A 41,364-nucleotide genomic window follows, 5' to 3' on the forward strand; every position below is an offset into this window, starting at 1 on the left:
GAGCCGGATGAGGTGAAAGTCTCAAGTCCGGTTCTGAATGAGAGGTGGGGAAAGTGATTTCCCCATCGACTCTAACTCTGATTGTGGTTACAGATGGGGCAAAGTTGATTTATCGGTGCGTTCTATTCTTTGTTTAGGCTGTGGCAGCGAACATGATAGAGACAAAAACGCATCTATAAATATAGAAAAAGTCGGCACGGGGCATCGGCACGACTCTAAATGTACGTCGAGACAGAGTAAGACTACCGGGCGTAGCGTCCGTCAATGAAGCGTAAAGAATCACCGCTCGTTCACGACGGTGAGTATGTCAAGAGTTCGTTGATTAACAGTTCGCTGATGCCTTTGGCGGCGCCGACTCCCCTGTAGGAAGTGTAATAGCTGTTGGTGGGGCCGTAGTCGAAGTCCATGACGACGAGGCGCTTTTTGGCAGTTGCTTGGGCGAGTTGGGTTGCTGGTTGGGTGCTGGCTGGTGTGGCGATCGCACTTAATGAAACGCCTGCTAGCATTAGGGTAGCGAGGGAAATGCTGGTTAAGCGAGATCTGGTGGTTCTTTTCATAAAGCTTACCTCACAGTTGTGTTGTGCTGACTCTAGAATACTTTACGGAACAGCCCGATTTGACATACCCCTGCCTAAAGGCGAGGGGATTCTTGATTCGCAGGGATTCCAATGAATTTACTTGCAGGCAAGCATCTTGACCGTATGCCCTACGGCTGCAAGTCCTCTAATTAGAACTACTTGAGCGGCTGCAACATCTCTGTCCGTTGTATAGCAACAGTTCGAGCATGAATGAGTACGCTCATCAAGCTGTTTTTTTCCTGTTTCTGCTAGACAATTGGGGCAAATTTGACTCGTTTTATGAGCACTTACCTTCTGAAAGTACACGCCATATTTCAAACAAGTTTGCTCGCTTGATTGTGAAGAATTGACCCCAGCTTGCGTCTAAGCAGTGTTTCCCTAGCATCGCCCTAGACAGCCCAATCAGATTCAGATCCTCAACGAAAATCATTCCCACGTTTTGGCAGATTTGATGAGATAATTTACGATGCCAATCTTTCCGACTGTTAGCAACGTATTCATGCAGTTTGGCGACTTTCTTTTGAGCTTTACGCCAATTGTTAGAACCTAGTTTTTTACGACAGACACGTTGTTGCAGCAATTTAAGCTTGCGTTCTGCGTCTTTAAAAAATCTTTGGCGCTTGACTAAAAGACCGTTAGAAGTTGCTAGAAAATTAGTTAGTCCCACATCAATTCCGATACCTTCACCGTGGGGCATTAGAGTGGGTACTGAAACGTCCCATTGTAGGGCTAACATCACGTACCAACCGCTAACCCTACGGACTATCCTTGCTTGCTTAATCGTTGCACCATCAGGGATAGGACGTGATTGATGAAACTTAACCAAACCAATTTTAGGGAGCTTCACCGCTTGATTTTGGACAGGGTTAACCCCCAATTGCGGGAATACAAACGATCGCATTGTTCCTGCTTTCTTAAAGCGGGGGAAACCGTGTTTTTGTTCCCACATACTCACAAACGCTTTTTCAAGCCTTTTGAGTGTTTGCTGTAGGACGTGTACTTGGACGGCAGCCAAAGTGGGTATGTTTGCCCTAGCCGTAGTTAAACTTTTGCACTGGCTTGCATAAGTTGGTCGCGCAAGTTTCGGCCCGAATGATGAACTCAGATCGGATAGAGCAAGCGTTAATTCGACAACTACGAGACTCAAACCAATGTTTACGCAGGGCCAATGCGTAGTTGTATACGCGACGGCATTGTTCTAGCCAATCTTCAAAGATTGCTATTTGTCCTGCCGTTGGTTTGAGTTTGAATTCGTAGACTAAATGAAACATTTGCTCTATCCTCCTACCTGATTATATCACAACCATGAGCGAACGTAGGAACGCTTTTTCAAGAACTCTAATTAAAGCCGTCCTAAAAGGACTGGGCACAGCACCCAAATTTTCGGTCAGGGTTGGGGGTGAGGAGGTTGGAATTGGCGGGTTTTAGTGTTTTTTGACTTTCAACAGGCTTAATTTTTGTTAATGAACCGCAGAGGACGCAGAGGACACAGACTAAAGGTGGCAAGAACCGCACAGCCATCCAAAATTCCTCTTACACCCCAGATTCCATAAAACCCATCAACCAATTAGCCATCGTCGCCCTGCGAGTCTGTCGGGGCCCGAATTCCCCAATTTTATAGCCTTTAAAGCCTAATTTTTCCTTCAGCAACTGCTTGTTTTCTGGAGGGGTCGATCGAGTCAATTTCACTGTCGCCGGCCTAGAATCGATAAAATCCGGCGGTTCCGGGTACTCTTGCCGCCACTCGGCTGCAACACCTGCACTGTTCCACTTGCCAGTCTCGGCATCCCAGCGGTAGCCCAGATACTGCCAAACTAATCGGTTGACAGCAGCATCGTCGATTTCTTCGTTGAGAATAGCCCAAATAGTTTCGTTATTCAGCGGTGGTAATTCAGACATGAGCGCGATCGAATCGGAAATAAAAAAAGTTTAACTCACATTAGATAACATTATCAGGAACGGGCTCTCCGGCCCGTTCCACAAAAAATCCTAGGAATTTGTTTGTGGGGAGTAGGGGTTGGGCACGCGAACCCCGCCCAAAATGCCACCCCAAAAAAATTAATTATTCAAAATTCCGTCTTTCTGGGCCATAGAAAGCATTAAGTCAATTACGCGGCTAGAATAACCCCACTCGTTGTCGTACCAGGAAACCACTTTAAAAAACTTAGAATTCAGTTCAATTCCCGCACCTGCATCGAAAATGCTCGATCGCGCGTCGCCCTGAAAATCTGTCGAAACTACCGCATCCTCAGTATATCCAAGAATGCCTTTGAGTTCGCCCTCCGAAGCTTTTTTCATTGCCTCGCAAATTTCTTTATAGCTAGTTTCCTTCGCTGTTTTGAAAGTAAGGTCAACTACAGACACGTCGGGAGTTGGCACCCGCAAAGCCATTCCCGTCAATTTTCCTTTCAATTCTGGCAACACCAAAGTAACAGCTTTCGCTGCACCGGTCGAAGATGGAATAATATTTTGAGCCGCACCGCGTCCTCCCCGCCAATCTTTTTGGCTGGGCCCGTCTACAGTTGGTTGAGTAGCTGTCATTGCGTGAACTGTCGTCATTAAACCTTCTTCCAATCCGAAGTTATCGTTAATAACTTTGGCAATTGGTGCTAAACAATTCGTCGTACAGCTAGCATTAGAAACAACCGTATCTTTTGTCGGGTCAAATTTGTGGTGGTTGACGCCTACTAGAAAAGTTGGAACTTTTTCCGGGTCTTTTGTCGGTGCTGAAAGTATTACTCGTTTTGCTCCCGCTGTCAAGTGTTTTGATGCGCCTTCAAAATCTGTAAACAATCCGGTAGATTCTACAACATAATCTGCGCCGGATTTACCCCAGGGCAATTCGGCAGGATTTCTAATCGCTGTACAGGGGATAAAATTTCCGTCAACGACAATCCCGTCTGGTTTGCTTTCAACTTCGCCGTCGTAAATGCCGTGGGTGGAGTCGTATTTGAAAAGATAAGCCAGGTTTTCTGGCGAAACTAAGTCGTTAATGCCGACAAATTCGATGTTGGGGTTTTTGATGCCGGCACGCATGACTAGCCGTCCGATGCGACCAAATCCGTTGATGCCGACTTTTAATGCAGCCATGTTTAAACTCCTATTGAAAATATCGTTAGTCGATCGGGCGTTAGCGTTAGCTTTCGCGATCCGAAGGAAAGCCCGCCTTTACGGGGGCTACGCCAACGAAGAGGATCGCCTGTTGTGGCTTAGAATTTACCACGCTAACGGATTTTTGCAACTGATTCTTTTCTATCTCTTAAGAATTCTGAATTCTCCCCCGGCTGGGAAGGGCAATTCATCCTGAAATGACCGCTGACTAATGGCTAATGGCTGATTTTTGTCAACTTGTAAAAGTGCTATAATAGACAGAAAATATTTTCAAAATTGCATTTTTTAAATCAGCCTAAAGTAATAATAAAAAACTTATCCAAAAGGAGAAACGGATTAGCATTCTCACTAATGGCGATTGTCGGAACCAAAGCCTAGGATTAAAGTCGCAGATACGCGTATGGACACAGCACTGCCGTGTCCATACACTTATGGCGTACAATCTATAGCAATCCTTGCAGGAGTCGTAATTTTTTTACCCCACCCCAACCCTCCCCGAACTCGCAGGGAGGGAGTAAGAAATTTACAAATGATGCGAGGATTGCTATAGGTGTAGCTCAAATTTTCCGAATTGGTATAATCACCAATCACTAATGACTAATGACTACCCGACGCACCTAGTAATTAGCAATTCCACCGCATCTGAAATAAAACAGGACCCACCAAATTTATTGAGTACGGGTCTAATGTTTTCTGCAACTGCTGAAACTTGAGCTGGTGAACAAAAAGCAAGCACATAAATGTTATCCAGCGCCGTCATTGATGAATCACGGGAAACGTGATCCCTAGTGCTTTTTCCAGCGACATCACGAATCACCGCATAATCGGGTACGCCAGCTTTGTCTAAACCGTCTAAAATCTTGCCGAGTTCTACTGAGTGGGCTATGATTTCTACTCTTTTGACTGACTCCATCATCTCACCTCCAAAACATATTGATTCCGTATAGATACAGGGGAATGCCTACAATGATATTAAATGGAAATGTCACTGCTAAGGCCGTTGAAATGTAAAGACTTGGATTCGCTTCGGGAACAGTTAGGCGCATGGCTGCTGGTACTGCTATATAAGAAGCACTCGCGCACAATACGGCAAACAACAAAGTGTCTCCCTGCGGCATTCCGATTAATTTGGCTATTAGCAAAGCAATTACTGCGTTGACTATGGGAATTAGGATTGCAAAGCCGATCAGAAAAACTCCTGCTTCTTGCAAATCTTTAATTCTGCTAGCCGCAACCAGCCCCATATCTAGCAAGAAAAAAGTCAGAACTCCGTAAAACAAGTCTTGAGTAAACGGACTCATAACTTCCCAACCATGTTCTCCTGTCAGTACGCCCATAATTAGGCTGCCAATCAGCAGAAAAACAGAACTGTTTAGGAATGCTTCTTGCAACACTTCTGACCAAACTATTTCGCGTTTTCCTTCTTCCCCGCCAAATACACTGACTAGAATCAGACCGACTATAATTGCTGGGGATTCCATTAATGCTAGCGCGGCTACCATGTAACCGTCAAAGTCGATGCCCTGTGCTGTGAGGAAGGAGGTTGCGGTGATAAATGTGACGGCGCTGATGGAACCGTAGGTGGCTGCGATCGCTGCGGCATTGTAAGAGTCGAGTTTTATCCTCAGTATGAAAAAAGTATAAATTGGTACTAGCATTGACATCAGCATCGCTGCCAAAATTGTCAGGGCAACTTGCTGGTCAATGCCGCTTTTGGATAGTTCGACGCCGCCTTTAAATCCGATCGCAAACAGCAGGTACAGCGAAAACAGTTTGGGGATGGGGGCTGGAATTTCTAAATCAGATTTGAGAAAAATTGCCAGCATTCCCATGAAAAAAGCTAATATTGGGGGATTTAAGATATTTGACGATACTAAACTCAAATCCACGATCGGTCACTCCCATTTCTTGCGTTTTTAATATGACTTCCCCAGTAATTGTTGCACGAGAATGGATCAATAGACCGATCGAACTTTTGACTCAGAAGTTTGCTGAGGCTAAATATCCCCAAATACGGCAAAGGCGCACAGTAGACACCGTACAACGAGTAAGGTGTGCACTGTGAACCTGCAAGCTAAGTATTTTGGTTTAACTAAGCAACACCCAAATAAGACTCTAGGGCTTCGGAACCACCGATCAACTTGCCGTCGATAAATACTTGCGGCACAGTTGTAGCCCCAGTCATAGCCCGGAGCGATCGGGTTGTGATATCCCGACCCAAGACGATTTCTTCATAATCCAAGCCCTTTTGACTCAGCATTCCCTTAGCCTTAGCGCAGAAGGGACAGCCCATTTTTGTAAACAGCGAAACGACCTTCGGCTTGGTTGCTGCGGAGTTGATGTAGTTGAGCATCGTCTCGGCATCGGACACTTTGAAAGGGTCGCCCGGTTCCTCTGGCTCAATAAACATTTTTTCCACCACGCCATCTTTTACCAGCATCGAATAACGCCAAGACCGCTTCCCAAAACCTAAATCTGTTTTGTCTACCAGCATTCCCATGCCTTGAGTAAACTCGCCGTTACCGTCGGGAATTAACGTCACATTGTCTGCTTCTTGGTCTTTTGCCCACTCGTTCATCACAAAGGTGTCATTGACGGAAATGCAAACGATTTCATCTACGCCGTTTTCTTTAAAAACTTTCGCCAATTCGTTGTAACCGGGGAGGTGCGTTGACGAACAAGTGGGAGTAAAAGCTCCCGGCAGCGAGAACACTACTACGGTTTTACCTGCAAATATATCATCGGTGGTGACATCCACCCACTCGTTGTCTTTGCGAGTGCGAAAGGTGACTTTGGGTACTCTTTGACCTTCTTGGTTCGTCAGCATGATTTTAAATTCTTAGGTACTTGGGTTCAATTCCTTTGCTTATTATAGCGTACTCATAACGAGTATGACTTGTCAAGGGGAGGCGAGTTTTTTTTCTCGGACTTGGGCGCGCGCGCGAGTTCAGTTCATTGTCTTTGCGACAGCTAGCAGATTTAAAACTTGCTGTTTAAGTAAGTCGGCAATTCTGTCTCCATTCCTTTGCTGCTGCTAACGGGTGAGGATTTTTGGCTCTTCATTAGCTAGTATGCTAAACTAACAATCAAACTGCCAAGTAAGCAAACATCTAACTCGGAAGTTTTCAAAGTTTATAAATCCGTAAGCCGAACGTTTAATCAACTTGAGTTTATTGTTGATGCCTTCGACAACACCACTGGTAGTCTTATAATCGAAGTAAGCAATAATCTCATCTAGCCAACGAATAATAGTGTTCTGACTATCGGTAAAATATTTTTTAGCTCTTGACAACCATCTTCCCACTTGCCACAAACCGACTAACCAATTATTAGCCCGATCGAAAAATTTTCTAATTTCTTATTTTAATTCAAGCAGAGTTTTGAGAGTAGAAGATACATTTTTAACTTGCATTAGTTTAGCTTTTTGCTCTTCATTTATATCTGATTGGTTCTTCAATAACACATATTTACTTTTCTTCAATGCTTCTAAAACTTTCTCCGGGGCTGCTTTTTGTTCTGACGATTCTGCTTTTTTAATTAAATCTTCTACCTGTCTCTTCTCTCCCTTCCTTTGGGCATCTAATTCCTTATTTATTTGTGCCATTACATGAAATCTGTCGGCGACCACCTGAGCATTTGGCATCAACTCTCTCACTACATTTCTGTAACTTTTCCACAAATCTATACTTACTTCTTCTATTTGCTCTAATACTTCTTTACCCCATCCGAGCATTACTTCCTTAATTTCTTCTTGTTTCCTTCCTGCCAATATCGCGATTAGCTTAGACTTCTCTAAATCTATTAATACTGCACAGTAATTTCCTTTTCCTTTAATTAGAGCTATTTCATCTATCCCTAATCTCTTCAACTCGCTAGGCTGGGCTTTTAAGTATTCTTTCGATGCGTCTTTTAACATCCTTTCTATTTCTTCTGTTGTCACGACCCCTTTTTTCGCTACGCTGTGGATATCATTCTCTAACACTTCTTGGATTATTGCTCTTGCTAGCCGTTTCGTATAGGTTCTTCTTTTTTTGACCAACTCCAACTCTTCACTAAATGGCTTGAGACATTTTTCACACTTAAACTGTCGTCGGTTGATTTCTAAAAATACGAACTTCTCTCCCCAAGGTAAATCTTTGACTAGGTATCTATGATTTTGATGTAATCTATGACTTTTTTTCCACAACGTGGACAGTTACTTTCCTTACCGATTCCTTCCACCTGTAAAATTATTCCAATCCCTTCATACTGGCGATGTGAGATTACTTTTATTTCCTCTATATTCAACAGCTCTGTTAAAAACTTTATCTCCTTGTTCGTTCTCATGGCTGTTCAATCCACCTCACCCCTCTAGCTTTTGCTTATATTTAATAATAAATGAGCTTCCTCTGTCAACCCCGGTAATGACTCTCCCAGCTATTTTCCTAGCTTCATTTGTCTTTCTTTCCTGGCGCCAGCTATTCATTTAGCATATTAACTACTGAAGAGCCAAAAAAAGAGCGATCGCACTTCAACAATAGAAGGGCGATCGCTCTTTCAGCAGCTAAATCAATTTTCACTCGCCTTGGAGTAGGTGATAAGCACCTAAACCAATTGCTATACCTAATACTGCGGGAGCCGCAACAGCAGCAGCAATGGCAACGCTACCACCAACCGTAGCAGCAGCAATACCTCCGCCAACACCTCCAATTGTTGATGCAACTTGTCCTGCTATTCTTCCATTTTTTCGTGCTTCACGTTCGCGTTCAGTCAAAGCTTCATCATCTTCAAGTATCTTGCCAACTATGAAATCAGCAGCTAATCCACTGGCTATGCCACCCACACCTACAATACCAGCAGCCGCTTTACCCGCTACAGCAGGCGCTTGTTTAAGCCCTACATTGATGAGAACTTTAGATATAGGGTCAGCAGATTTAATAGCAGCTTCAGTGGCGATTTTAGTTGCAAACTTGGTTCCTGCGCCAATAGCGCTTCCTTGAACTAAACCAGCAACTCCAGCTTGAGCTTGTGCTACTTGTTCACTCTTATATTTTCCTGTTTTGCACCAATAAGCAAAATGCTCACAATTATTGCTGAAAATGTCATATCCTTTTTCGCCTAACCTGCCCTCTGCTCGTCTGACTACTGAATCATCTGAATAACATTTTCCATACTCCTTTACATTAATTTTGTTTCCTGATGCAAAATCTTTTTTAGAAATACGACAAATTTTTTCACCCCCACGCCTTCCGAAATGAATAACACTATCATCGCCACAGTCGATACCGTGATGAGTGTATCCAACGTGTTGAATGTAGATATGATCGCCTTTTGCCATAGCTTGTAACTACGTGAGGTTCAATAAGTATTGAATATCACAGATAACCAGGCTCAGTCAATACGGGAAAACACTTAGACGCTCTGCAAGAAGTTAAAAATAGTGGCAACAATGATTCAAGATTTATTTAATGGCATTCTAGCGAAATTTTTGAGAGAATCTGCAATTATCTCGATCGCAATTTTTGCAAGTGATGCAATCCTTGGGACGGCGTTCATTTGTTGAAAAAATCCCGGAGGGCGATCGCACATTTTTTACCCTTTGCCCGGTACTAAAAGAGTATGTCCAAACTAACTATTCCCGCCCAAACATAGAAAAAGAAGCCCGATCGCCCTTATAATATCCTTAGTATTGGGAAGCCAAAAACCATGTCACTCACACAAACCCAAGTAACCTATACTGAAGCTGTGGCAAATCTTGATGAACTGTGCGAACAAGTCATCAGCGATCGCGATGCCATCATCATCACCCGCAAAGACGGCGAAAACGTAGCCTTAATTGCCGCTGACGAGTTGGCAAGCTTATTGGAGACATTGCACCTGCTGCGATCGCCCAAAAATGCCGATCGCTTGTTAAGTGCCCTGAAACACGCAAAAGATAGAACAGTCAAAACTCAGACTGTCAGTGAATTATCGGGAACTTAGAAATGTGCGATCGACCTTTTGGTAAAAATTGGGAATGCGCGATCGACCTTTGTTTATTGAATTGACTTTTCAGTCCTCTTTTAGAGGACTTTTGCTATGAGACGGGGGTTTTCAACCCCCGGCGGACTTGCGGGTTAGCGAAGAGATTTTGGCGGCCCAAAAGTGCGATTCCTACGGGATAGCTACGCACGCGCGTACTTTTTCCACATCATTCTCTAATATGGAATCCAATCTAACTTATCGATCCATTCTTCCGCTTCAGTAGTATCCCAAATAAAATGAATTGTTTCTGCCCATCTGCCGATACTTCCACTTGGACGCACCCAAACTAATCCCCAACTTTGTCCCCCAGCCGCCCAATGTTCCTCCAAATGTCCGGGAATACTTTTGCGATTATCCGTCACCAATAATCGTTTCGATGATTCCAAATAAATGAGAATCTCTGGATCTAAAGTTCCGAATGGCGGTGCAGTTGAATCACCCACCCGTAAAATATCTATCTCCGGTTGAAGTTTTAAAACAGCACTTTTGAGCTTAGGTGGCAAATTTTCATCGAGTAAAAAACGAATTTTCACTTCAGGTTAAGTAACTCCTGTTCTCGCTGTGCTTTGATTGCTCTCAAACGCAATGCTAGAGGAGATGGATTAGCCAACCATTCCTGATAGCGTTCTTCCCGCCACTTCGCCAGCCGCAACATATAAGCATCCATCTGCCTCCGATTTTGCAGATAATAAGTTAGCGTCGCGTAAATTTTCTCTAAATTCAAACTTGGTAATTCTTCCAGAATTTGGTCTGGCGAATATCCATCCAAGTAATATTTAATTACATCGTCAATGCCGATCCGATGTCCTTTGATGCGGATGTCATCGGGGTCGAGAAATTCAAAATAGTCTTCTAATTGCATCGGTTAATCTCCGAATACTTAGTTAATCGCATTTTATCATATGGAAAAGGGCGATCGACCTTATATAATAGAAACTTGTTACGATCGCCCTTTATCCCCCTATCATGCTCCAAATCCGTTGCCGTCCCCCCAGCACATCCGTCTCCGTACTCTACTTAGGCCGATCGCACAGCAGCAGATTCAGCAACAATTTCTTCATCTTTCTCACTCAAACCAGTTCCAAATTCAGTGTACTGCCGCACTTGAGGATGCCTAAAACCGAGTACAATATCTTCTTTAGGAACACCGGCGGCAAGTAAATCCGTCGCCACTCCTTCTTCGGTATCATCATATTGAATCCAGATTTTATCGCCGATTAAATTGATGTGGATTGGTGTGGCGTGAAGGTAATTGTCATCATTCCAACCTATATCCAAAACTAAATATCCTCCTCGTTCCTCATCAAATAACAGTTGAGAATGATAGCCGTCAGGTATAGTATTGCGGTATTTAGCGTGTTCCTGAAGTATGCTTTTGATAATTTCTTGGTATCTCAATCGGGTATCCATTGAAGTATTTCCTCACTTTTTACATCAAAAACAATCAGTTTAACAATTTGATTTTTTAATAACACTTGCCCTAGTTATATGGTAAATACGCTCTTAAAAGCAGGCTTAGAAATAGCAAGATAGAGTTTTCTATCGCTCTGCATTTCATTAAGCACTTGGCGGTAAAGAACGTACTGCCCCAAAGCCTGCTCCAAATCTTTTACATCCGATCGTCCTACAAAACTCTTGACCTCAACAACAATTTTTTGGGTTCCTTTTTCGGCATTAATTAGACGCTCTGCACCCAGGTCGGCAGATAAACGCTTGCGACCAATTTGCAGGGGAAAGGGATCGTGAGTAATTATCCAACCATCTTTTTGTAAGGCACGCTTAACTGTATCGTGATAAATATCTTTAGCTGGCACGCATTAGCTCTCAGGCTAGGAGGATTTACTGTAACCATTATATAATAGGTTGAAACTTGTTGCGATCGCGGTAAGGTATAAATCCCCAGCCTAAAAACCTCGCTGTCAACTGTCAACTGTCAACTGTCAACTGTCAACTGTTTATCCCCCTATCATGCTTCAAATCCGCCGCCGTCCCCCCAGCACATCAGTCTCAGTCCTCTACCTCAGCTACCAAATCGCCGTACCCGACGCCGAACCCCAGCACATCCTCGAAGAAATCGTCTGGGAAAAAGAAGCTGAAGTGGCCCAAAAACGCGATCGCACTCCCTTATCCGAACTTCACAAAAAACTCCCCTTTGCACCGCCTACTCGCGACTTTCTTGCCGCCCTTAAAAACGGCAAAACCACACCCGCTATCATCGCCGAAGTCAAAAAAGCTTCCCCCAGCAAAGGCGTAATTCGCGAAGATTTTGACCCAGTGGCGATCGCCCTAGCTTACCAACAAAACGGCGCCAGTTGCATCTCCGTACTCACAGATGAAAAGTTCTTTCAAGGCAGCTTCGACAACCTCGCTAAAATCCGTGCCGCCGTCGATTTGCCCTTACTTTGCAAAGAGTTTATTATCTATCCCTACCAAATTTATCTTGCCCGGATTCACGGCGCAGATGCTGTATTGTTAATCGCAGCCATTCTATCTGACAAAGACTTACAATACTTTGTTAAAATTGTCAAGACATTGGGCATGACAGCTTTAATAGAAGTTCACACTCTCGAAGAACTCGATCGAGTATTAACCCTAGAAGGCGTCAGCCTAATCGGCATCAACAACCGCAACCTAGCAGACTTTTCCGTCAGCCTAGAAACTACCGGTCAACTATTAGCCGATCGACAAACCGAAATCCAAGCAAAAGGCATCCTCATCGTCAGCGAGTCAGGAATCCACACTCCCGACGACCTAGCTAAACTTGCCACCGCAGGCGCCGAAGCCGTCCTCATCGGCGAATCTCTGGTCAAACAGCCCGATCCGGGTGCAGCTTTAGCCTCCCTTGCCGATCGCCCTCCGAGCCTCTGAAAGGCGAGACCGCTTGACAAAGCACCCTTAATTCTGATAAAAAGTGATTAAGTAGGTAAATAATGAGAATTTCTAGCCTGCATCGACTCAAGCGCTACTGTAAAAAAGAAATAGCACTGAAAGCTATATTGCATAGAAATATTTTGCCAGAAAGCAATTAAATCTATTCTGTAAGCCTGTCGATCGCAAGATTTAGCGTGTCCAACGCCCCCAGCCCCGAATATTCGATCGGCAAAGCAGAGGTTATTGGACGGTTAGAAAACAAATAAAAAATCGGGCATCTAATGTTCACCGTGATGCCTCATGCAATTGCAATGGGGTATCGGTTCGCTGAGGTATGTTAGCTTTCATGGAGCCAATCCCCCTTCCTTCGTACATTCATTATGAATTGCTACTTCAATTGTTAGAGCGCAAAACGATGTTTGCTGTCAGTCCACAATCGCCGCAGCAGCAACAAGTTCACCAACTTATTATTACATTGCGTAAAGCCCTTGCCATTCAAAAGCAATTAGAACAAAGCTGCGAGCGATCGAACTTAGCGGTAGAACATCGCTGGGCTCTAAATGAAATTAACCACAAGGGAGTTAAAAGTTAAAAAACTTAGAGTATCGACGCGACGTGACGTATCGTATTTGATTTATTCTATAGAACTCCCACAGAAAAACTTAGGACAATATCATGGACAACAAATTAATGCTGATGATTCCGGGCCCGACGCCGGTGCCTGAAGCGGCATTGTTAGCGATGGCAAAACACCCGATGGGCCACCGCAGCAAGGAATTTGACGCGATTTTTGCAGAATGTACCGAAAACTTGAAATGGCTGCACCAAACTAAAAGTGACGTGCTGAGTTTAACGGTTTCTGGTACCGGCGCGATGGAAGCTGGGATAATTAATTTCTTGAGTGCGGGCGATCGAGTTTTAGTCGGATGCAACGGCAAATTTGGCGAACGTTGGGCTGAAGTCGCCGAAGCTTACGGTTTAAACGCCGAAATTATTAAAGCCGAGTGGGGCCAACCTTTAGACCCCGAAAACTTCCGCGAAAAACTAGAAGCAGATACAGAGAAGCAAATCAAAGCTGTCATCATCACCCACTCGGAAACCTCCACCGGCGTCCTCAACGACCTCGAAACCATCAACCGCCACGTTAAGGCCCACGGTGAAGCTTTAATTATGGTCGATGCTGTCACTAGCTTAGGCGCTGTCAATATTCCGATGGACGCTTGGGGCATCGATGTCATTGCTTCGGGTTCTCAGAAAGCTTACATGATTCCTCCAGGTTTGGGTTTTGTGGCCGTCAGTCCCAAAGCTTGGGAAGCTTACAAAACTGCGAAACTGCCCCGCTATTATTTGGATTTGGGCAAATATAGCAAAGACGCAGCCAAAAATACCACTCCTTTTACTCCTCCTGTCAATATGTTTTTTGCCCTGCAAGCATCGCTGCAGATGATGAAAACAGAAGGGTTGGAAAATGTTTTCGCGCGACACAAACGGTTGATGACAACTACTCGCGCTGCTGTAAAAGCTTTAGGTTTGCCGTTGTTTGCTGCTGACGATGCCGCCAGCCCTGCGATTACTTCGGTGATGCCGCCAGAATCCGTAGATGCTCAAAAAGTGCGGACTTTGATGAGAAAGAGATTTGACATTGCTCTCGCCGACGGACAAGACCATTTGAAAGGTAAAATCTTCCGAATCGGTCATTTGGGCTTTGTGTGCGATCGCGATATTCTAGCAGCAATTTCCTCTTTAGAAGTTGTGCTGAGCGAATTGGGTCATGAAGGCTACACTCCGGGGGCCGGCGTTGCCGCGGCTGCCAAATTCTTGGCTGAATCCTAATCTCAGTTGTTAAAGGATTTTAGATTTTGGATTATCTCTAAAATCTAAAATCCTTTTAATATGCTTCGGATAACCAATCAAAGATTTTATCCAACTGTTCGAGAGTGACTAAACCGTATTGCCACAGAACCATCGGCAAGGAATTCGGGTCTTTATCACGCTGGCGCTGTTTGTCACCGCCACGACGTTCGGCGACAGCAATTGACGCGGGCGAAATTGCCAAATCTTCTTGTAAAAATCGAATCAATCGAGTGTATTTAGCGGGTGCCATGTGATTTCACCTCTAAGTATAGGACACCATTTTCTGATGTGAACCTGATGTTTGTGATGAGTAATAAGCCAGTTTTAAATTTGTCTTGTTACCGTGGATAGCTTTTAAAACGCTATTAGCGGTTGAACTGCCAAACGTAATGCTGAGTGATACTGTAAAGCTAACCTTTCCCAAAAAGTGAAAGGTTTTGCAATTTTGCTGATGTCTGCCCGATCGACTGGTAATCGCGATCGAACCTAAACTGAATACCTCGGCATCTCTGCAGCGCGAATCAGAATAAATTCTGCTACCTAAAACTACTAAACCAAGTTCAGAGTTTAACTTCATCTGCCGAAATGCAGAATCCGCAAATCTACTTCGGCAAAATTAGTTAGATATTTCGATCAAACCCAAAACTGCTACCAGAAGTTAAGTTTGCCAATTACCGCCAATTAACTTGGCTCGTAGCATATTACTTTAGATAGGTTTAGTAGATTTAGCTCGATCGCCAGAACTTCCAGAGAATTTCTTTTCGTGTTGCTACACCTTGAGGCTGAGTATCGTCTCTCAGGATTGGTAACGAGTCGCTGACTCGTCTCATACCTGCGACCAACCATCTACAGCTTCCGGAAACAAGCTCAAGTCCTGACTGACTGAGATCGACATCGTAGCAAATCTTCCGGTGTTTGTACTGAATCTTACATTAATATTCTAATAGATTTTATCAATTTTTGTAAAGTTTCTAAATTTTCTCCGGTATTCCCAAGGCAGGGGGATCTCTGGGCGATGGAAACCGGGGGATTGTTTATCGATCGAGGTTTTCGTTAAAAAACTCGATTTCAATACGATCGCCCTTTTTGACACCGAGTTCAGCAGCCCGCCCGCCCCGGAGTTCAATAACTCGATCGACAGCAGTATTGGGCCCGTAGGTAGGACAAGGATCGGCAGTACAAGGAGGTGCAGAAACTTCGATCGCCTCAACCACCCCATCCCGGACAAAAATCATATCCAGAGAAATCTTGCAATTTTTCATCCAAAAATTGACCCGTCGCGCCGGTTTAAACTCAAACAGCATTCCTCTGTCATCCGGCAAAGAAGTTCTGTACATTAAACCCATAGCCTGCTGTTCCGGTGTTTTCGCCACTTCGAGTTCGATTGGGCGATCGCCTATCCGAGCTCTAGCAGAAACAGGCAGCACTTGACCCGATGTTATCGCCGTAGGAGACTCAGCCGCCAAAATACCAGTAGCACCAGCATTCGCGATCGGTAAAGTCGGCGAACATCCCAGCAAAAATATACTTACTCCAATACCGAGCAAATTAGTTAAATAACTCATAATTATTTTAGATTTTAGATTTTAGATTTTAGATGGGGCATGGGGCATAGGGCATGGGGCATGGGCATTGTTGACTAATGACTAATGACCACTGACTAATGACAAATGACAAATGACTGATGACTAATGACTTCTTCAAGCTTCCCGCATCACATAGCCAACACCGCGCACCGTCTGAATCAAACGCTTTTCGCCCTCATCTTCAATCTTGAGCCGCAGATAGCGGATGTAAACCTCAATTACATTCGACTCACCCAAAAAGTCGTAACCCCAAACATTTTCCAGAATTTGTTCCCGAGTCAGAACCTCGCGGGGATGTTCCATCAAATACTTTAGCAGCTCATATTCCTTCATCGTCAGGTCGATCGCCCGTCCATTGCGTAATGCCCGCCTAGAGGCCAAATCCAAAACTAAATCGCCAAACCTCAATTGTTCGTTGCTGGTGTTATCCGGCTGCAAATACAAGCGCACCAACTGCAAAAATTCCTCAGTGCGGTAAGGTTTAAGAAAATAATCATCCGCCCCAGCTTCCAGACAAGCTACGCGATCGTCAACTGTATCACGACCGACCAATAGCAGCACCGGCACCCGATTGCCAATACTTCTGAGGTGAGAACACAGTGACAGCCCCGACTCAGCGCCAAGTATGCGATCGATTACAATCAAAGCTGGCTGCAATTCATGAGCTAAATGTTGGCCTGTGGCGGTATTAGAAGCCACTACCGCTTCGTAGCCGGAGGATTTTAAGTCGAGACTCAAGTGTCCGGCGAGAACTTCGTCTGTTTCAACTAGCAGGACACAGGGATTGCGATCGAGAGTAATTGCAGCCATTGAATTGACCGATGGAGACCATAACTGTTCTAGCACGTTATTTGTTATTGGTTATTTTAGTTTTGGACGCACGTCGAGGCCAGAAACCGGGTTTCTTCGTATATCTCTAGTTGAGAAAGCAAAGATTTTTCAGAGAAACCCGGTTTCTTTGGGTAAGTCCTGTGATTTGTTAGTTACAATTCCCGATGCCCTGTTTGCCCCATGCCCTATGACCATCATCGTATTCGGCAGTATCAACATCGACCTAGCAGCAAAAACTCCCCGGTTGCCGCAGCCAGGGGAAACTATCATCGGTAGCAATTTTTTCACAGCCGGCGGCGGCAAAGGAGCAAATCAAGCCGTAGCGGCCGCCCGTCTCGGCACTTCCACCCACATCATCGGCCGCGTCGGCAACGATAAATTTGCTGAAGAATTATTGACAAATTTACAATCTTATGGTTTAAGTACAGACAATGTATTAATAGACCAAAACACTCATTCAGGGGTGGCAATTATCGCCGTAGACGAGACAGGTCAAAATAATATTATTGTGATTCCGGGCGCGAATAACAATGTCGGTGAAGCAGATATAGAACGTCTCAAAAAACTGTTAACAGGAGCTACATCTTTGCTGTTACAGTTAGAAATTCCCCTGGAAGTTGTCCAAAAAGCTGCGAAAGCTGCTCGTCAAGCGGGCGTGCGAGTTATTCTCGATCCAGCACCGGCTAGGGCGGATTTGCCACTGGAACTTTATCCGCTAATTGACATTATCACGCCGAATGAAGTGGAAGCGGGCCAGTTAGTCGGTTTTCGGGTGAATGACACCGAAACAGCGATTGTAGCTGCCAAACACTTGCAGGAGCGTGGGGTCAAGAATGTTATTGTCAAATTGGGCGATCGCGGGGCTGTTGCTGTTACGGCGGATGAAACCTTTTTTGTACCGGCTTTTGCTGTGGAGGCGATCGACACTGTGGCTGCTGGCGATGCTTTTAACGGCGGTTTGGCCTCTGCATTAGATGCCAGTCTTTCCTTGTCAGAGGCGGTGCGGTGGGGCGCAGCAGCGGGGGCTCTGTGCACAACTAAAGTGGGTGCTCAAGTTGCTATGTGCGATCGGGCAACTTTTGATAAATTTTTGCAGAATTTAATTTGAATTTGTCAGGTGCCGAAGGCGCACCCTACTTTAACTTGTAAAGCTAATTCGCCGCTGGTTTGCATAATCTCTGTCTGTCCTGTAGTTTAGGGCGAGATAAAGAAGATATTGCCTGTAGGGACACAACTGTCTTCATTGGTATCAACTTAACATTAAACCGATAGTCCGACAGTCCGACAGGGGTTGAAACCCCTGCCTCAAAGCTAAAGTCCTCTCAAGAGGACTGATATCAAATCCGTTAGCATCGTCCTGTATTCATCTCTCTGTTCTCTTCCTCTGCGTTCTCTGCGTACTCTGCGGTTTAATCATTCCAATCCAACCGGACATGATATGAGAATAAAAATTTTTAAACTCATTAGTCCTCATAGCGAGGACTTTAGCTATTAGACAGGGAATTCATTCCCTGGCGGACTTTAACTTTAACCATTCGGGCGCTGAATAATTGTTTCAACTACGCGCCGCTTGACTTTTGGATCGATACCAATCAGCCGCACGTATTCGCCGCCGTGTTCCGCCAAACAAGTTTCTAAAGATGCAACCACATCTTTTTCCTGTGCAGTTTTAATCGTCGCGCAACTTTGCCAAGAACCAGTTTTAAATCGGCGATTATCTGCATATTCCATGCCAATTTTGCAGCCTCTTGCTAACAACTGCTTTACTTGTTCCAATACCTCGGAACTCAGCCGCGCCCCATGACCGTTACCCGCTTCAGAACTTGGCTCAACGTAAGCCTTATAATATTTGGATGACGGGTCGTTTAATTCACTTTGCGTGGGCGCAGCAGCAGGGGCATTGGGGGTTCCTTGAACGTTGAAAAGGCGCGATTGGTTGTATTCATCTACTAAGCGCATTTCCTTAATCCGCTTTTGTTGACCCACCATCAAACTACCCATTTCTAATAAATGAGCGAGGCTGAAATTCGGGTTATGGAAATCTGGCGCTGCTTCCAAAGTGTTTACCAAACGCTTGGAAACTCGCTCGATTCCTACTTTGTGAATGAATTCGCGGATTTGTTCGTCGTAAATGCGCGATCGCAAAGCACTAAAAAAGTCGATCGCCTGATCGGCAAAATTATCGACTAACGCCACAATATCGGTTTTTGACAATTTGTCCGACTCAAAAATTCCCCCAACAATGCCAATTTTATCATCCCGGCTGGGTTCCCAATAAAACTTTTCCATCCGCCCGTCGCGAATCAGCGGCGCGTAAAGCGTAGAAAAATCATTTCCAGTGACAATAATCGGCACTCGGTGCAGCGGCGTACTGTCATAACTTCCCGGTAACTGCACGTTAGTTGGATTATCAGCAATATTCATCAGAGTCGCATTGACCATCTGAGTATTGACAGTATATTGAGTAGTAGTATCGAACCTGCCCGCACCAGCATCCAAATCGTTAATAAAGATGGCGCACATCTCGCCGCGCACGCGAATTTGCTCCGCAGCTTCCCGGTAGCGCAAGCGAATTAAACGCGCCGGATCTCCTGCATCCGGGCTTTCTAATTCCCCACCAGATATCATCACCGGTTCAAAGCCCATCCGCCGAAAAACCAGTTCGGTTTGAAAAGTTTTGCCTTCTCCTTTGCGGCCATGAATTCCCAAAATTAGGGGAACTCTTACCCCGGGCAAATTTAAAAAGTTCTTAGTGACGTGCACCGCAACTTTATCGAGAAAGTTAGGAGAAATGTAATAACTCATCAGTAGATTTGTAATGGATTAATTGAGGTTACTGTTATGATTTTATGACAAAACTAACAGCCTGCACCGCTAACCTGGATTTTTACCGTACAATCGAGGTCTACATATTATGTGTTAAGGAGCGATTCGTGAGTCCAGAAACCTTATTAAAAGAACCAAGCGTGCAAGCCGAAGCCAGTCTCTTCAGTTCTGAGAGCTTCGACAGCTATGTAATGACAACTTACGGGCGTTTTGCGATCGCCCTAGAACGGGGCCTCGGCTGCCGCGTTTGGGATACCGAGGGCCGCGAATATCTCGATTTTGTGGCTGGTATTGCTACCTGCACTCTGGGACACGCCCACCCGGCAATGATTGCAGCGGTAACTCAGCAAATTCAGACCCTGCACCACGTTTCTAACCTTTATTACATCCCCGTACAGGGCGAGCTGGCGAAGTGGCTTGTAGACCATTCTTGCGCGGACAGAGCCTTCTTTTGCAACTCCGGCGCGGAAGCTAATGAAGCGGCAATTAAACTCGCCCGCAAATACGCCCACGAAAAATTAAATATCTCGAATCCGACAATCATTACCGCCGTTGCGAGTTTCCACGGGCGGACTTTGGCGACAATTACGGCCACGGGACAGCCTAAATACCAGAAGGGTTTTAGCCCCTTGGTGCCGGGATTTCACTATGTGCCCTACAACGATATTAGTGCGATCGAAAGTGCGATCGAGCAACTCGACAAAGACGAACGCCAAGTAGCTGCAATTATGTTGGAAGCGCTGCAAGGCGAAGGCGGAGTTCGCCCCGGAGATATCGCCTACTTCCAGCGAATTCGGGAAATTTGCGACGAAAAAGGCATTTTGCTGATTCTCGACGAAGTGCAAGTCGGGATGGGACGCAGTGGCAAATACTGGGGCTACGAAAACCTCGGCATTGAACCGGATATCTTTACATCTGCCAAAGGATTGGGCGGCGGTATCCCGATCGGCGCTATGCTGTGCAAATCTGCCTGCGATGTATTTGAACCGGGAAGTCACGCCAGCACTTTCGGCGGCAATCCTTTTGCTTGCGCTGTAGCTTTGTGCGTTTGCCAAACTTTGGAACGGGAAAACCTTCTAGAAAACGTGCAGCAGCGCGGGGAACAGTTGAAAGCAGGGCTCAACAAGTTGGCGGCTGAATATCCGCATTTAATTGCCGAGGTGCGGGGCTGGGGTTTGATTGTCGGGATGGAATTGCAAGCTGACATCGAACTTACATCCGCTGATATTGTCAAATCTGCCATCGCCGCAGGAGTTTTGTTGGTTCCAGCAGGGCCGAAAGTGCTGAGATTTGTCCCGCCGCTGATTGTCACTGCTGCTGAAGTCGATCGAGCTCTGCAGGCCGTGGAGTCAGCCTTGCGCTCTCAAGCGGTACAGTAAAATCTACGGAGTTGATTTGTGTTAGCTGTAGCGCTGTAACTAACGATTGCCCATTGGTGTCAACTTAACCTCAAACCCATTTATAGACTGATGTTTGACTATTAAGGCCAGATCACCCTGGCGCCTGCCTTAATAAAGGGAGTAGGGGGTGGGACAGGAGTATTCTCTTTCGTCCCCCTTCTTAAGGGGGATTTAGGGGGATCTAGACTTTGCCTAAAAGCGACATTTATCAGGGGTTTCAGGCTTAATTTGATACCAATGGCGATTGCCATATCTAGACCCACTATTCCTCAGAAAGCCGGTTTCTTTACCAGATTTCTCGTTATCACACCCAATAGTTTCCCAGAAATCGGCTTTCTTAGTCTAAAATCTATCAGGGTAAAATTAAACCCGCCCCGCTGCACGTCTGTCGGGGCGGGTTTGTTAAGTTTAAGACTTGTGCCGAAGCCTGTTTTTTTAAGCAAATACGTTGTGGCAATGTGTATGGTGGAAAAATCAGGTTGGTTTAATCCCCTGGGCGACTCGTACCTCCGGTTAGAGATTGAAATTTAAACCAGGAAGTGATTTAATTGCTGCACAGAAGCAGCGATCCTATCGTTAATAATTCGGCGGAATGCACGATGGATGAACAGCGTCGCAAAACTGATGTTAATATGCTCCAAGCGCTGCTGGAAAATCCTGTGGACTTAGGAATAGATTTGATTTTGAGGACTGACTCAAAATCGATCGACTTTGGGTTCGTGCAAACGCTTTATGTGGAAGAAGTGGCGCTGACGCGAGAAAGCTTGCTGAAAGCTGCAAAATTTTTCCAAAGGGCGATCGCACCCTTAGAATCTGCAAAAGGGAATTATAAATTGCCCGCAACCGGGGCAGCATATCTGGCTTTTTTAGCAGAAGTATTGCAAGCAGTGGCGCGCGGCGCTGATTCGCAGCACCTGTACTCGCTGCTGAGAAACAATTTAGACAAACTCGACCAGAATTTCGCAGAACTGCTGCGCTGCTGGGCAAATTTGGTGTTTTCTGCTGCCAAAGAATCCGAGAGAAGGCGCATTGCAGCGTTAATCGGCAATCTGAGCAACAAAATTGGGCGGTTTCCCCTCGGCAGCAAGGCTAATAACTTGGAAATCGAAATTGCAGGTTACGAAACAGTTGCTAAGGTGTTTACCCGCAAAGACTTTCCCCAAGAATGGGCGGTGATGCAAAACAATCTGGGCAACGCTTATAGCGATCGCCCCAAAGGTGATAAGGCTCAAAATATCGAACAGGCGATCGCTTGCTTTGAAAATGCCCTACAAGTACGCACGCCCGAACAGTACCCGGAACAGTGGGCGACGCTGCAAAATAATCTGGGCAACGCTTACAGCGAGCGTCTCAGGGGAGATCCGGCAGACAATCTAGAACACGCGATCGCCTGCTATCAAAACGCGCTGCAAGTTCGCACCCGCGAAACTTTTGGGGAAGAGTGGGCGAGCACTCAAAACAATCTCGGCCGTGCTTACAGTCGGCGACTGCAGGGCAACCGAGCCCAAAATCTGGAACTGGCAGTCGCTTGCTACCAAAATGCTTTGCAAGTCTACAACCGCAAGGTGTTTCCCCGGCGTTGGGCCACAACTCAAAATAATTTGGCAAATGCTTACTGCGAGTTGCTGCGGGGCAACCGAGCTGAAAATCTCGAATACGCGGTTACGTGCTATCAGAGAGCTTTGCAGGTGCGGACTCGGGAAGCTTTTCCGCAGCAGTGGGCGACGACTCAAAGGAATTTGGGCCGGGTGTTTGTCGATCGCATCAAAGGCGATCCGGTGGAAAATCTGGAAATGGCGATCGTCTGCTATCAAAATGCTTTACAAGTCTACACCCGCATCAAATTTCCCGAAGCCTGGGCTTCGATCCAAACTTACCTCGGTAGGATCTACAGTCGGCGGGTGAAAGGGGAAAAAGCCGAAAATATGGAAATGGCGATCGCCTGCTATCAAAATGCTTTGCTCTTTTGCAACCGCCAAAAAACTCCCGAACGCTGGGCCATGCTGTGTGCCTACCTCGGCCGCGCTTTCTGCGAACACGTGAAAGGGGAAAAAAATCGCAACCTCAAAAGCGCGATCGCCTGCTATCAAAATGCGGGCGAAGTCTACACCAGGCAGGCATATCCCAACCGCTGGGCAATGCTGCAAATTTATCTCGGTAGGGCTTATTCGCAACTGACGGAGGCGGAAAACTTGTCGCACATGGAAAGCGCGATCGGCTGCTATCACAGCGCCACCCAAGTCTACACTCGCGAAACCTATCCCCACCGCTGGGCTGAAATTTTATTTTATTTGGGTCAAGCTTACCGAGTTCGAGGCGACTTGCTTCGCGCTTACGGGGTTTTTACTGCTGCTGTCGATACTGTTGAATTCTTGCGCTGCGAAGTTGGGGTTGATACAGTCGATTTTGGCGATTCCCTACGGGATAGCTACGCTTCACGGACGAGTACCGCAAAAGTCAAATTAACCCGCACCTGGGCTGGACTCTATAAATGCCTGGTGCAAGTTTGCCTGGAACTAGGCGCCAGCCAACCTGAATATTACGCTAAGGCTCTGGAATACGCCGAACGCCACAAAAATCGGAATTTGGTAGAACTGCTGCTTAAATGCCACTTGACTCCGAAAGCCGAAATTCCTGCAGCGGTGCGAAGCGAGTTGGAGTCGCTGCAACTGGAAATAGCAGGGGAACAGCGGCACCAAGAAGAGGGAGAACCTGAGCCGAACACGACTTTGATTTCTGAGGGCGATAGCCAAGGTTTGAACAGCGGTTCTCTAATGCCGAACTTGGACTTCATGCACTTAAATCAATTGTGGAAGCAGTTTGATAGGTTGATTGCGCGGGAGGTGCAGGCAAACGACCCTTTCTTCAGCCTAGCTCACAAAGTTGAACCGATCGCTTTCGAGCAAATTCGCCAATTGTTGCCTGATGACAATTGCGCTGCTGTGGTGTGGGCGAGTTTGGGAGAGTTGCTGGTTGCTTTTGTGGTGGTAAAGAGTGAACAATATCCCGCCGTTCACCTGTGTTCGCCGGAAAATGCTTTGGCTGCCGAAAGTTGGGGCCAGGAGTACCTCACCGCTTATTCTGAACAAAAAGGTCGCTGGATCAATCATCTCCAGACTCGCCTCAAACGCTTGGCTACGATGCTGGAAATCGATCGAGTGGTGGCGCTGATTCCCGATAATTGCGATCGGCTGATTTTTGTGCCGCACCGATTTTTGCACGCTTTGCCACTCCACGCTTTGCCTTTGGCGGGGAGAGACGGATTTGAGGATGGTGGGGGAATTTTTAGGTCTGGGTGGAGCGATCGCAGCGGTTTTGTTGAGGTGGAAACCTACAGCCTTTCGGATTTTTCTCAAAGTTCGTCTTTTGGCGACGTTGCAGCGCCTGCTACTTATTTGCTCGATCGATTTCCCGGAGGAATTCGCTATGCTCCTAGCTGTCAGCTATTGCTGTTGAGACAAAGTGCACACGGAGCGGCTATTGGTCGGTACAGACCCCGTTTGCAGCAGCTTTTGGCCATTCCAACTTTCACCAGAGATGCGTTCTACAGCAACATTGAAATCGGCACTATTTCCCAGTATTTTGCCAGTACAGAAGTTGTGCGCCATAAGCCGGCAATTAAAGAGGCTTTTTCCCAAGAAATGTCTGCTAATAATGGGGATTTGCCCCAAGAAATAGGGCATTGGCAGCAGAAAAAATGCGCTCATTTTGCTTGTTTTAGTTTGCTTAATTTGGCTTGGCCACTGAAATCTGCAGTGTTTTTGAGGAATGATTCTCTGAGTTTGGAGGAAATTTTAAATCTGGATTTTAGACAATATTTTTTAGTTACTTTATCTGGTTGCGAAATTGCCGCTGGCGGAGTTAGCGGTGCTGGAGGAGATTTTGTGGGTTTGTCGGCGGGTTTGTTGTATGCTGGCACGTCTAGTGTGGTTAGCAGTCTTTGGAAGGTGAATGATGTTTCTACGCTGCTGCTGACGAGCAAGTTTTATGAAAATCTGGGACGGTTTTCTCGGTTGCAGGTGGGAGATGTGGCGATCGCCCTGGGGGACGCTCAAAGGTGGCTGCGGGATTTGACTAGCGAGGAATTGGAGGTGTTGTTGGCGGATTTTCAACCTCAAATTTCGCAAATGTTCGATCGGCTTTCTCAAAGTTCTCGCCTGATTGCGGAGGCTTCTTTGCAGCAAATTCGCAACCGCAAACCCTATCCTTTTGCTAATCCTTATTATTGGGCGGCTTTTACGGCGGCTGGGGTTTAGTTATTAGTGATTAGTGATTAGTCATCAGTCAACAGTCAACAGTCAACAGTTATTAGTCATTTAAAAACCCGACACTAACAACTTATTTAAAGTTATCAATGTCGGGCACAAATTCAACAAACTACCCGCAAAAGTTTAGGACTTTTTGCCGAAAACTTGTTCTTTCAATGCTTGAATTTCTTGACCTAATTGTTGCCGGTTGGACGATCGCAGCAAATAGCGGTAGACAAACCACCCGGTGTATCCGATACCAATTAGCTCGAATGTCGGTGCTAGCAAGGGGATGTCGTTGAGTTCATCTATTACGCCCAAAAGCACTTTCAAAGAGACAATCGAGGCTATAATTACACCGATAACAGTCAGGGGACTTTTGTACTGCTCGTAAAAGCTGCCGATGTAAGCGGGAAACTCGGACAAAATTGAGATAATTTGTTCTTTGATCTGCTGGCCCTGACTTGGCGGTTCTTCGGTAATTATGACTTTTGTTGTACCGCTGGAACTGTCTGCTTCATTTCCGGCAGGAATTTCGGTGATGATAACGGTTGTTTCTGGTTCGTTTGATGAAGTCATTTCTCCACTCGCAATAGTTTTTTGCTGGTTGGCTGCAGGTATTTCAACTGCTGCTGCGGCTGTTTCAACTGCCGAAATATCGACTGCTGAAACCTCGGTGCCGGCTGTTTCCACAGGCGATATTTCGACTGCTAAAACCTCCGTTCCGGGTATTTCGGTAGCCGATATTTCGACTGTTTCCACAGGCGATATTTCGACTGTTTCCACAGGCGATATTTCGACTGCTGTCACCTCGGCCGCTGCTGTTTCAACAATCGGTGTTTCGACTGCTGGCTGTTCTGTAGCAGGGGTTTCGGCGACTGTTTCTGCGTTTGGTTGTTCTGGGGTTGGAGTTTCGGCCGCCACACCAACACCAGGCAAATTCAAGTTGCTAATGGCATCAAGCAAACGGGTTTTAGCCGTTCCTCGCTGGTGAAGGATTACCCAAGATTCTATCAGGTCGGGGCCGTGCATTGCACCTGTCAGAGCTGCTCTGAGCGATCGCATAATTAGCCCTTTGTTAAGAGTTTTCTCTTTACTGAGCTTTTTAGTGATTTTCTGAGCTTCCGCTGATGTCAGGGATGAATGACTTTCCATCGCTTCTACAACTGCTTGTAAAGCCTGTGCAGCCCCTGGTTGCTGCAACTGTGCGAGTGCTTCTTCTTCGTATTCCACCGTGGTGGAGAAGAAAACCTTGCACATATCCACAGCATCGGTTAAGCGAACGAGACTCGGGCCGATTAAAGCAGCTATTTGTTCGAGCCAAGGGCGATCGGCCTCTGAGTCAAACTCATAACCGCCTTTCTGCCACCAATAAGGTATCAGCAAATCTGTCAATTGCGGCACTGGCATTTTGTGCAGGTATTGACTGTTTAGCCAATTGAGTTTATCCCAATCAAATTTTGCACCGGCTTTGTTGACTCGATAGAATGTAAATAATTCTGCTGCTTCCGACAGTGTAAATATTTCCTGCGTTGAATCCGGCGGAGTCCAACCGAGCAAAGTCATGTAATTAACTAAAGCTTCGGGCAGGTAGCCCATATCTTTGAAGTCAGAAATCGAGGTTACGCCGTCGCGTTTAGAAAGCTTTTGTCCTTGGGAGTTTAAAATCAGCGGCGTGTGGCCAAATTCTGGGATTGTCGCGCCCAAAGCTTCGTACAGCAATATTTGTTTCGGAGTATTGCCGATGTGATCTTCGCCGCGGATGACGTGGGTGATGCCCATGTCGATGTCATCGACAACTACGGCGAGGTTGTAGAGGGGTTGGCCGATGACGCCGCCGCTGGATGCACGGGCAATCACCATATCGCCGCCGAGGTCGCTACCTTTCCAGGTTACGGTGTCGCGCACCATGTCGTTCCAAGAAATTGTGCGATCGTCGTCGATGATAAACCGAATCACAGCTTGTCGCCCTTCGCCTTCAAAAGCTGCGCGCTCTTTGCTTGTCAAGTTGCGGTGCCGGTTGTCGTAGCGGGGGGCTTGTTTGTTGGCTTTTTGTGCTTCCCGCATTTCGTCGAGTTCTTCCGACGTGGTGTAGCAGCGGTAGGCGAGTCCATTGTCTAGAAGGGTTTGGACTGCTTGGCGGTATATTTCCAGACGCTGGGACTGAAAACTCGGGCCTTCGTCCCAGTTCATACCCAGCCAGGTGAGTCCTTCGAGGATGTTATCGGTGTATTCGCTTTTAGAACGTTCTACGTCTGTGTCTTCTACCCGCAGGATGAATTGGCCGCCTTGGTTGCGGGCAAACAGCCAGTTGAATACGGCGGTTCTGGCGGTACCGATGTGTAGGTTTCCGGTGGGACTGGGGGCTAGACGGACTCTGACATTCATGTAGATTTTTGCTTTTAGATTGGGCGATTTGCTGGTTGGGCGATTTGCTGATGTTTAAGACTTCAAATTTTATTATATTTTGTTGCCGACTTAATAGTTGTGCTTGGCAGGTACTTTGCCTCGATTTGTTTGATATTCGACTATCGAGCGATCGGGCTACGGTCTCCGGCAAGGCAGGAGAGGGCATCTTGATGATAATAGCTTGCGGGTGGCCAAGACTGGATTCACCTTTGGGACTATTTTTCACACCACAAATAACTGCTTTAGGAGTACCCAAGGCGCACCTGATAACTATTTATCCTTGTAAAATGTTTGTGTGCGATCGACGACATTAAAAAATATTTCCCTATGTCTGCTGCTAAAACCGAGTTTTCCGAATCTGTTGCGCCCTCACCCGAGTCTGCTGCGCCTGCTTGGCAGATTGAGTTGCTGTACGACGGTGAATGTCCTCTGTGCGTGCGAGAGGTTAATTTCTTGAAAAAACAGGACGCGGGGCGAGGCTTAGTGTCGTTTGTGGATATCGCGGATGATGGCTACAACCCGGAAGCCCACGGCGGAATCGACTACGAAACGGCGATGGGGCGGATTCACGCGGTGTTACCCGACGGTACGACGGTGAAAAATGTAGAGGTTTTTCGCCGAACCTACGAGATTTTAGGTATGGGATGGGTTTATGCAGTTACTAAGTTACCAGCAATCGGGGCGATCGCCAATTGGCTGTACGGAATTTGGGCCCACTGGCGGCTGAAGCTGACGGGAAGGCCGGATTTAGCAACTATTATGAGCGATCGAACTCAGCGGATCGAGTGCGAAAGTCAGGGCCGCTGCCAACCCAACTCGAAATGAGTCATATTTAATAAGTGCGATCGGTCTATCAGAAAATGTCAGCAGAAACAGACTGCAAGTAACATTAAAGATGGACTACTATTAAAGGTCAAAAAAAATGCAAGATGCAGGCTATACAGTCTTCATGGGCTTCGGTGGTCTCTGGATACTTATGGGAATTGCCGCTGTGATTTTCCTCTTCAAATCCGACGGTCAAAAACTTAGGTTTGGCAAATGGGGACTACTTGTGGCGATTCCGATTCTCGTGCCCATCGTCCTGGTTTTGACATATCAGATAGCCCGACCGTTTATTTCCTCGCACCTTTGATCGCTGCTGGGAGTCGATCGTCCGTGGGAGAAAGGAATTAGTTAAATTAAGTTTAGTATTATTGCTCGCTTTCGGGCGATCGCAACTGCTCGTTCGCCCATTGACGCAAAGACCGAATTATGGCATTGTCATCTTGAGTTTCTGCCATCTGCAAGAATTGATTGAGCATTGCTACAGAAAGGATGGGAAATGTCGGACTGCGATCGCAAGTAATATATTCCCGATTTTGCCATTGATAAATTTGTACAGTTTGTCCCCGATACCGCCAAACTTCAGGGATTTCTAGCTGTGTGTAAACGACAAATCTATTAGAAGAAGGACTGGTAATATCAACTTCAATTACCAAGTCTGGGGGAGGGTCGGTTGAGATGTCAAGCCTTCTCCCTAGAATGCGATCGACATTTTGGATATAAAAACATGAATCTGGTTCTGCACCTTGTTCTAAATCTTCACGGTTGAGAGTCGTCGAACCAAATCCCTTAATCTTCAAGTCCAACTCCTCAGTCAAAGCTGTAACAATCCGTTTGAGCAAACAGTTAATAGTTTCATGCAAGTCGGATGGCATGAGAATTTCTAAGACTCCTTGAGAGTATGAAAATCGCGAGGCTCTCTTGTCTCCTGCTTCTGCTAATAAGCTTTCGTAAGTCTGCCAACTGATATTAGATAATACTACCCGTTGTGTAGTTTTTTCCGGTGAGAAGTTAATGAGCGTAACAGTCATATTTCGCTCCTCCTTACTCAATTAATAAAATACCAAAAGCTTAAACTTTGTATTTTAAACTTTCGATTTACGAGAGAACGGGACAGACGGGGCTCGAACCCGCAACTTCCGCCGTGACAGGGCGGTGCTCTAACCAATTGAACTACTGTCCCTCGTTTTGCCGTTTTTTCAGGCACAATTTCTATTATGCCTATCACTTCACCTTTTGTCAAGAGGTTTTTTGAACTTTTATTTGGAAGCCCAAAATCTGAGTCTCTTGCAGCGGACTGAAGTTGTTGTCGCTCAGCAAAATCAGACCTCTGCTAGCATCCGCCAGGGCGGGGCCAAATGTCAACCCCTCAATGTTGTCTAGGGGAATTTTTAGGGTTTCCAAATCCAGCAGCAGGCGTTTTTGAGCGGGAGAAACCTCGCCCAGACGGCTTTTGAGGCTTTCGAGTGCTTCAATACGATCGCCCTTTTCCAGAGAAATCTCAAAAATTCTGATAGTTGTGCCGGTTTCCAGGGAGAAAGCACGCTCTAAACTCAGCAAGCGGTTATCGTCGATCGCCAACAAATCCACTAAACCGTTGCTAGTTAATTTTCCCACAGGATTCGCACCAGCGGGTAGCGGTTCGGTGATGTAGAGAAACGATGCTTCTGGATTGCCGCTCACCGCATCGTAGCGCAAAATCCGGCACGGAGTCCCGGTTTCCAGGGAAGCTGCGGCGCCATCTTGTACCAAGGCGTTTTCGGTAGCGGTGAATAGGTGTTTGCGATCGGGCGTTAAAGTTAAACTTTCAAATGATAGATTGTTGCGGATGCCTTTACTGCCTTTGTCGTCGGGCAAAAATAGTTCTGGAATTGCCAGCGTTTTCAGGAGTTTACCATCTAGAGAGAACTCTTTGATAAAAGGATTTATTTGGCGATCGACATCTCCCTCAGAAGAAACAAACACGCTATTGCCAGTAAAAGCTATCCCTTCGGGATCTAAACTTAATTCAGGAAAACCTTTGCCGTTTTCATCTAATAAAGTAGTGACACCAGTAAAAGTTATTTGCTCTTTTTCCAGTTTCCCAGATTGCAAGTTAATTTTGAGAGTATAGAAGCGCGCCGGAGCCTTGCTGCTGCGGTCATCAGAAATGGCATAATAAACTTGTTTATCGCCATCATAAGTAATGCCCGAAAGTCCGCCAATTTCCGTCCCCTGAAACTGAGAACCTGTAGGAAATATTGCTCTGCCGATAAAATTTATTTTCGTAACAGCGAAAGATTGAGCTGATTGATTTACCCAAATAGCAACACTTGCTGCCATCAAAAAACAGACAATAAATATAGTTGCTTTTATTAGATTTCGCATTTGATGAATAAGTAGGCTATTAAACTATTTCACTTTGAGCCTGCATATTGGGGCGGGCAAGATGCCCACCCCACAATAATTTCACAGGAGGCCGAATACAAGAAGTGTAATATTTTTCAAAAGACCAAGCAAATATTTTTTTAGCTTAACTACCTTCTTCTTCTCTTTCTTCCTTCGCGCCCTTTGCGCCTTCCCGGTTCGTTAAATCATAAATTCACTGTTTCTGATTCAGCAAAAAATTGGTTAACCAATCTTTAACCACATAAGTAGCACGACAGTCGTCCTCATTGTAGCGGACGATCGCCTCCAAGAGCGATCGATCGCCGGTTTTGAGCCAATCGTCATACCAGCAGACGCACTGAGCACCATTCGCCTTAGCATCTCGCCAGTCAAAACCCAGCCAACGGGCAATTGGTTTGAGTGCGTAACTTTCCACCGGCATAATCGCTTTTTGCGTCACTTGTTTGTGAATATCTACAAACCGTTTCAGCACGGGTTTCCACAAATAAGCTGGAGTATTGTAAAGTTTAGCCAGTCGCTTAAAAGTCTTGACTTCGTAGTCGCAAAAATGGAAAATCGGAGCAATAGGATAAGCCCACATTAATTCTAAAAATTGCTCCCAGATTGCACCTTCCTCTGCTGCTGATTCAGCTAAAAAACCGTGGAATTTTTCCGTATTGTTGTACCTGTCAACAACTAAGACTCCGTGGAGGTAATCCAAGTTTAACTCTGGTTCGGCTTCAATATCAAAGTAGAGTTCGATTGGGGCGATCGGCAAAAACACAGATTGGGAATACGGAATTGGTTTTTTGCGGAGAATTGGCGCAGGTATAGAAGATGTCGCAGGTTTATTTTCTCTAATTTTTAATTCCTCAACTGCGGTGTAATTCAAGATATTGTCTACAATATCTGGTACTATTTCAGATGAGTTAAGTTCTTCTGAATTCTCACTTCTACCTTCTTCTCGATCATTAATCCGTGTATCCGTGTCAAAATCCGTGTCGTGCCTTCCTTCTTCCTTCTTCCCTCTTCCGACTTCCATCGGACTGACATCCGTTACATCCGTTACAGAATCCGTTGCCGAACTTCCTTCTTCTCGCAACAGCGGTTGATTTAGCAAGTGCGATCGAGCTTGCTGCACGACATCAAAAGCCACTCTGTCCGGGAATTCGGGATACTCAGCCAGCAGTTTGGAACTAGCATTAGCGAGAGCTTGTACATCAGTAATTCCGAGAGTTTTTAGTCTAGCATAGCGGCTGGCAGTAACTCCCGGCAATAACGAAAGATGTTTAATAGATTCGGCTTCGGCGTGACAGATAGTATACCAACCGCAAAGATTGCACTTTTGCCGGGAAATGAACACCTCTGGTTTATCCCGATTTTCTATCATCCGAATGCAATCATCTAAAATCTCGAACATCTGAGGAGTTCGCTGGTCGAGATTCACGGAGTATAGCCCTTTTTTTCGCAGCATCAGCCACGCAGTCTCTGGCATTGTTTCCTGTACGGAAGCTAAAACTTGGGCGTGAAAAGCTGCGATAATTTGATACTCTTGTTTTGGTCGCTTGCTAAGCCAAATATCCGCAGTAATATAACTCCAATTGCCAAATTTTGATTGTCCCGGCTGTTTGATTAATAAATGGGGGCGGCTGATCAGGGTAATGTTTGAAGAGTGAAGGTTGGAGGATGAAATATCAACGGGAGTTTCGGGGATTTCGCCAAATTCTGGGAAATATTGACTGTCAATTCCTACCAGAGAAGTTGTTGCGGCGTTGGTTTGGCCGAATTCGCCCTGGATCAGAACTCCTCGGTAAATGCGATCGACCCCTTGCTGCATTAAACTCAATGTAGCGGCCGCGCCGGCTTCCCAATCTCCTCTAGGATAATATGGTTGTTGGTAAGTCTCGTGTTCCAAAGCTTGCTGCTGGTATGCGGCGCTGTCGCGCATCAGTTTCAGCAGAAAGTCGCTGGGGGGATCTAGTTGTTTCCAGTCTCCGCAGGTGTCTAAAAATGCTCGGAGATGGCATCGCTGATAGGAAAGTAGCAGTTTGTCAGTTATTAACATTTAGTATTCGCAAGGCATAGAATAATTAGAAGGAAAGCACGACACGGATTTTGACACGGATACACAGATTGATTATTTAGCTTGAGGCAAAAGTCACAGGATATAAAGTTCACACCATCAGTTATTCAATATTAACGCTATCAATAATTCGCCAGAAAAAATGACAAAGGACAATCACCGGCAACAATTCCCAGCTTTGGCCAATAAAGCTTATTTTAACTACGGCGGACAAGGGCCGCTGCCTGAGCCTGCTTTAGACGCGATTTATGAGGCTTACAAACGGGTGCAGCTTGGGGGGCCGTTTTCGGGGGAGGTGGGGGCTTGGGTGGTTCAGGAGGCGATGCTGACGCGACGGGCGATCGCATCTGAGTTGACGGTACCTCCTGAAACCATCGCCCTAACTGAAGATGTCACCGTCGGCTGCAATATTGCGCTGTGGGGCATTGACTGGAAAGCGGGCGACCATTTGCTGCTTTCTGATTGCGAACACCCCGGCATTGTAGCTAGTGTAATGGAACTTCAGCGCCGTTTCAACATTGAGGTTTCGATTTGTCCGTTGGCGGCTACTTTGAATGAGGGCGATGCGGTGGCGGTGATTGCTGATAGTTTGCGGCCAAATACTCGCTTGTTGGTTATCAGTCACATTTTGTGGAATACTGGCCAAGTTTTGCCTCTGGCTGAGATTGTGAAAGTGTGTCATGAACCCCCCCTAACCCCCCCTTGGCAAGGGGGGGGACAAGAGGAGTTCTCCCTGGTTCAAGGGGGGTTACAAGAGGAATTGCCTGCAAAGAATCACAAAGTTAGAGTGTTAGTTGATGCGGCTCAATCTGTGGGGGTTTTGCCTTTGAATTTGATTGAATCGGGGGTTGACTTTTATGCTTTTACTGGTCACAAATGGTGGTGCGGCCCGGAAGGTTTGGGCGGGCTTTATGTGAGTGCGGAAGCTTTGGCAGATTTGCATCCGGTGTTTATCGGTTGGCGGGGAATTGTGACGGATGCTAATGCTAAGGTCCTTGGGTGGAAGCCTGGATCGCAGCGCTATGAAATTGCGACTTCGGCTTATCCTTTGTATGCGGGTTTGCGGAGTGCGATCGCCCTGCAACATGAATGGGGTACGATCGAGGAAAGGTATGCAGAAATTTGCCGTTTGAGTAAGTATCTCTGGCAGCGTTTGTCGGAACTTCCCAATGTGGAATGTTTGCGGACATCTGCGCCGGAAGCTGGTTTGGTTTCGCTTCGATTAACTAATGGGATGCCGCACAAAAAGCTGGTCGATTTGTTGGAGAAACAGGGAATTATGGTAAGGACTATTCTTAATCCTGATTGTGTGCGGGCTTGTGTTCACTATTTTACAACTGAGGCGGAGATTGATAAGTTGGTTGGGGCGATCGCCATAACGTAGGGTGCGTCGCCTTGAGCTATTTCAAATAGCTGGAAAATCTCATAGCGACGCACCTACAAAATTAGGGGCGATCGCACTCCACTCCGAAAAATATTATTTCAAAATAGGATGCAAGAGGCGTTAGTTTTTTGTGGGATTTACCTTATAATATGGTAAGTAGGTTGCCAGCACATTTTTTGAATTTGGTAAGTAAAAGCGTGAAGATAATTTTAGAGTAATTACGGAGGGCAATAAACGATGAATTTAGAGCAAGCAGTTTTAGATAAGTTGCGGGCATTGCCCCCTGAACGACAGCAAGAAGTTTTAGATTTTGCTGAGTTTCTTCAACAAAAAACTATGGCTAAACGACCCCTAAAGAGTGCCAAAGGGTTGTGTGCTGACTTAAAAGTAGATATTACGGAAGAAGACATCGCCCAAGCCCGACAAGAAATGTGGGGAAATTTTCCCAGGGAGATTGTTTGATGCCCTCAGTCGTAGCAGATACCCATACCCTAATTTGGTACATTTTTGAACTACCAAGATTGTCGCCAGCAGCATTAATAGCATTAGAACAAGCGGTTAACGAGGGAAATTTTATCTACTTTTCCGCAATTTCAATTGTAGAAATTGCTTACTTGATTGAGCGAGGGCGTTTGGCAGGCGAAGTGCTGACACGAGTTTTAAATGCTGCGGACGATCCAAATGTGGGGATTTTGCTAGCACCTTTGGATCGCAATATCTCGGCAACTATTCAACAAATTGACAGGGCAACAGTTCCTGATATGCCAGACAGGATTATTGCGGCTACTGCTTTATCTTTGAGTCTTCCGTTAGTTACTCGCGACGCAAAAATTCAAGCGTTAACCACTATTCAAACAATTTGGTGAGTATGAATCGAATAGTAGCGAAATATTTCTTGTGCCTTTTGAGAGAGAGCAGTAAATCAACCATTGCGATCGGGAAATTTTCATTTGAGTAAAACTTTAGCATCGGCAGTTATTCATTTTCAGCAAGCCACAGCTCGATTTCTTCTCGGTTATGTTCGTAATAGTCCGCAACCGCTTGCAAATCTTGAAGGGTGAGTCCTGGATAATTATAGAGAAGTTCGGCTTCAGTTGCGCCCTGTTGTTGGTAGGCGATAATCGTCCAGACGGGAATGCGGGTATCGCGAATTCGCGCTGCACCGCCACAAATTCCTGGAGTTTTGTGAATGGGATGTTGAAGGGTTTGAACGAATTGCAGCGTTTGTGCTAGCAAGTCATCCGGCAGTGTTTCAATGGTCTGGAGAAGTTGTTCTTTGATGGTCATAATCGATATCCAGATGCAATAGCGGTTTATATATTGGCAGCTTCGATAATTCGCTCAGCAGCAATAGATGCGTCTATTTCCTGAGAGTGGGCCGCATAAAAAGCGAAAACATCGTTCACTTGAGCTTCACTTAAATCATACTCAGCGGAAATTTGGTTTGGCGAAAAACCCCATTTCTGGGCTGCGATGACTACTGTTTGCACTCGCAACCGAGTGCCGCGCAAAACGGGTACGAGTTCGCCGCTAGCGCCCCGCACATAGGTAATTTCAGGAAAAGCGCGATCGTCTGATTTATCCAGCCCCGTGAACTTCATGCTTTTACAATAACAACGGCTCTATTTTAGCTTGTACCTCTTCAATTACATCTTGAGATACCGACTCAACCAATCGAATACCGCGAGCTTTCCAGTCTAAACACTTAATTTGATCGGCAAGAATTACTCCCTGAACTTTTAATCCAGTGGGTAGGATAACTTCAAAAGGATACCCTTTTTGTTGTTTTGTAATCGGCATAAATAGAGCTAAGGAGCTTTTCTCGTTGTAGGAGCGAGGCGACAGCACAAAAGCAGGTCTAAGTCCTTTTTGCTCGTGTCCCTTAGTTGGGTCAAAGTCTAAATAAACGATATCGCCTCGACTCGGAATGTAGGGATTTGATTGTGTCACCAAACTTCGTTCCCCACAGCAATTCCAGTATCAATCTCAGTATGAACATTCTCTGGCGTCATTGCCTCGATCAACTCCTCAAGCGAATACCGCCGACGAACGATAGGCTCGATTGTCAGCTTGCCATCTATCAAGACAAGCTTCACTTCGGAACCCTCAGTCAAGTTAATCTCTTTAGCTAAATTTTGTGGAATCCGAATAGCAAGACTGTTTCCCCATTTTGCGATCGTCGCAACCATAGCCTGAACCTCTAGTTAGTGATATCACTCTGAGGAATTTACCCTTTCTCAGAGAAAGTATATACAGAGTATCTACAGTGTAGCGACTAAGCGGATGTTTGACAAGCACAGAAAATTTGACAAAAAAGCCGATCGCCCTTTCCCTAAAAACAACAAAGGACGATCGCCCTTTTCGCCCAAATTTCGACCTACGCACCCCAACAAAAGAAACCGGGTTTTTCACTAAATCTGCCATTTCCATGCAGTATCTTCGCAAAAAACCCGGTTTCTGAGCTCTCAGGCCTAAGTCCTATTAATGACTGTGCCCGTGCCCGCCATGAGAATGCCCGCGATCACCATGAGAATGCCCACCGTGAGAATGTCCACCGTGATTGTGTCCGCGATCGCCATGAGAATGCCCGTGTTCCCCGTGAGAATGGCTGTGCTCGCGGTGCGCGGAAGCCAAACTCGGATTAACAGCAACCGCAGTTTCACTCAACAACGCTTCAATCTGCGGATTTGCCCACTCGGCCGCCATTTTCAGAAACTCTGGATGGTCGTTAACGCAAGGCAATTTGCGGTAAGTAACTCCTTGACGCTGTTTCTGCAAAGACTCAATAATGTGGTCTACATCTAACAATGTTTCGTGATTTTCTGTCGCAAATCCGATCGGCATAAAGACGATCGCAGTTGCACCCAAATCGATCAAATTCTTCGCAGCCAACGTCGCATCCGGCTGCGTCCACTCAATCAGCGGCGTGTCGTGATTCAGCCAACCCACCGAAATCAAAGGATAGCGATACATCAAACGTTCCCGCACGCGATCGTACAAAGCTTGACTTTCCACAATTCCCGAAGTAAAGCCCTTCGCCTTGTGCGGACAACCGTGATTCATCAGCACAATCCCAATCTGAGAAGGCAAATGCGCTACAGCTAAATCGTTCTTAATTTCCTCTTCTACCAAATCCGCCATTAGCTGGATGTAAGCAGGTTCATCGTAAAAAGAAGGAATGTAGCGCTGTCCTTTTACCCAATGTTCCTTACCATCAAAGGTTTGTGCTAAAGCTTTATTCACCTGTTCGACTGCAATGCCGCTGGTGAAAACAGAATCAACTACCAACAGCGGGTAAATCAGAATTTTGTCAAATCCTTCTGCTTGAATTTGCGGAATTACTTGTTCCGGCAAAAACGGCGCGCAAAAGTTAAAAGCTTTGAACACTTTTACTTTATCGCCCCATTTCTCCTGTAAATTCTTTTCAATCCCGGCGCGCTGCTGTTCAAAAATTGCATTGTGCGGCGAAACGAATTTACCGTGTTGGTGACTCCACTCGTGCAAGTCAAAGATTGCTAAAATCTTCGCCAGCGGCGGATAAATCCACAGCGGTACTGGCGCAAACTTTGCCGTAAGCAAATTTAAAGCTTGTTCGTTGTAGTTGGCAAAATCGTCGTAGCTTTCGACTTCGCCATAACCCATCAGCAATACAGCAACGCGATCGTTACTTGCGGGTGCTGCAGATGTTTTGTACTCGATTTTTTCTGGAGAAGCAACCACTTTGTATTCCTCAATTTTATTTATTCTAAGAGATCCAAACAGGATGAAGGGTGAATCGGAGATTTTTCATTGTGTGCGATCGCACGACGGTTGCGTGCTGGGCTGATTCCCGGTTTCTGCGCCCCTACTTCCCGGTCAAACCTCTTATTTATCCTAGAAACCGGATTGATGGGCATCAGTCCTAAGTCGGTTTTTTGACCCTGACCCGAAATTCGTAGGGTGGCTAGAACTAGAATCAGCCTTTGCTAAGCTTGACAGGAGATGGGGCGGGGGGGGATAAGTTTCATGTTTTCTTAAGACTCCCTGACCTTGCCTCAGATTAATGGGGTTTGGAGCGTTCCCAGCTTTTAACTTGGGGGGATACTCTTCAAACTTGACTCTATTATAAGTTTAACACCCTATCCCCTGGGGTAGTATATGATATAGTAGGTATATGATAAAGTTATGTTGCGAACTATATTAACTTTCTTGACGAACTATGAGACTGGTAATTTGCCCCGGAGTTCACGAACCAAAGCTAACCGACTGTTTCCTGACGGGACTTTCGGGGCTTTGGGGACTGGCAGCCGATCGCCCAAACCAGCAAATAGTCGATCGTGTCAAGATTTTTCCCGCTCATAAATATCCGCCTTTCTCAGCTCTTGACATATTGCAATTTTTGTGCAGCGAAAAGTTAGCAGGAGAAAGTCTAGTATTTGTCAGCTTTTCGGCAGGAGTAGCCGGGGCGATCGGGGCGGCTCTTCTGTGGCAGCAACTCGGTGGCAAAGTCGGGGCTTTTTTTGCCTTAGACGGTTGGGGAGTACCTCTGGTGGGAAATTTTCCCATCCACCGCATCAGCCACGATCGCTTTACGCACTGGAGTTCGGCAATTCTCGGTGGCGGTGGAGAAAGCTTTTATGCAGATCCCGCGATCGAACATTTGGATTTATGGCGAGCTCCCCAAACGGCAAAAGGCTGGCACCTCAGCCAAACCGCCGCCGGCATTGAGACTCTCGCACCCACAACCGCAGCAAAATTTTTAGTCCACCTATTGAAACAATACGGAGTCCAATCAGTTGTTTAATCTAAATTTAGTATCCTCAGCGATCGCACCTATTGCCACCATCGCCCGCCTCGACAATTCTGTCTCTTCAGCCACAACAAACACCATCAAACAGTGGTTGATATTTAGCGCCTCAGCATTTTTAGTCTCAATTCCCGTCTTCGTGCAAGCACCGTTAGTGCGTTTATATCCAACCATCAGTTTGCTGTCAACTATCCCCTGGTTCGTTCTGAGTTTAATTCTAATTTTCCGCCCCAAAACCCAACTTTGGGGAGATTTATTATTAGGATTTGCCGGCTGTTGGCTCGCAGGTTCTATCTATTGGGGCTGGTTTAGATGGGAACCAATTTTACATCTACCTATAGAAGCAATTGGCTTGCCTTTTGCTATTTGGTGCTTGGGCAAATCTTGGGGAAAAGTTGGCAGCTATTTTTACTTGGGTTCCCTATTTGGCACTGCTATTACCGATTTATATTTTTATTTAACTGGGTTGATGCCCTACTGGCGCCAAGTGATGCACGCGGAACCGGAATTAGCTATGCCGATTTTTCAAAGTGCGATCGGTCAAATTGAAACTCCTTGGGGCATAGGCTGTGCTTTAGTTCTAATCGCTGTGTTGCTAACAGTCGGTTTGCTGAGTTTGCGCGATCGAGAACTGCACTGGCGCGCTTTCAGCGGCGCGGTGTTAAGCACGCTTTTGGTAGATGGTTTATTTTGGTTGGCTGCTTCTGCTGCTTAAGATTTATGATTAGTTTTTATGTTGGTATTTTTTGACTGCAGATGTGGGCAAATTGACGCAGATTAACGCAGAATTTTTTGAGGGATGTAGTCTTGAGATTCCTGACTTTTTAAAGAAGTCGGGAATTTTGGTATTTACGGAACAATTATGAGTTAAAATCTAAAATCTAAAATCTCAGAATCCAAAATCAATATCATGTCTTTCATTTCAATTCGCGGTGTAGAACATTATTACGAGTGGATAACGGCAGATAACACGGCCCAACCCAGCGGGAAACCAGTGATGGTATTTCTGCACGGCTGGGCGGGTTCAGCGCGCTACTGGGAAAGCACGGCACGGGCTATTGCTGATGATTTTGATTGTTTGCTCTACGATATGAGAGGTTTTGGTCGATCGCCCTTGCCGAAAGAGCCTCCTGAGTCCAGCTACGAACTCGAAACCTATGCCCACGACTTAGCGGAATTATTAGAATCTCTGAATTTAAGCCGCGTCTTTCTCAATGCTCACTCCACAGGTGCATCAATTGCTACTTTATTTCTCAACCTTTACCCTGAAAAAGTAGAAAAAGCAATTCTCACTTGCAGCGGGATTTTTGAATACGACGAAAAAGCCTTTACAACTTTTCACAAATTCGGTGGCTATGTGGTAAAATTTAGACCATCTTGGCTGGCATCGATCCCTTTTGCTGATCGGCTATTTATGGCCCGGTTTTTGCGCCGTTCCCTGCCCACAGAGGTCAGTCTGGCGTTTCTCAAGGATTTTTTAATGGCAGACGAGCAAGCTGCTATTGGTACAATGGTGACGGCAGTCAGTAAAAGAGCAGCCGAGGAAATGCCCCAAGAATTTGCGCGGCTGAGTGTTCCCACACTGCTTGTGGCAGGAGAATTTGACCAAATTATTCCCGCCGCCATGGGAGAGCAAGCAGCCTCCCTCAGCAAAAAAGTAGAATTTGTTATAATTCCGAATACGGCTCACTTTCCGATGCTGGAGGATGCCGCAACATACTTGCAGCGAATTCGAGACTTTTTGCCAGCAGCGGCTTAGCTGAGTTATTGTTCATCTAATGTACGATCGGACACGCAAGCTTTGAGAACGGCTTTTGCTCCGATCTTAATTTTTAATTTCTAATTTCTTAAAGCGAAAGGTGGTACAATGAACGACCTCGACCAATACTATAAAGTGCTGGGACTGTTGCCGGGAGCTTCCAGAGAAGAAATTAGCCAAGCCTACAAGGATTTAGCGTTCATTTGGCACCCCGATCGCATCCCCAAAGACAATCCCAGACTACTACAGAAAGCTGAAGAGAAGATTAAGGAAATTAATCAAGCTCGCGAACAATTGCGATCGATTCAACCAAGAGGTCAGAATCAAAACGTTCAGCACAAACATACTCAGCACAAACACACCCAGCAACAAAACACCCAGCACAAACATACCCAGCAACAAACTACCCAGCAACAAAACGCTCAGTACAGAAATACTCAGCAACAA

At 45.9% G+C, this 41,364-nt stretch carries 43 protein-coding genes, 1 tRNA gene and 2 pseudogenes; 16 read left to right on the forward strand and 30 right to left on the reverse strand.

Annotation, left to right across the window (positions count from 1 at the left end; genetic code table 11):
* Window positions 1–37 precede the first annotated feature (37 nt).
* The gene (locus QT973_RS02375; RefSeq protein WP_333390498.1) at window positions 38–268 is read left to right on the forward strand and encodes a zinc ribbon domain-containing protein; all 231 of its coding nucleotides are present in this window, start codon (window positions 38–40) and stop codon (window positions 266–268) included.
* Between the two features lie 22 nt (window positions 269–290).
* Here QT973_RS02375 and QT973_RS02380 read toward each other — a convergent pair whose 3' ends face one another.
* From QT973_RS02380 to QT973_RS02430, 11 genes and pseudogenes are all read right to left on the reverse strand, one after another.
* A complete protein-coding gene (locus QT973_RS02380; RefSeq protein ID WP_333055085.1) occupies window positions 291–557 on the reverse strand; it encodes a hypothetical protein in 267 nt (88 codons plus the stop codon).
* Window positions 558–674: 117 nt separating this feature from the next.
* Window positions 675–884: a zinc ribbon domain-containing protein gene (locus QT973_RS02385; protein WP_333055084.1), complete on the reverse strand. Its 210-nt coding sequence runs from the start codon at window positions 882–884 to the stop codon at window positions 675–677.
* Window positions 856–1,593, reverse strand: a complete 738-nt coding sequence (locus QT973_RS02390; RefSeq protein ID WP_333208856.1) for a transposase — start codon at window positions 1,591–1,593, stop codon at window positions 856–858. Before QT973_RS02390 ends, QT973_RS02385 begins: the two co-directional genes overlap by 29 nt.
* 16 nt (window positions 1,594–1,609) lie before the next feature.
* Window positions 1,610–1,849: a helix-turn-helix domain-containing protein gene (locus QT973_RS02395; protein ID WP_333055082.1), complete on the reverse strand. Its 240-nt coding sequence runs from the start codon at window positions 1,847–1,849 to the stop codon at window positions 1,610–1,612.
* A 262-nt stretch (window positions 1,850–2,111) separates the two neighbouring features.
* On the reverse strand, window positions 2,112–2,477 hold the full coding sequence (locus tag QT973_RS02400; RefSeq protein WP_333055081.1) for a DUF1823 family protein: 366 nt from the start codon (window positions 2,475–2,477) through the stop codon (window positions 2,112–2,114).
* 159 nt (window positions 2,478–2,636) lie between these two features.
* Window positions 2,637–3,668, reverse strand: coding sequence for a type I glyceraldehyde-3-phosphate dehydrogenase (gap, locus tag QT973_RS02405; RefSeq protein ID WP_333055080.1), 1,032 nt, complete (start codon window positions 3,666–3,668; stop codon window positions 2,637–2,639).
* A gap of 625 nt (window positions 3,669–4,293) precedes the next feature.
* Entirely contained in the window at window positions 4,294–4,605 is a 312-nt protein-coding gene (locus QT973_RS02410; RefSeq protein WP_333055079.1) for a P-II family nitrogen regulator, read from the reverse strand.
* A 1-nt stretch (window position 4,606) separates the two neighbouring features.
* Entirely contained in the window at window positions 4,607–5,578 is a 972-nt protein-coding gene (locus QT973_RS02415) for a sodium-dependent bicarbonate transport family permease (protein WP_333055078.1), read from the reverse strand.
* Window positions 5,579–5,781: 203 nt separating this feature from the next.
* On the reverse strand, window positions 5,782–6,516 hold the full coding sequence (locus tag QT973_RS02420; RefSeq protein ID WP_333055077.1) for a glutathione peroxidase: 735 nt from the start codon (window positions 6,514–6,516) through the stop codon (window positions 5,782–5,784).
* A gap of 252 nt (window positions 6,517–6,768) precedes the next feature.
* Window positions 6,769–8,015 (reverse strand): annotated as a pseudogene (locus tag QT973_RS02425) (ISL3 family transposase).
* Between the two features lie 229 nt (window positions 8,016–8,244).
* Window positions 8,245–9,006, reverse strand: coding sequence for a lecithin retinol acyltransferase family protein (locus QT973_RS02430; RefSeq protein ID WP_333231851.1), 762 nt, complete (start codon window positions 9,004–9,006; stop codon window positions 8,245–8,247).
* 368 nt (window positions 9,007–9,374) lie between these two features.
* Between QT973_RS02430 and QT973_RS02435 the strand changes: the two genes are divergently transcribed.
* The gene (locus QT973_RS02435) at window positions 9,375–9,650 is read left to right on the forward strand and encodes a type II toxin-antitoxin system Phd/YefM family antitoxin (protein ID WP_333208845.1); all 276 of its coding nucleotides are present in this window, start codon (window positions 9,375–9,377) and stop codon (window positions 9,648–9,650) included.
* 215 nt (window positions 9,651–9,865) lie between these two features.
* Here QT973_RS02435 and QT973_RS02440 read toward each other — a convergent pair whose 3' ends face one another.
* The 4 genes from QT973_RS02440 to QT973_RS02455 all read right to left on the reverse strand — a co-directional run bounded on the left by QT973_RS02440 (window position 9,866) and on the right by QT973_RS02455 (window position 11,506).
* Window positions 9,866–10,225, reverse strand: coding sequence for a DUF5615 family PIN-like protein (locus QT973_RS02440; RefSeq protein ID WP_333055074.1), 360 nt, complete (start codon window positions 10,223–10,225; stop codon window positions 9,866–9,868).
* Complete coding sequence (locus QT973_RS02445) at window positions 10,222–10,554, reverse strand: DUF433 domain-containing protein (RefSeq protein WP_333055073.1); 333 nt, start codon at window positions 10,552–10,554, stop codon at window positions 10,222–10,224. The genes QT973_RS02440 and QT973_RS02445 overlap by 4 nt, the downstream gene beginning before the upstream one ends.
* A 155-nt stretch (window positions 10,555–10,709) precedes the next feature.
* A complete protein-coding gene (locus QT973_RS02450) occupies window positions 10,710–11,102 on the reverse strand; it encodes a XisI protein (RefSeq protein ID WP_333055072.1) in 393 nt (130 codons plus the stop codon).
* 74 nt (window positions 11,103–11,176) lie between these two features.
* A complete protein-coding gene (locus QT973_RS02455) occupies window positions 11,177–11,506 on the reverse strand; it encodes a XisH family protein (protein ID WP_333390502.1) in 330 nt (109 codons plus the stop codon).
* Window positions 11,507–11,660: 154 nt separating this feature from the next.
* Between QT973_RS02455 and trpC the strand changes: the two genes are divergently transcribed.
* The 3 genes from trpC to QT973_RS02470 all read left to right on the forward strand — a co-directional run bounded on the left by trpC (window position 11,661) and on the right by QT973_RS02470 (window position 14,396).
* Window positions 11,661–12,560, forward strand: coding sequence for an indole-3-glycerol phosphate synthase TrpC (gene trpC / locus QT973_RS02460; protein ID WP_333055070.1), 900 nt, complete (start codon window positions 11,661–11,663; stop codon window positions 12,558–12,560).
* A 349-nt stretch (window positions 12,561–12,909) separates the two neighbouring features.
* Window positions 12,910–13,155, forward strand: a complete 246-nt coding sequence (locus tag QT973_RS02465) for a DUF5340 domain-containing protein (protein WP_333055069.1) — start codon at window positions 12,910–12,912, stop codon at window positions 13,153–13,155.
* A gap of 83 nt (window positions 13,156–13,238) precedes the next feature.
* Complete coding sequence (locus tag QT973_RS02470; protein WP_333055068.1) at window positions 13,239–14,396, forward strand: alanine--glyoxylate aminotransferase family protein; 1,158 nt, start codon at window positions 13,239–13,241, stop codon at window positions 14,394–14,396.
* A 55-nt stretch (window positions 14,397–14,451) separates the two neighbouring features.
* Here QT973_RS02470 and QT973_RS02475 read toward each other — a convergent pair whose 3' ends face one another.
* The 3 genes from QT973_RS02475 to nblR all read right to left on the reverse strand — a co-directional run bounded on the left by QT973_RS02475 (window position 14,452) and on the right by nblR (window position 16,813).
* Window positions 14,452–14,667, reverse strand: coding sequence for a DUF2949 domain-containing protein (locus tag QT973_RS02475; protein ID WP_333069463.1), 216 nt, complete (start codon window positions 14,665–14,667; stop codon window positions 14,452–14,454).
* Window positions 14,668–15,451: 784 nt separating this feature from the next.
* Window positions 15,452–15,982, reverse strand: a complete 531-nt coding sequence (locus QT973_RS02480; RefSeq protein WP_333055066.1) for a DUF192 domain-containing protein — start codon at window positions 15,980–15,982, stop codon at window positions 15,452–15,454.
* 135 nt (window positions 15,983–16,117) lie between these two features.
* Window positions 16,118–16,813 carry a response regulator transcription factor NblR gene (gene nblR / locus QT973_RS02485; protein WP_333390505.1) on the reverse strand — a complete coding sequence of 232 codons (696 nt, stop codon included), beginning with the start codon at window positions 16,811–16,813 and terminating at the stop codon, window positions 16,118–16,120.
* 208 nt (window positions 16,814–17,021) lie between these two features.
* Here nblR and rbsK point away from each other — a divergent pair, with 208 nt between their 5' ends.
* Entirely contained in the window at window positions 17,022–17,942 is a 921-nt protein-coding gene (gene rbsK, locus QT973_RS02490; RefSeq protein WP_333208842.1) for a ribokinase, read from the forward strand.
* A 419-nt stretch (window positions 17,943–18,361) separates the two neighbouring features.
* Here the strand turns inward: rbsK and QT973_RS02495 are convergent, their stop codons facing one another.
* Window positions 18,362–19,639, reverse strand: coding sequence for a ribulose bisphosphate carboxylase small subunit (locus QT973_RS02495; RefSeq protein WP_333055063.1), 1,278 nt, complete (start codon window positions 19,637–19,639; stop codon window positions 18,362–18,364).
* A gap of 128 nt (window positions 19,640–19,767) precedes the next feature.
* Between QT973_RS02495 and QT973_RS02500 the strand changes: the two genes are divergently transcribed.
* Together QT973_RS02500 and QT973_RS02505 are read left to right on the forward strand one after the other, a co-directional pair.
* Window positions 19,768–21,039 (forward strand): aspartate aminotransferase family protein, encoded by a 1,272-nt coding sequence (locus QT973_RS02500; protein ID WP_333208840.1) that lies wholly within the window; start codon window positions 19,768–19,770, stop codon window positions 21,037–21,039.
* Window positions 21,040–21,659: 620 nt separating this feature from the next.
* On the forward strand, window positions 21,660–25,316 hold the full coding sequence (locus QT973_RS02505) for a CHAT domain-containing tetratricopeptide repeat protein (protein ID WP_333390507.1): 3,657 nt from the start codon (window positions 21,660–21,662) through the stop codon (window positions 25,314–25,316).
* A gap of 135 nt (window positions 25,317–25,451) precedes the next feature.
* On the opposite strand, the gene QT973_RS02510 is transcribed toward QT973_RS02505, so the two are convergent.
* Both QT973_RS02510 and gltX read right to left on the reverse strand, forming a co-directional pair.
* Window positions 25,452–25,886, reverse strand: a complete 435-nt coding sequence (locus QT973_RS02510; RefSeq protein ID WP_333055098.1) for a CAAD domain-containing protein — start codon at window positions 25,884–25,886, stop codon at window positions 25,452–25,454.
* 366 nt (window positions 25,887–26,252) lie between these two features.
* Window positions 26,253–27,695 (reverse strand): annotated as a pseudogene (gene gltX, locus QT973_RS02515) (glutamate--tRNA ligase); the annotation flags it as partial.
* A gap of 348 nt (window positions 27,696–28,043) precedes the next feature.
* On the opposite strand from gltX, the gene QT973_RS02520 reads away from it, so the two are divergent.
* The gene (locus QT973_RS02520; protein ID WP_333390510.1) at window positions 28,044–28,541 is read left to right on the forward strand and encodes a DUF393 domain-containing protein; all 498 of its coding nucleotides are present in this window, start codon (window positions 28,044–28,046) and stop codon (window positions 28,539–28,541) included.
* Window positions 28,542–28,906: 365 nt separating this feature from the next.
* On the opposite strand, the gene QT973_RS02525 is transcribed toward QT973_RS02520, so the two are convergent.
* From QT973_RS02525 to QT973_RS02540, 4 genes are all read right to left on the reverse strand, one after another.
* The gene (locus QT973_RS02525) at window positions 28,907–29,569 is read right to left on the reverse strand and encodes a Uma2 family endonuclease (RefSeq protein ID WP_333261755.1); all 663 of its coding nucleotides are present in this window, start codon (window positions 29,567–29,569) and stop codon (window positions 28,907–28,909) included.
* Between the two features lie 78 nt (window positions 29,570–29,647).
* Window positions 29,648–29,721 (reverse strand) — tRNA-Asp (locus QT973_RS02530).
* A gap of 56 nt (window positions 29,722–29,777) precedes the next feature.
* Window positions 29,778–30,860 (reverse strand): esterase-like activity of phytase family protein, encoded by a 1,083-nt coding sequence (locus QT973_RS02535; protein ID WP_333261758.1) that lies wholly within the window; start codon window positions 30,858–30,860, stop codon window positions 29,778–29,780.
* Window positions 30,861–31,119: 259 nt separating this feature from the next.
* Window positions 31,120–32,970, reverse strand: coding sequence for a TM0106 family RecB-like putative nuclease (locus QT973_RS02540; protein WP_333390513.1), 1,851 nt, complete (start codon window positions 32,968–32,970; stop codon window positions 31,120–31,122).
* 160 nt (window positions 32,971–33,130) lie between these two features.
* Between QT973_RS02540 and QT973_RS02545 the strand changes: the two genes are divergently transcribed.
* From QT973_RS02545 to QT973_RS02555, 3 genes are all read left to right on the forward strand, one after another.
* Entirely contained in the window at window positions 33,131–34,372 is a 1,242-nt protein-coding gene (locus tag QT973_RS02545; RefSeq protein ID WP_333390516.1) for an aminotransferase class V-fold PLP-dependent enzyme, read from the forward strand.
* Between the two features lie 237 nt (window positions 34,373–34,609).
* Entirely contained in the window at window positions 34,610–34,834 is a 225-nt protein-coding gene (locus QT973_RS02550; protein ID WP_172189408.1) for a DUF2281 domain-containing protein, read from the forward strand.
* Window positions 34,834–35,238: a type II toxin-antitoxin system VapC family toxin gene (locus QT973_RS02555; RefSeq protein ID WP_333055052.1), complete on the forward strand. Its 405-nt coding sequence runs from the start codon at window positions 34,834–34,836 to the stop codon at window positions 35,236–35,238. Before QT973_RS02550 ends, QT973_RS02555 begins: the two co-directional genes overlap by 1 nt.
* Window positions 35,239–35,347: 109 nt before the next feature.
* On the opposite strand, the gene QT973_RS02560 is transcribed toward QT973_RS02555, so the two are convergent.
* The 5 genes from QT973_RS02560 to QT973_RS02580 all read right to left on the reverse strand — a co-directional run bounded on the left by QT973_RS02560 (window position 35,348) and on the right by QT973_RS02580 (window position 38,092).
* Window positions 35,348–35,659 carry a DUF433 domain-containing protein gene (locus tag QT973_RS02560; RefSeq protein WP_333055051.1) on the reverse strand — a complete coding sequence of 104 codons (312 nt, stop codon included), beginning with the start codon at window positions 35,657–35,659 and terminating at the stop codon, window positions 35,348–35,350.
* A 26-nt stretch (window positions 35,660–35,685) separates the two neighbouring features.
* The gene (locus QT973_RS02565) at window positions 35,686–35,973 is read right to left on the reverse strand and encodes a DUF433 domain-containing protein (RefSeq protein WP_333055050.1); all 288 of its coding nucleotides are present in this window, start codon (window positions 35,971–35,973) and stop codon (window positions 35,686–35,688) included.
* A gap of 4 nt (window positions 35,974–35,977) precedes the next feature.
* Window positions 35,978–36,322, reverse strand: coding sequence for an endoribonuclease MazF (gene mazF, locus QT973_RS02570; protein ID WP_333055049.1), 345 nt, complete (start codon window positions 36,320–36,322; stop codon window positions 35,978–35,980).
* On the reverse strand, window positions 36,319–36,561 hold the full coding sequence (locus QT973_RS02575) for an AbrB/MazE/SpoVT family DNA-binding domain-containing protein (protein WP_333055047.1): 243 nt from the start codon (window positions 36,559–36,561) through the stop codon (window positions 36,319–36,321). The genes mazF and QT973_RS02575 overlap by 4 nt, the downstream gene beginning before the upstream one ends.
* Window positions 36,562–36,853: 292 nt before the next feature.
* Complete coding sequence (locus tag QT973_RS02580; RefSeq protein ID WP_333055046.1) at window positions 36,854–38,092, reverse strand: ferrochelatase; 1,239 nt, start codon at window positions 38,090–38,092, stop codon at window positions 36,854–36,856.
* Window positions 38,093–38,570: 478 nt separating this feature from the next.
* Here QT973_RS02580 and QT973_RS02585 point away from each other — a divergent pair, with 478 nt between their 5' ends.
* The 4 genes from QT973_RS02585 to QT973_RS02600 form a co-directional block, all read left to right on the forward strand.
* Window positions 38,571–39,155 (forward strand): hypothetical protein, encoded by a 585-nt coding sequence (locus QT973_RS02585; protein WP_333231875.1) that lies wholly within the window; start codon window positions 38,571–38,573, stop codon window positions 39,153–39,155.
* Window positions 39,148–39,873 (forward strand): DUF3120 domain-containing protein, encoded by a 726-nt coding sequence (locus QT973_RS02590; RefSeq protein WP_333055043.1) that lies wholly within the window; start codon window positions 39,148–39,150, stop codon window positions 39,871–39,873. Before QT973_RS02585 ends, QT973_RS02590 begins: the two co-directional genes overlap by 8 nt.
* A gap of 195 nt (window positions 39,874–40,068) precedes the next feature.
* On the forward strand, window positions 40,069–40,917 hold the full coding sequence (locus QT973_RS02595) for an alpha/beta hydrolase (RefSeq protein WP_333055042.1): 849 nt from the start codon (window positions 40,069–40,071) through the stop codon (window positions 40,915–40,917).
* 108 nt (window positions 40,918–41,025) lie between these two features.
* The coding region (locus QT973_RS02600) for a J domain-containing protein (protein ID WP_333390520.1) at window positions 41,026–41,364 on the forward strand (339 nt) is incomplete at its 3' end.

Origin of the sequence: Microcoleus sp. Z1_A1, assembly GCF_036700305.1 — a bacterium.
Classification (GTDB): domain Bacteria; phylum Cyanobacteriota; class Cyanobacteriia; order Cyanobacteriales; family Microcoleaceae; genus Microcoleus.

Coding starts and splice junctions, on each gene's coding strand:
- QT973_RS02375 (WP_333390498.1), top strand. CDS start 38: ATGAGAGGTGGGGAAAGTGATTTCCCCATCGACTCTAACTCTGATTGT.
- QT973_RS02380 (WP_333055085.1), bottom strand. CDS start 557: ATGAAAAGAACCACCAGATCTCGCTTAACCAGCATTTCCCTCGCTACC.
- QT973_RS02395 (WP_333055082.1), bottom strand. CDS start 1,849: ATGTTTCATTTAGTCTACGAATTCAAACTCAAACCAACGGCAGGACAA.
- QT973_RS02400 (WP_333055081.1), bottom strand. CDS start 2,477: ATGTCTGAATTACCACCGCTGAATAACGAAACTATTTGGGCTATTCTC.
- gap (WP_333055080.1), bottom strand. CDS start 3,668: ATGGCTGCATTAAAAGTCGGCATCAACGGATTTGGTCGCATCGGACGG.
- QT973_RS02410 (WP_333055079.1), bottom strand. CDS start 4,605: ATGATGGAGTCAGTCAAAAGAGTAGAAATCATAGCCCACTCAGTAGAA.
- QT973_RS02420 (WP_333055077.1), bottom strand. CDS start 6,516: ATGCTGACGAACCAAGAAGGTCAAAGAGTACCCAAAGTCACCTTTCGC.
- QT973_RS02430 (WP_333231851.1), bottom strand. CDS start 9,006: ATGGCAAAAGGCGATCATATCTACATTCAACACGTTGGATACACTCAT.
- QT973_RS02435 (WP_333208845.1), top strand. CDS start 9,375: ATGTCACTCACACAAACCCAAGTAACCTATACTGAAGCTGTGGCAAAT.
- QT973_RS02445 (WP_333055073.1), bottom strand. CDS start 10,554: ATGCAATTAGAAGACTATTTTGAATTTCTCGACCCCGATGACATCCGC.
- QT973_RS02450 (WP_333055072.1), bottom strand. CDS start 11,102: ATGGATACCCGATTGAGATACCAAGAAATTATCAAAAGCATACTTCAG.
- trpC (WP_333055070.1), top strand. CDS start 11,661: ATGCTTCAAATCCGCCGCCGTCCCCCCAGCACATCAGTCTCAGTCCTC.
- QT973_RS02465 (WP_333055069.1), top strand. CDS start 12,910: ATGGAGCCAATCCCCCTTCCTTCGTACATTCATTATGAATTGCTACTT.
- QT973_RS02470 (WP_333055068.1), top strand. CDS start 13,239: ATGGACAACAAATTAATGCTGATGATTCCGGGCCCGACGCCGGTGCCT.
- QT973_RS02475 (WP_333069463.1), bottom strand. CDS start 14,667: ATGGCACCCGCTAAATACACTCGATTGATTCGATTTTTACAAGAAGAT.
- QT973_RS02480 (WP_333055066.1), bottom strand. CDS start 15,982: ATGAGTTATTTAACTAATTTGCTCGGTATTGGAGTAAGTATATTTTTG.
- nblR (WP_333390505.1), bottom strand. CDS start 16,813: ATGGCTGCAATTACTCTCGATCGCAATCCCTGTGTCCTGCTAGTTGAA.
- rbsK (WP_333208842.1), top strand. CDS start 17,022: ATGACCATCATCGTATTCGGCAGTATCAACATCGACCTAGCAGCAAAA.
- QT973_RS02495 (WP_333055063.1), bottom strand. CDS start 19,639: ATGAGTTATTACATTTCTCCTAACTTTCTCGATAAAGTTGCGGTGCAC.
- QT973_RS02505 (WP_333390507.1), top strand. CDS start 21,660: ATGGATGAACAGCGTCGCAAAACTGATGTTAATATGCTCCAAGCGCTG.
- QT973_RS02510 (WP_333055098.1), bottom strand. CDS start 25,886: ATGACTTCATCAAACGAACCAGAAACAACCGTTATCATCACCGAAATT.
- QT973_RS02520 (WP_333390510.1), top strand. CDS start 28,044: ATGTCTGCTGCTAAAACCGAGTTTTCCGAATCTGTTGCGCCCTCACCC.
- QT973_RS02525 (WP_333261755.1), bottom strand. CDS start 29,569: ATGACTGTTACGCTCATTAACTTCTCACCGGAAAAAACTACACAACGG.
- QT973_RS02535 (WP_333261758.1), bottom strand. CDS start 30,860: ATGGCAGCAAGTGTTGCTATTTGGGTAAATCAATCAGCTCAATCTTTC.
- QT973_RS02540 (WP_333390513.1), bottom strand. CDS start 32,970: ATGTTAATAACTGACAAACTGCTACTTTCCTATCAGCGATGCCATCTC.
- QT973_RS02545 (WP_333390516.1), top strand. CDS start 33,131: ATGACAAAGGACAATCACCGGCAACAATTCCCAGCTTTGGCCAATAAA.
- QT973_RS02550 (WP_172189408.1), top strand. CDS start 34,610: ATGAATTTAGAGCAAGCAGTTTTAGATAAGTTGCGGGCATTGCCCCCT.
- QT973_RS02555 (WP_333055052.1), top strand. CDS start 34,834: ATGCCCTCAGTCGTAGCAGATACCCATACCCTAATTTGGTACATTTTT.
- QT973_RS02560 (WP_333055051.1), bottom strand. CDS start 35,659: ATGACCATCAAAGAACAACTTCTCCAGACCATTGAAACACTGCCGGAT.
- QT973_RS02565 (WP_333055050.1), bottom strand. CDS start 35,973: ATGAAGTTCACGGGGCTGGATAAATCAGACGATCGCGCTTTTCCTGAA.
- QT973_RS02575 (WP_333055047.1), bottom strand. CDS start 36,561: ATGGTTGCGACGATCGCAAAATGGGGAAACAGTCTTGCTATTCGGATT.
- QT973_RS02585 (WP_333231875.1), top strand. CDS start 38,571: ATGAGACTGGTAATTTGCCCCGGAGTTCACGAACCAAAGCTAACCGAC.
- QT973_RS02595 (WP_333055042.1), top strand. CDS start 40,069: ATGTCTTTCATTTCAATTCGCGGTGTAGAACATTATTACGAGTGGATA.